Here is a 55940-nt window from a genome sequence, read left to right on the forward strand (position 1 = left end):
CGTCGAGGCGCGCCCTGGCCGCCTCGACGGGTACTAGCGGCCGGCCGGGCGCCGGGCGGTCAGGTCCGGGCCCGGTCGCGGGCGACGGCCATCGCGCACAGTGCCCCGACGAGGGTCGCGGCGGCGAGCGCCCAGCCGGTGCCGTACTCGGCGTGCCGGGTGGAGCCGCTCGACTCGGCCAGGGCGAGGAACAGCGTGCCGGCGGTGGCGATGCCGATCACCTGCGCCAGCTGCATCAGCGTCAGCATCAGCCCGCTCGCGTCGGCGGCGTCCTCGGCGGGGACGTGCTGCAGCGCGGCCGTCATGATGATCGGCATCACGCCGAGGCCGAGCCCGATCACGGCGGTCAGCGCCTCGTAGCCCGCGCCGCCCCCGGCCAGCGGGCCGACGCACAGGTAGCCGGCGGACGCGAGCGCGAACCCGGCCGGGATCGCGGGCCGGTGCAGCCGGGCGGGCAGCCGCTGCCAGGTCAGCCCGAGCAGTGCGAACGCCGCCACGCACGGCACGAAGGCGATGCCCGACTCCAGCGGCGACATCCGCAGGTCGCCCTGCAGGTGCAGGGTGGTGGTGAACAGGAACGCCGCCCAGCTGCCCGGCCCGAACATGAGCGCGACGCAGGCCGGCACGAGCAGCGGGGCGCGCAGCACCCGCGGGGAGATCAGCGGCCGGCCGCCCGCCGCGGCGGCGCGGCGCTCCACCGCGACGAACACGGCCAGGAACGCGGCACTCGCGGCGAGCGACACCCAGCCCCACGCCGGCCAGCCCAGCTCGTGCCCCATGACCAGCGGGACGACGAAGAGCAGCACCGCGGCGGCGAGGGCCAGCAGCCCCGGCGGGTCCAGGTGCGCGCGGAGGTTGCGGAGGCCGGGCAGGCCCTCCTCGCGGGGCAGGACGCGCGGCCCGGCGAGCAGCAGCGCGATCCCGATCGGGACGTTGACCAGGAAGACCGTCCGCCAGCCGGTGCCGAACAGGCCGGCGCTGACCAGCACGCCCCCGGCGGCCTGCCCGACCACGATGCCGCCCGCGATCGCGGCCGAGGACAGGCTCAGCGCCCGGGCCCGGGCCGCGCCGGTGAAGTTCCGCTGGATCAGGGAGATGACCTGCGGGCCGAGCAGCGCGGCTCCGGCGCCCTGCAGGAAGCGGAACGCGATCAGCGTGCCGGTGGTCGGCGCCAGCCCGCACGCCAGCGACGTCACCGTGAACACGGCGAGGCCGAGGTGGAACATGCGGCGGTGGCCCGCGAGGGCGCCGAGCCGCGCCCCGGTGATCAGCAGGACGGCGTAGGAGATGATGTATCCGGCCACGACGAGCTGCAGCCCGGCGCCGGAGGCGTGCAGGTCGGCCCGCATGGTCGGCAGCGCGACGTTGACGATGCTCGCGTCGAGGATGCCCATGAACTGGCCGAGCAGCAGGACGGTGAGCAGCATCCCGCCGGACCGGTTCCGCGACCCCCGTTCGGGAACAATCCCGCGCAGATCGGTTGTCTGTGTCATGTGTTCAAGCGTGCGGCGGCGCCGGTACCCGTAACAGGAGCCTGCCGATCCTGGTACTGACAGCACCTGGAAGCCGCCGCCGACCGGAGGCAGGCTGGGGGACGTGACGATGACCAGTGCCGAGACCGTCGACGGCCGGGCCCCGGCCCGCGGCGGCGCAGGGCGCGGCGGCACGGGGCCGCGCCGCCGCACCGAGCTGGCGGCCTTCCTGCGCAGCCGCCGCGAGCGCATCACGCCGGACGACGTGGGGATGGCGCCGGGGCTGCGGCGCCGCACGCCGGGGCTGCGCCGCGAGGAGGTCGCCCAGCTCGCCGGGGTCGGCGTGACCTGGTACACGTGGCTGGAGCAGGGGCGCCCGATCAACGCGAGCATGCAGGTGCTGGACGCGGTGGCGCGCACCCTGCGGCTGGACGGTGCCGAGCGCGAGCACCTGTACCGGCTCGCCGACGTCCCCGACGCCGCGGTGGAGGAGGAGGCCGGCAGCCTGCCCGAGGACGTCCAGGCGGTCCTGGACGCGCTGGTGCCCCTGCCCGCGTCGGTCGGCAACGGCCGGTGCGACATCCTCGCCTGGAACGCCGCCTACGCGGCGATCTTCCCGGTCCTGGAGACCGCGCGGCCGTGCGAGCGGAACTCGATGTGGCTGGCGTTCACGCTGCCGCCGTGCTGCAACCCGGTCGCGAACGTCGCCGACGCCGCGCCGAACCTCGTCGCGGCGTTCCGGCACCGCTACAGCCGGCATCTGGACGAGCCCGGCTGGAAGGACCTCGTCCGGCGGCTGCAGGCGGTGAGCCCGGAGTTCGCGCGGCTGTGGGCGTCGCACGACGTCGCGGTGTCGGCATCGAGCAACAAGATCTTCCGGCATCCCACCGCCGGGGAGATCCGCACCCGGACCCTGCACCTGGACGTCACCGGGACGCCGGGCGCCCGGCTGGTCACCTACACGCCCACCGACGCCGAGAGCCGCGAGCGGATCGCCCGGCTGCTGGCGCATCCGCAGGAGGCCGCCCTCGACCACCGGCACTGACGCGGGCCGCCCGGGAGCGGGCGGCTCTTGACCGGGCGGCTCAGGAGCGGGCGCGCCGCGCGATCACGACGAGGTCGAGCGCGGCGATGACGGCGACGGCCGCGCAGATGCCGGCCGCCGCCCACGACCCGTCGCCCTGCGCCCCGATCGCGAACACGATCGCTGCGGCGACGGCGATCACCAGCGCCGCCCCGGACAGGATCGCCCGCAGCCGCAGCGGGCTGCGGGCGTTCAGCGGCTCGCTGCCGCGCGGCTGCTCGTGCGGGTAGGGCCCGCGCGAGCCCGGCCCGTGGAAGTCCGGGCCGTACGGTTCGGGACCGCGGCCCTCGGGGTCGAGCCGGTCGCGGTCCCGGGGGTCGCGGTCCCCGGAGTCGGGGTCGCGCCGCTCGTGGGAGCCCACGGGATCACCGCGCGAACGTGCCGACGAGGGTCCCGGACGCGGCGATCCGCTCCTGGAGGGCGTCCCGCAGGTCCTCCGCGGTGAAGCCGTCCCGCAGCCCGGACGGCTCCGACAGCCCGTAGAGCCGGAAGAAGTACCGGTGCGGGCCGTCGCCGGCCGGCGGCTTCGGCCCGCCGTACCCGCCGGTGCCGAAGTCGTTGCGGCCGGCGGCCGCCCCGGTGGGCCGCTCCCCGGCGTCCAGGCCGGTGGTCGCCGGGTCGATCCCGGCGAGCAGCCAGTGCGCGAACGTGCCCGTCGGCGCGTCCGGGTCCTCGCAGGCAAGCGCGAGCTCGACCACCTCCTCGGGGGCCGGCGACCACTCCAGCGGGGGCGAGACGTCCCCGCTGTCGTGCGAGTACTCCGACGGGATCAGGGTGTGGTCGTTGAACGCGGAGCTCCGCAGCGTCATCTCTTCCATGCGCTGCTCGTGCCCGGTCGCGCCCCGTCGATGCACACGTGATCAGTGCGCGCTGGAGGACGCCCAGATGTTGATGCCCGCCTCCACGGCGTTCCGGTCGATCTCGGCCAGCTCGTCCGCGGTGAAGTCGAGCCGGTCCAGGGCCGCGAGGTTCTCCTCCAGCTGCCGGACGCTGCTCGCGCCGATGAGCGCGGAGGTGACCCGCCCGTCCCGCAGCGACCACGCCAGCGCCATCTGCGCCAGGGACTGCCCGCGCCCCCGGGCGAGCTCGTTCAGCGTCCGGACGTGCCGCAGGTTCTCCTCGCTCAGCAGGCTGGAGGAGAACGAGGTGCCCTTGCTGGCCCGCGACCCCTCGGGGACCCCGTCGAGGTACTTGTCGGTCAGCATCCCCTGCGCGAGCGGCGAGAACGCGATGCAGCCGGCGCCCTCGCGGCCGAGCGTGTCGAGCAGCCCGCCCTCGATCCAGCGGTTGAGCATCGAGTAGGACGGCTGGTGGATCAGCAGCGGGGTGCCCATCTCCCGCAGGATCGCGGCGGCCTCGGCCGTCCGCTCGGGGGAGTACGACGAGATCCCCGCGTACAGGGCCTTCCCGGACCGGACGGCCCGGTCCAGCGCCCCCATCGTCTCCTCCAGCGGCGTCTCCGGGTCGAACCGGTGGCTGTAGAAGATGTCGACGTAGTCGAGGCCCGTCCGGCGCAGCGACTGGTCAAGGCTGGCGAGCAGGTACTTGCGCGACCCCCACTCGCCGTAGGGGCCGGGCCACATGTCGTACCCGGCCTTGGTCGAGACGATCAGCTCGTCCCGGTACGGCGCGAGGTCCTCCCGCATGATCCGGCCGAAGTTGGTCTCCGCGGACCCGTACGGCGGCCCGTAGTTGTTGGCCAGGTCGAAGTGCGTAACGCCGAGGTCGAAGGCGCGCCGCAGGATCGCCCGCTGGACGTCGACGGGCCGGTCGTCGCCGAAGTTGTGCCACAGCCCCAGCGAGATCGCCGGCAGCCGCAGCCCGCTGCGCCCGCACCGCCGGTAGGGGATCCGCTCGTACCGTTCACTGTCCGCCGCGTAGGTCATGGCCACGAGTATTTCAGCCGCGTGCGGCGGCGGGACCGGCCCCGGTCCCCGCCGGCCCGCCGGTCACCCGGCGGGGAGGGCGCGTTTGAGGACCTTGCCGGCCGGGTTGCGGGGGAGGGCGTCGAGGAAGACCACGTCGCGGGGGACCTTGTGGCGGGCGAGGTTCGCCGCGACATGCCTGCGCACGTCGTCCTCGGTGAGGCCGCGCGCCACGACGTAGGCGCGCAGCCGCTGGCCGAACTCCGCGTCGGGGACGCCGGTGACGGCGGCCTCCTCGATGCCGGGGTGGGCGGCGAGCAGGTCCTCGACCTCGCCCGGGTGGACGTTCTCGCCGCCGGACACGATCATGTCGTCGGCGCGGCCGTCGATGTGCAGCAGGCCCGCGCCGTCGAGGTGGCCGAGGTCGCCGACGGCCATGAGGCCGCCGACCTCGTCCCGGCCGCCGCCCCCGGTGTAGCCGCCGAACCGGGCGGGGGTGTCGACGAAGATCCGCCCGGTGGCGCCCGGCGGGACGGGGCGGTCGTCGTCGCCGAGGACCGCGATGCGGGTGCCGGCGGGCGGGCGGCCGACGCAGCCGGGCGCGGCGGCCAGCTCGGCCGGGGTGGCGATCGTGATGCAGGACGCCTCGGTCGAGCCGTAGAAGTTGTAGAGGGACGGCCCGAACGCGGCGAGGGCGCGGCCGCCGAGCGCGGCGTCCAGCCGCGCCCCGCCCGTCATGACCACCGTGAGCCGGGACAGGTCGCGGGTCTCCAGGCCGGGCACGGCCAGGAGGCGGCTCAGCATCACCGGGACGGCGATGAACGAGGTGCAGCGGTGCTTGTCCAGGTCGTCCAGCACGCCCGCGGCGTCGAACCGGCGGCGCAGCACGAGCGTCGACCCGAGGCCGAGCGCCAGCAGGGCCGCGGTGAGGCCGAGGCCGTGGAACAGGGGCGGGCCGACGAGCATCGCCCCGCCGCCGCGCAACGGCACCTTCGACAGGATCCCGCCCGGCAGCGCGAGGGACCGGGGCTGCGCGCGCGGCGCGCCCCTCGGCCGCCCCGACGTGCCGCTGGTGAGGATCACCATCGAGCCGTGCCGGGACGGGGCGGGCGGCGGGGCGCCGCGGGCGGCGCCGATGAGCTCGTCCATGTCCGACTCGGTGAAGCGCGGCAGGTCCAGGCCGTCCACGAGGGGGGTGAACTCGTCGTCGTGCAGGAGCGCGGTGACGCCTTCGCGTGCGAGGGCGTCGCGGAGCTGGGGCGCCGCGAAGTCGGTGTTGAGGAACAGGACGGACGCGCCGGTCTTCGCCGCCCCGGACATGCCCTCCAGCAGGCCGCGGTGGTTGCGGCACAGGACGCCCACCGTGCTCCCGGCGCCGATGCCGCGGGCCAGGAGCGCGCGGGCGAGGGCGTCGCAGCGCCGGTCGAGTTCGGCGAACGTGAGCGAGCCGCGGTCGTCGACCAGGCCCGTCCGGTCGGGGAAGCGGTGCGCGGGCAGGGCCGTGGCGGCGCCGAGCGGGCCGTAGGCGCGCATCGCCCGCGCCGCCGCGGCCAGGGCCCGCGGCGGCATCGGGCCGATCATCCCGGCACGGGCGGCGGCGCGCAGCGCGGTCAGTTCGGCGCGGGCCCGGGTGCGGAGCAGCATGCGCGCAGCGTAGTGAATCGGGGAACAGATCCACAAGAATTGTTCCTCTGATTCACCCCAGATCGCTCACGAGTACACAAACGGAACCCGTCGCGGCTGTCATCTCTGTCAGGCGTGAACGACGCTCGTAGGTGGCAGGAAGACTCAGGAGATACGGATCAGGAGATAAGGACGAGGAGGTTCCGGTGGTCGTGCTGCGCAGTTATGTCTCGGGTTCATGGCGTGCCCCCGACGCGGAGGGCGTGCCGCTGCACGACGCCGTCACGGGGGAGGAGGTCGCCCGGATCTCGTCGGCGGGCGTCGACATGGGGGCCGCGCTGCGGTACGGGCGGGCGGTCGGCGGCCCGGTGCTGCGGGAGCTCACGTTCCACCAGCGGGCGGCGCTGCTGAAGGCGCTCGCCTCGCACCTGCGGGAGCACCGCGACGAGCTGTACGCGCTGTCGGCGCGGACCGGCGCGACGCTGAACGACGCCAGGTTCGACGTGGACGGCGGCATCGGCGTCCTGCTCGGCTATGCGAGCAAGGGGAAACGGGAGCTGCCGAACGACCGGGTGCTGATCGAAGGGGACGTGGAGCCGCTCGGCAGGGGCGGGACGTTCGTCGGGCAGCACCTGTGCACCCCGTCGCGCGGCGTCGCGGTGCAGATCAACGCGTTCAACTTCCCGGTGTGGGGGCCGCTGGAGAAGCTCGCCCCCGCGTTCCTCGCCGGGGTGCCGAGCCTCATCAAGCCGGCGAGCCAGACCGCCTACCTGACGGCCCGGCTGGTGGAGCTGATCGTCGAGTCGGGCCTCCTGCCGGAGGGCACCGTGCAGCTGGTCTGCGGCGAACCGCGCGACCTCCTGGACCACCTCACCGAGCAGGACGTCGTCGGGTTCACCGGGTCGGCGTCCACGGCCCGGCTGCTGCGCACCCACCCGGCGATCACCGGCAACGCGGTCCGGTTCAACGCCGAGGCCGACTCGCTGAACTGCTCCATCCTCGGCCCGGACGCCGTGCCCGGCACCAGGGAGTTCGACCTCTACGCCGAGCAGCTCGTGACGGAGATGACGGTGAAGGCGGGCCAGAAGTGCACCGCGATCCGCCGCGCGCTCGTCCCCGCCGCGCTGCTGGACGAGGTGACCGAGGCCGTCCGCGACCGGCTGGCGCGGGTCACCGTCGGGAACCCGGCGGACCCGGACGTCCGGATGGGCGCCCTCGCCACCCTCGACCAGCGCGAGGAGGTGCGGCGCTCGCTCAAGGCCCTCATGGACGCCGGCCGGGTGGTCTTCGGCGACCCCGGGCACGTCGACGTCGTCGGCGCGGACGCCGAGCGCGGCGCGTTCCTGTCGCCGGTGCTGCTGCGCGCCGACGACGCCGCCCGCGCCGAGCCGCACGAGGTGGAGGCGTTCGGCCCGGTCAGCACGCTGATCCCGTACGAGGGCGCGGACGAGGCCGTCGAACTGGCCGCGCGGGGGCGCGGCAGCCTCGCCGGGTCGGTGGTGACCGGCGACGCCGGCTTCGCCCGGGACGTCGTCCTCGGCGCCGCGCCCTGGCACGGGCGCCTGCTCGTGCTGAACGCCGAGGACGCCGGGGAGTCCACCGGGCACGGGTCGCCGCTGCCGCCGCTCGTCCACGGCGGCCCGGGCCGCGCCGGCGGCGGCGAGGAGATGGGCGGGATCCGCGCGGTCGTGCACCACATGCGGCGCACCGCCGTCCAGGCCGGGCCCGCGATGCTCACCTCGATCACCGGGCGCTGGGTGCCCGGCACCGACCGGACCGTCACCGACGAGCACCCGTTCCGCAAGTACCTGGAGGACCTGTGCGTCGGCGACACCGCCGTCGGCGGCCCCCGCACGGTCACCCTGGACGACGTCGAGCACTTCGCCGAGTTCACCGGCGACACCTTCTACGCCCACACCGACGAGGAGGCCGCGCGGGCGAACCCGTTCTTCGGCGGCCGCGTCGCACACGGCTACCTCGTCGTGTCGTTCGCGGCCGGGCTGTTCGTCGAGCCGTCCCCCGGCCCCGTCCTCGCCAACTACGGGCTGGAGAGGCTGCGGTTCCTCACGCCGGTCAAGCCGGGCGACGAGCTGACCGTCACCCTCACCGCCAAGCAGATCAGCCCGCGCGAGGGCGCGGACTACGGCGAGGTCCGCTGGGACACCGACGTCACCAACCAGGAGGGCGGCTCGGTCGCCAAGTACGACGTCCTGACGCTGGTGGCCAGACGCCCGAGGCACGGTTGAGCATGCGATCTCATGTGGTGATCGGTAGGAACCGCTTGCCCTCCGGCCCTCGACAGCGCGGCGGCGGGGCCGCGAAGATCGTTTCATGGCCGATGTCCTGCTGCTGTCCGGCGCCGAGGTGCGCGCGGTGTTCGACCTGCCGGCGGCGATCGCCTCGCAGCGGGCCGCGTTCGGCGCGCTCGGCCGCCGGGAGGCGCGGCTCGCGCCGCGGGTGCTGCTGGACGGCCCGGACGGCGACGTCGCGTTCAGCTACGTCTCGCGCCTGCCCGGCACCGGCGCGGTCGCCAAGTTCGGCAGCGTCAACCCGGGCAACGCGGCGCGCGGGCTGCCGACCGTCGCCGCGCTCGTGACCGTCCAGGACCCCGTCGACGGGCGGCCCGTCGCGATCATCGAGGGCGAGGCCGTCACGACGCTGCGCACCTCGGCGGCGAGCGCGGTGGCCGCCGACCACCTCGCCGCGCCGGGCGCGTCCCGCCTCGCGGTGATCGGCTGCGGCGTCCAGGGCCGCGCGCACGTCCGGGCGATGGCGGCGGTCCGGCCCCTCGGCCGCGTCGCCGTCGCCTGCCGCCACCCCGACACCTGCGCCGTCGCCGCCGGGCTCGCGGACGAGCTCGCGACGCCGGTCGAGCGGGCGGCGTCGGTCCGGGCGGCCGTCGAGGGCGCGGAGATGGTCGTCACCGCCACCACCAGCGCGGAACCGGTCGTCCTCGGCGCGTGGCTCGACCCCGGCTGCACGGTGCTGAGCGTCGGATCGTTCGCCCCCGGCCGGACGGAGGTCGACGACGAGGTCCTCACCCGCGCCGCGGCCGTCGTCGTGGACGACGTGCCGACCGCGCTCGACCATGCCGGCCCCGTCGTGGCCGCCGTCCGCGCCGGGCACCTGAACCCGGCGGAGGTGCGGCCGCTCGGGCCCATCGTCGCGGGCCTGGCCACCGGCCGGGACGACCCCGGCGACATCGTCTTCTACAACAGCGTCGGCATCGGCGTGCAGGACACGGCCGCGGCCTCCGTCATCGTCGAGCGCGCCCGCGAGGCCGGCGTCGGCCGGCACGTGGAGCTGTGAGGCGGGCAGATGTGAGGCGGGAGCTGTGAACCGGGGTCAGCCGACCCAGACGGTCTTGGCGTTGCAGAACGCGCGCAGGCCGTCCGCCGACAGCTCGCGGCCGTAGCCGGAGCGCTTCACCCCGCCGAACGGCAGCTCCGGGTACGACGTCGTCTTGCCGTTGACGAAGACCTGCCCGGCGTCCAGTTCGCGGACGAACCGGTCCCGCTCGGTCTCGTCCCGCGTCCAGGCGTTGGAACCCAGCCCGAAGCCCGTGGCGTTCGCGACCTCGACCGCCTCCGACACCCCGCGCACCCGGAACAGCGACGCGACGGGCCCGAACACCTCCTCGTGGTACATGCGCATCTCCGGCGTCACCCCCGAGACCACGGTCGGCGGGTAGAACCAGCCCGGCCCGTCCGGGCGCCGCCCGCCGCACAGCACCGCCGCGCCCTTGCCCACCGCGTCCGCGACCAGTTCCTCGACGTCGGCGCGGCCCTGCTCGCTGGCGAGGGGGCCGACGTCGGTCGAGTCGTCCATCGGGTCGCCGACCCTCTGCGCGCGCATGGCCGCGACGAACAGCCGCTCGAACTCGTCGGCGCAGCCGATGTCCACGATGAACCGCTTGGCCGAGATGCAGCTCTGCCCGTTGTTGAGGCAGCGCGACTCCGCCGCCGTCCGCGCCGCCGCCTCGATGTCGGCGGACGGCATCACCACGAACGGGTCGCTGCCGCCGAGCTCCAGCACCGTCGGCTTGATCTCGTCCCCGGCGATCGACGCGACCGACCGCCCGGCGGGCTCGCTGCCGGTCAGCGTCGCGGCCTTCACCCGCGGGTCGCGCAGCACCCGCTCCACCTTCGCCGAGCCGATCAGCAGCGTCTGGAACGCGCCCTCGGGGAATCCGGCGCGGCGGAACAGGTCCTCCAGGAACAGCGCCGTCTGCGGGACGTTCGAGGAGTGCTTCAGCAGCCCCACGTTCCCCGCCATCAGCCCCGGCGCCGCGAACCTGATCACCTGCCAGAGCGGGAAGTTCCACGGCATGACCGCCAGCACCGGCCCGAGCGGCTCGTAGCGGACGTAGGCGTCGGACGCCCCCACGTCGCCCGGCTCGGCCGGACGCCGGTCGGCGAGGAACTCCGCCGCGTGCCGGGCGTAGAACCGGCACGCCGCCGCGCACTTGCGCGCCTCGGCCCCGGCGGCCTTCAGCGTCTTGCCCATCTCGGTGGTGAGCATGGCGCCGATCTGCTCGGCCTCGCGGTCGAGGATGCCGGCCGCCGCGTTCATCCACTCCGCGCGCCGCTCCAGCCCGCTGTGCCGGTAGGACGCGAAGGTCTCCGCCGCCCGCGCGATGCGCCGGTCGGCCTCCTCGTCGGTCAGCGCGTCGAAGGTCTTCTCGACCTCGCCCGTCGCGGGGTTGGTCGTGGCGATCGTCGTCATGTCGGGATGCTCCCTGAGTGTCCGGCCCTGTGACCGGGACGTGCCCGTGAGCCCCCGCGGGAAACGCCGGTCAGGCCGGGACGACGCACACCGGCGACGGGACGCTCAGGGCCGCGCCCGCCGGTTCCGGAACGCCGTTCCCGCCGATGCGGAACGTCGTGATCGTGCCGCTCCGCTCGTTCGCGACGTGCATCCAGTCGCCGTCCACGTGCAGGTCGCGCGGCCAGTGCCCGCCCGACGGGACGTCGGCGACCGGGGTGAGCGCCGCGCCGCCGTCCCGCACCCGGTGGGCCGTCACCACGTCGGTGCCGCGCATCGAGGTGTAGACAAACCGGCCGCCGTCCCCGAGCTTGATCGCGGCGCCCTGGGCGGGGTCACCCGCGGGCCCGGCCGTCGCGGGCGACTCCGCCGCCACCTCCAGCGCCGCGTACCCGTCCACCGGGCGCAGGACGAGCACCGCCGCGGCCAGTTCGGTCAGAACGTGCACGTACCCGCCCGGGTGGACCACCAGGTGGCGCGGGCCGTACCCGGCCGGCAGCGGCGTCTCCCCGGTGAGGCGCAGGGCGCCGCCGTCGATCCGGAAGGAGCGGACGAGGTCGGCCCCTAGGTCGGTGGTCAGCACGGTCCCGTCCGGGGCGTGCGCGGTCATGTGGGCGTGCGGGCCCTCCTGCCGGCCGGCGTGCGGCCCCCCGCCGTGCCCCTCGGCGACGTCGGCGTCACCGGCGAACCCGCCCTCTGCGTCGAGGGGGTACGCGCGGACCGTCCCGGACCCGTAGTCGGCGACGACCAGGTGCGCACCGTCCGCCGTCACCGACAGATGGCACGGGAGCGCCCCGGCGGCCCGCCGCCCGATCTCCCGCAACCCGGTACCGGCCACCCGGTAGGCCGCGACCCCGCCCTCGTCCTCCTCGCGCACCGCGTAGAGGACGTCCTTGCCGGGGTGCACCGCCAGGTAGGACGGGCTCACCGCCCCGGCCGCGAGCGCCGGCGCGTCGAGGGTGCCGCCGGCGCGCCGCGTCACGCGGTAGATCCCGGCGCCGTCCCCGGCCCCGCCGGTGTACGTGCCCACCCAGAACGCCCGCTCGCCCACCCGGTCCCACCCCGATCGTGATCATCCCGCCTCGTGGCGGCCGAGGGCGAGCCTAGCCCCGGCGCCGCGGGGGTTCCGGCGCGTCGCCGCCCATCCTGCCGCCTACCTGGGCAAACGTGATGAATCTCGCAACCCGCCTTGGTGTGGAACGCTCCTGATCGACCCGGCGTTCAAACCCCTTTGGTGCGACCTTGGGGGGAGAGGGGACCTTGGCGATTCCGGTGATGCTGCGTTCGCTGCGCCATCACAACTACCGGCTGTGGGCCACGGCGGACGTCGTCTCGATCACCGGGACGTGGATGCAGGTCCTCGCGCTGAACTGGCTGCTCCTGTCGATCACCGGCTCGGCGACGAGCGTCGGGCTCGGCCTCGTGCTGCAGGCCCTGCCGACGATGCTGCTCGGGCCGTGGGGCGGGGTGATCGCCGACCGGCTGCCCGCCCGGTACGTCGTGGCGGCGGGCCAGGCCGTCCAGGCGCTGCTGTCCGGCGTCCTCGCCGTCATCGCGGCGGGCGACCCGGCCGGGACCGGCGGCCTGTACGCCATCATGCTGGTCTCCGGCCTCACCACCGCCCTGACGTCGCCCGCGCTCGGCAGGTTCGGCGCGGAGGTCGTCGGGCCCGAGGACCTGTCGAACGGGCTCGCGCTCGGCTCGCTGCTCAGCTCCGGCGGCCGCATCCTCGGGATGAGCCTCGCCGGGATTGTGATCCCCCTCGCCGGGGTCCCCGGCGCGTTCGCGGTCAACTCCGCGAGCTTCCTCGGCGTCCTCGCGGCCATCGCCCTCATGCGCGGGAAGGAGTTCCACACGCTGCCCTCCGCCGAGCCGGGGGAGCGCGGCATCGCGGCGGGCTTCCGCTACGTCCTCGGCTCGCCGCGCCTCCTGATCATGTTCGGGCTGGCGTTCGTGCTCGGCAGCCTCGGCCGCAACTACCAGGTCACCATGGCCGCGATGGCGCAGGGGCCGCTGCAGGCCGGGGCCGGCGGCTACGGCGCGCTGTCGGTCGCCTTCGCCGTGGGCACCGTGCTCGGCGGCGCCTTCGCCGCGTCCCGGGTGCGCCTCCCGCTCCGCCTCCTGCTGATCACCGCGTCGCTGTGCGGCGCCGGGCAGATGCTCAGCGGCGCCGCCCCCGGCCTGCTGCTGTTCGGCGCCGCGATGCTGCCGATCGCGGCCTGCGCGGTCGTGTTCGACACCACCGTCGCCACCCGCGTCCAGCTGGACAGCCCCGGGCACCTGCGCGGCCGCGTCATCGCCGCGCAGGGCATGGTCGGCGCCGCGTCCGGCGCGTTCGGCGGGCCCGCTCTCGGCGCGCTCTGCGACACCCTCGGGCCGCGCGGCGCGCTGGTCCTCGCCGGCGCCGCCAGCCTCGCCGCGGCGCTGGCCGCCGCCTACGGCCTGGCCCGCGTCCGCCGCGGCCGCGCCGCCGGCGCGGCCCGGCCCGCCCCGGCGCTCGCCACCGCCGACGCCTGACGCCCGGTCAGGACTCGGGGCGCAGGAGGGCCTCCTGGGCCACCGACGCCAGCAGGGTGCCGTCCGCCGTGTGGAGCGTCCCGCGGGCCAGGCCGCGGGCGCCGTGGTTGGTGACCGGGTCCACCGAGTACAGCAGCCACTGGTCGACGCGCGGCGGGCGGTGGAACCACATGGCGTGGTCCAGCGTGACGGCGGTGGCGAGGCGCCTCGGCGATCCGGGCGCGCGGGCGCTGCTGACGACCGCCATGTCCGACAGATAGGTGGTCAGGCACGCGTGCAGGGCCGGGTCGTCGCCGACCGGTTCCGACGCCCGGATCCAGAACGGGTGGGTCATCGGGAACTCGTCGCCGCCGGGCGGGTTCACCACCCGGATGTCGAAGCCGACCGGGTGCTTGAAGAACGACGGGAGCACCGGCCCGGCCAGCCCCGCCGGGCCCGGCACGCCCGCCGGCGGGTCCACCTGCCAGTCGAAGCCGTCCTCCGGGGCGTGGAAGGAGGCGATCAGCTCCAGGATCGGCTTGCCGCCCTGGCTCGCGGTGACGTGCCGGGTCGAGAACGAGCGGCCGTCGCGGGTGCGGGCCACGTCGAAGGCCAGCGGCTCGTCCGGCGTCCCCGGGCGGATGAAGTAGGCGTGCAGCGAGTGCGGCGGGCGCCCGCCGGCGGTCAGGCACGCGGCGCGCAGGCTCTGCCCGGCGACCTGCCCGCCGAACAGCCTCGGCCGCCCGACCGACGGCGAGGTCGCGAGGAAGGAGTCCTCGCCGAGCGGGGTCAGGTCGAACATCCGCGTGATGCCGTCGCTCATCGTGCTCCTCGTCCCGCGGCCGGCCCGGGAGGGGGCCGCGCCGTGGCGGCGACCCTACTCGGCGGCGGGGCGGGCGCCGCCATCCGGGGCGGCCGCCTGCGCGGCGGGGGACGACCCTGATACGGTCACGCGCGGTCGACCTATGATCGCCGTGGGGACGGTGCCGGGGGAGTGCGCGCCCGCCCCGCGAGGAGATGAGAGAGGCAATGGCAGATATCACCGAGTCGCCGGAGTGGTCCGCGCTCGCCGAGCACCACGCCGCGCTCGCCGGCCGGCACCTGCGCGACCTGTTCGCGGACGATCCGGGGCGCGCCGGCCGCATGACGGTGACCGCGGGGGACCTCCACCTGGACTACTCCAAGCACCGCGCCACGGGCGAGACGCTGGCGCTGCTCGTGGCGCTCGCCGAACGGGCCGGGCTGCGCGCCAGGATCGAGGCGATGTTCACCGGGGAGCACATCAACGTCAGCGAGGACCGCGCCGTCCTGCACACGGCGCTGCGGCTCCCGCCCGGCGAGCCCCTCACCGTGGACGGGCAGGACGTCGCCGGCGACGTGCACGCCGTCCTGGACAAGATGGCCGACTTCGCCGGGCGCGTCCGCTCGGGCGAGTGGACGGGCTTCACCGGCAAGCGCATCACGACCGTCGTCAACATCGGCATCGGCGGGTCCGACCTCGGCCCCGCGATGGCCTACGAGGCCCTGCGCGACTTCGCCGACGCGGGGATCTCCTGCCGGTTCGTCTCCAACATCGACCCCGCCGACATCCTCGGGAAGCTCGCGGACCTCGATCCCGAGCAGACCCTCTTCGTCATCGCCTCCAAGACGTTCGGGACGCTGGAGACGCTCACCAACGCCAAGGTCGCGCGGCAGTGGCTGACCGAGCGGCTCGGCGACGGCAAGGCCGTCTCGCGGCACTTCGTCGCCGTCTCCACCAACGCCGACCGGGTGGCCGACTTCGGCATCGACACCGCCAACATGTTCGGCTTCTGGGACTGGGTCGGCGGGCGGTACTCCTTCGACGGCGCCATCGGCCTGTCCCTGATGATCGCGATCGGCGGCGAGGCGTTCCGCGAGATGCTCGCCGGGTTCCGGGAGATCGACGAGCACTTCCGCGCCGCGCCGTTCGAGGCGAACATGCCGGTGGTCATGGGGCTGCTCGGCGTCTGGTACACCGACTTCTTCGGCGCGCAGACCCGCGCCGTGCTGCCCTACAGCCAGCGGCTCGCCCGCTTCCCCGCCTACCTCCAGCAGCTCACGATGGAGTCCAACGGCAAGTCGGTGCGGGCCGACGGGGCGCCCGTCGTCGCGCAGACCGGCGCGATCTTCTGGGGCGAGCCCGGCACGGGCGGCCAGCACGCCTTCTACCAGCTGCTGCACCAGGGCACCCGGCTCGTCCCCGCCGACTTCATCGGCTTTGCCGAGCCGTTCGCCGACCCCGCCGTCGACGGGCCCGCGGGCATGCACGACCTGCTGACCGCGAACCTGCTCGCGCAGACGTCGGCGCTCGCGTTCGGCAAGACCGCGGAGGAGATCGCCGCCGAGGGGACGCCCGCCGCGGTCGTCCCGCACAAGGTCATGCCGGGCAACCGGCCGACCAGCACGATCCTGGTGCCGAGGCTCACTCCGAAGACCCTCGGGTCGCTCGTCGCGCTCTACGAGCACATCGTGTTCGTCGAGGGGACGATCTGGGGCATCGACTCCTTCGACCAGTGGGGCGTCGAGCTCGGCAAGGTCATGGCGATGGACCTCGCGCCCGCGCTCACCTCGGACGAGCCGCCGGCGCGGGCGCCCGATTCGTCCACGGCCGCGCTCGTCCGCCGGTACCGGGAGCTGCGCGGCCGCCGGGTCTGACGCTCACAACGGAAGCGGGCCCGCCGGACGCGCCGGCGGGCCCGTGCGTCCGGCGGCCCGGTCAGGCGCGGGCGCCGGGCAGCGGGCCCTCGGCCCAGCCCTGGGACTCCATGATCGCGCGGAACTCCTCGTAGGAGATGAACCCGTCGAGGTTGCCGTCCGCCCGTTCGAACCTGTCCTGCGTCTCGGCCCGCGTCCAGGCGAGCCCGAGCTCGTCCAGGACGAGCGTGAACTCCATCAGGTCGAGCCTCTGGTCGCCGCCGAGGTCCGCGCGCGTGAACAGCGCAAGAAGGTCGTCCCCGGTCGGTCGTGTCGTCATCTCGCTCCTCGTTCTGTCCGATGGTAGCCACGCATCATGTCATAGGGGGCGAGCCGGGCCATATGCGAAACGCCGCAGGAAGAGCCCGGGTTCAGGGCTGGTCATCCCCGGTCAGCTCGGGGACGCGCCGCCGGTACCGCGCGAGCAGCGCGGCGTTCACCTCGTCGCCGCCGGGGACGTTCGCGCTCGTCCAGCGGGGCACCTCCGCGCCGCGCGCCGCCGCGAGGTCGTCCAGCGCGGCCAGCACCCGCGACCACGCGTACGCGGCGAGGATCGTGGAGGCGGCCGCGGTGCGCGGCGCCGCCGCCGGATGCAGCACGTCGCCGGGCGGGACGCAGGTGTCCAGCACGATCGCGGCGTGGTCGGCCAGGGTCGTCTCCGCCCGCGCCGGCGCGCCCCGCGCGGCCCGCGCCGACGTCACCGCGACGACCGGCACCCCCCGCGCCCGGCACGCCGCCGCGACCTCGACGGGGTAGGGGTTGCGGCCGCTGGTGGAGAACACCACCGCCACGTCCGGCGGGGCCGGCGCCGCCGCCTCGACCACGGCGCGGCCCGCCCCCGCCTCCCGCTCGGCGCGGGTGCTGCGCACCGCGTCGCCGAGCGGGACGACGCGGGGGTCCCAGATCGGGCGGACGGCGGCGAGCCCGCCGGCCCGGTAGAACGTCTCGCACACCATCGCCAGGGAGTGCCCCGCCCCGGCGACGTGCACGATCCCGCCGGCCTCGACCGACTCCAGGACCAGTTCGGCGGCGGCGTCGATCGCCCCGCCCGAGGCCGCGTCGAGGTCGTCCAGCAGGGCCCGCACCCGGCCGGGGAGCTGCGTCCGGGCGGCATCAGGCATCGGGCACGGCCTCCTTCAGGACTCGGGCCAGGTCGTCCCGGCCGGACGCGGCGCGGAGCCGGTCGGCGAGGCCGCCCGACAGCGCCCGCGCCAGCGCGGACAGGACGCCGACGTGCGCGTCCGGTCCGGGCGTGCAGAACGCGAGCAGCAGGTCGACGGGGTCGTTGTCGGGATGGCCGAACTCGACCGGCGCCGCCAGCCGGGTCGCGCCGACGCCGACCGCCAGCCCGCCCTCCTCGGGCCGCGCGTGGACGAGCGCCAGGCCCTTGGTCAGCACGATGTACGGGCCGTTCTCCTCGACCACCCGGACGCACGCGTCCGGGTAGCCCGCGCCCGCCGCGCCCGCGTCGACCAGCGCGGAGGCCGCCGCCCGGACGGCCTCCCGCCAGTCGCCGGCGGACACCCGGTCGGTCGCGGTGATGACCACGGGCGGTTGCCGGGGTGTCGCCTCCTCGGCACGGGACGTCATGACAGCCATCCCTGCTCGGTGAAGCGCTCCCTGAGCTGCGCTTCCAGGCCCTCCTTGTCGAGGAAGTCGCTGATCGTGATCACGACGGGCGCGAGGTCGGCGATCTCGCTGGTGTGCATGCCCTGGCCGATCACCACGTCGGGCGACATCCCGCGCGCCGTGGACACGTCGGTGTTCTCGACGCGCGCCTCGACGCCGAGCGAGCGCAGGGCGTCCTCGGCGGTCATCTTCAGCATCAGGCTGGAGCCCATGCCGACCCCGCAGACCGCGAGGATCTCCAGTTGCCGGTCCAGTGCCATCTCGGTTCTTGTCCCTTCGTCGGTTCGGTCAGGCCTTCGCGGGGGCCGTGCCCTCGGGCGCGGCGTCCCCGCCGGCGTCCCCGTTCGCCGCGGCCGCCCGGCGCTTCTCGGCACGGCCGAGCAGCAGCAGGGACGCGACCATCGCGGCGAGCGCGACGCCGGGCACGAGCCAGACCGCGTTGCCGCCGGCGACCGGGTCCACGGCCTTCAGCAGCCACGCGATCGCATACCAGTCGGGGTCGGCGAGGGTGGCCAGTTCGGGCGCGGTCTTCTCGTACAGGTCCCAGGTGACGGCCTGCCCCACCGCGAGGATCAGGCCGGTGATCACGCCGCCGAGGACGGCGCCGCGCCAGCCCGCCACCACGTTGCCGAACAGCGCGGCGGCGCCGCCCACGAAGAACAGCATGATCATTGGCGGGGCGAGGGTGAACCAGCCGATCCCGGCGAACACCCCGAGGCAGACCAGGAACACCGCCGTGGAGCTGACGAACCCGACCATGACGGCGGTCGGCGCGACGGGGAACACGGTCGGCGCGTCCAGCGCGGGGCGGGTCCCCGGGATCACCCGGTCGCTGAACCCCTTGAACGCCGGGACGATCTCGCCGAGGAACATCCGCACGCCGAACAGCAGGATCGCGATGCCGCCCGCGAACCGGAGGCCGACCAGGACCGCCCACACCCACGGGGACAGCTTCTCGTCCATCTCGGCCGCGGCCTTGGTCACCACGCCGTCGTCGGCGAGCGCGACGCCCACCAGCATGATCACGGTGATGATCAGCGCGGTGCTGACGTTGACGTCCTTGAAGAACGACAGCTGCCGGGGCAGCTTCAGCTTCTCGGTGTCGTGCTTGTCCCGGCTGCCGAGCGGCCGCGCGGCGTAGCCGGTGATCAGGCAGGCGAGCGAGCTGGTGTGCGCGAAGCCGAACCGGTCGTCCGGCATGACGCGGCGCATCAGCGGGCGCATCCACAGCGGCTGGAGCGTCCAGTAGGCGGCGACGAACCCGGCCCCGCACAGCACCAGCGTGAGCTGGCCGGCGTCCGGCGCGATCGTCACCAGCGACGCGACCGTCACCGTGCTGACCCAGAACATCAGGTGCCCGGTCAGGTACAGGTAGCGGGCCGCCGGGAACAGCCGGACGACCAGCACGTGCACGAGGAACGCGACCGTGATGACGAGCGCGACCGTGCCGCCCTGCTGGGTGAGGAAGTCGGCGAGGGTGTTGTCGGCCCTCGGCGGGGTGGTGTCCATCGCGCTGGCGAGGACGGTCTGGAAGCTGGTCAGCCCGCCGGTGAACACCTCCACGCCGATGAACAGGATGACGACGCCGATGGTGGCGCGCAGCGCGCCCGCGAAGACGTCCTCGAAGCGCTTGCGCTGCAGGATCAGGCCGATCAGGGTGATGAGCCCGATGAGGATGGGGACCTGGCCGAACACGTTGTCGGCCAGGAAGGTGAGGATGTCCTTGATGACGTCCATGTGAAGTCGCCTCACTTCCCGGGGGGTGGTGGACGGTCAGTGCGCCGGCGGCCGGAGGTCCAGCTCCAGCCGGTAGCGGTCGCCGCGGTAGACGGATCTGACGTATTCGAGGGGCCGCCCGCCGGCGTCCCTGGTGACCCGCTCGAACAGGAACGCCGGCGTGTGCACCGGCACCCCCAGTTCGGCGGCCTCGTCGGCGGTGGTGACGGTCGGCTCGATCGTCTCGGTGCCCGAGGCGATCGCGATGCCGCTGCCGCGGAGCAGGTCGTAGAACGACCGCCCCTCCAGGTCGTGCCGCCGCAGGCCCGGCAGCAGCGCCCGCGGCAGGTAGAGGGTCTCGATGGCCATGCTGGTCTCGTCGGCCAGCCGGAGCCGCCGAATGGTAAATACCTCTTCCTCGGGCGGGAGGGCGAGCCGCCTGCCGATCCGCGCCCCCGCGGTCTCGGTGCGGAACGACAGGACCCGGCCGCCCGGCTTCATGCCCCGCCTGATCATGTCCTCGGTGAACGACGTCATCGTCAGCGACACCGCGATCCGGGGTTCGGCCACGTAGGTGCCGCTGCCGTGCCGCCGCTCCAGCAGGCCCTCGGTGACGAGGCCGTCGATGGCCTGCCGCAGCGTGGGCCGGGAGACGCCGAGGTCCTCGGCGAGCCGGCGCTCGGACGGCAGGACGTCCCCCGCGTCCAGGCCGTCCAGCATGGCGATGAGCTCGCGGCGCACCGCCTGCCGTTTCGTGCTCCCGGACCGCGACTCACCGGCGGATGGCACGCCGTTCACCTCCCAGGGGGTTGTTCCTGTGGTTGCACACCGTATGTCCGATTACGCTGACTGGTCAATACCACTTTGGCGATGTTTGCCGTGGTCCCCGCCCGGCGGCCCCGCCTACGGTCGCGCCATGAGGAATCTCGCCCGCGGCGCCCTGGCTCTGGCGCTGCCCCTGGTCCTGCCCGCGACCCTCTGCACGGTCCCGGCCCATGGCGCCGATGGCCCCGGCACCGGCCCGCCCGGCGCCCGCGCGGGGTGGCGGCTCGTCGCCGCCGAGCCGTTCAACCGGCACCTGGACAGCGGGAAGGTGGCCTGGAGGCCGGACGGCGACGGCCCGTCCAGCCCGTACAACGTCGACATGTACGACAACGACGGCGCCTACTTCGACACCATGGGCGGCCCGGCGTTCCGCACCCAGCTCGCGAAGATGAAGACCTACCGGAAGTCGTTCACGTTCGGGCAGCGCGGCTGGCTCACCGCCGAGCTGGCGGCGCGGGACGCCGACGGCGACGGGCGCCCGGACGCGCCGCCGGCGCTCACGTCCGGCAAGGGCGTCGCGCGCATTGACGAGCCCGCCCACCAGGCGGGCGTCGTCATCCGCTCCACCCGCGACCTGCCCGCCGAGTACCGCGTGGAGATGACGCTGCGCGGCCTCGACTTCGGCGGGCAGCGCAATGGCCTGTGGGACTACCCGGACGGGCGGATCAACGGCTACTCGCCCGCGGGCTGCAAGACCAACTTCCCGTGGGCGTCGGGCGGCGACTTCTCCCGGCCGGAATGCGAGTGGGCCGACGTCCGCACCGACTCCAACGGCTTCTACTACATGTCGATCATGGACTACCGGCAGGTCGCCCCGCACAACAACGTCTTCGTCCACGGCCACCGAAAGGTCGCCATGGACGGCTACAACCGCTACAAGTACACCGGCAAGGGCCTGCTCTACTGCAATCCGGCGACCGGCGAGTACGAGCCGTACCAGGCCGGGACCGGCAACGGCGTGAACGCGATCTTCATGACCGACGACCGCCGGTACGCGGCGATGCCCGGCACCGAGTACCTGATGGAGAGCGAGTGCGGGTTCCGGAAGGGCGGCGCGATCGTCTCGACCGTCGACCTCCAGCCCGGACTCCTGCCGCGGGAGCCCTACACGTTCGCGATCGAGCGCCGCGGCGGCGCGTACACGATGGAGATGTCGGGCGTCTTCGCGCATGTGGGCCGCGCCACCTTCCGGTACACGCGCGCGTTCGTCCAGGACGGGGAGCCGATCTGGCACTACAACCAGCGCCCGGACGAGTACGACGGCCGGTACAACGCCGACTGGACGTGGCAGGGGCCCGGCGGCACCCTGGTCGACCGCGACACCTGGCCGGCCGGGTCCGCGTACCCGGACCGGTTCATGATCGGTGACCCGCACATGAACTTCTACGAGGGGAAGGCGCAGGTGGACGACATCCGGTTGTACGTTCCAAGGTAAGAACGTCCGAGGCGGGGGCTAGGGTCCGGGGGATCCTGCCCGCGCCTCGCCACGGGGGGCCTCGTGACTCAGGAGACCGCGACGGGCCGGCCGCCCGAGCCGTCCCTCGCCGACCCCTGCGCCGAGCGCGGGCCGGCGGGGGAGCGGCTGCGCGCCGGCGGGGACGGCCCTGGACTGGACGTGTTCCTGTCCGGCCAGGTGTTCATGGACATGATCTTCACCGGGCTGCCGGGGCTCCCGCCGCCCGGCACCGAGATCGTCACCGACGGGCTCGGCTCGGCGCCGGGCGGCGTCGCCAACATCGCGGTCGCGATGAGCCGGCTCGGCCTGCGGGTCGGGCTGGCGGCGCCGTTCGGCGACGACATGTTCGGCACCTACCTGTGGCGCACCCTCGCCGAGCAGGAGGGCGTCGACCTCGGGCCGTCGCGGCGGGTGCCCGGCTGGTCCACGCCCGTCACCGTGTCGATGGCCTACGACTCCGACCGCAGCATGGTGACGTTCGTCAAGCCCGTCCCGTCCCCGCCGGACGACCTCGGCGGGCCGCCGCCGGACGCGCGGGCCTGCTTCGTGGACGTCGACCGCCCGGTGCCGCCGTGGGTGCCCGAGATGCGCCGGCGGGGCGCGCTGGTGTTCGGCGACCTCGGCTGGGACCACACCGGCGCCTGGCCGGCCGAGGTCCTGGACCGGCTCGCGCACGTGGACGTGTTCCTGCCGAACGCGGCCGAGGCGATGGCCTACACCCGGACGGCCACTCCCGCGGACGCGGCCGAGGCGCTCGCCGAGCGCGTGCCGGTGGTCGTGGTGAAGCGCGGCGGCGACGGCGCGATCGCGATCGACGCGCGGGCGGGGGAGCGGGCCGAGACCCGGGCCCTGCCGGTGGAGGCGCTCGACCCGACCGGCGCGGGCGACGTGTTCGCCGCCGGGTTCGTGTTCGGCACGCTCGCGGGCCTCCCGCTCGCCGAGCGGCTCCGGTTCGCCAACCTGTGCGCCGGGCTGTCGGTGCGGCACCGCAGCGGCTCGCTCGGCTCGCCGTGCTGGGGGGAGATCGCCGCGTTCGGCGAGTCGGGCGAGGTCTCCGAGGCGGTGCTGGCCGAGTACGCCTTCGTGATCCCGTTCATCCCGGACGCCGCCGACGACTCGCCCGTCCGGGCCGAGCCCACCCTGCGCACCGAGTCCTGAGGCACCGCTGTTGCTAATGCGAAGTCTTTCGCATTAGCATCGGCCGGGTGAGTGAGGACGCACCGGCCGCGGGGGCCGCCCGACCCGGGGGCCGGACGGCCCGCACCCGCGCCGCCGTGCTCGAGGCCGCGCTCGGCGAGCTGGAGGACGCCGGATACGCCGGCCTGACCATGGAGCGCGTGGCCGAGCGGTCGGGCGTCCACCTCGCGACGCTGTACCGCAGGTGGCGGAACGCCGAGGGCCTCGTCGTCGACCTGCTGGCCGAGGTCGGCACGCGGGAGGTGCCGATCCCCGACACGGGGTCGCTGCGGGACGACCTGCGCGCCCTCGCCGCCGGGATCGCCGCGCTGTACGCCCGGCCCCGGTACCGGGCGCTCGTGGAGGGCATGGTCGCCGCCGCCGTCCGCTCCCCGGCGGCCGCCGCCGCGCTGAGCGAGGTGTTCGCCGGGCGCAACCGCCTCGCCGGCGCGATCGTCGAGCGCGCGGCCGAACGCGGCGAGGTGCCGCCCGGCACCGACGCCGCCGCCGTCAGCGCCGCCGTCGGCGCGCCCTTCTACTACCGGCTGCTGATCCAGCGGCGCCCCGTGGACGGCGCCCTCGCCGAGACCGCCGCCGCCGCGGCCTGCGCCGCCGCGCGGAGCGGCGTGTTCGCGCCCCCCGCCGGCCAGGCCCCCTGAACGCGGACGGACCCCCCGCCGCGCCGACCCCGGAAGGACCCGGAATGCGCCACGACATCGAGTTCGACTCCGCCGGAACGACGCTCCGAGGCTGGCTCTACACGCCGGACGGGCGCCCCGGCCCGCACCCGGCCGTCGTCGTCACCCACGGCTACGGCGCCGTCAAGGAGCAGTACACCGACGACATCGCCGAGGCGCTCGCCGCGTCCGGGCTCGCGGTCCTGCTCTACGACCACCCGTCGTTCGGCGCCAGCGACGGCGAGCCCCGCCAGGAGGTCGACCCCTGGGCGCAGATCCGCGGCTACCGGGACGCGATCACGTTCCTGTGCACCCGCGAGGAGATCGACGCCGAGCGGATCGGCGTGTTCGGATCCAGCTACTCCGGCGGCCACGTGCTCGTCGTCGCGGCCGTGGACCGCCGGGTGAAGTGCGTCTACGCGCAGGTCCCGGTGATCAGCGGCGGGACGAGCATGTCGCGGTTCATCCCCACCGAGGCGCTCGCCGAGGTCCGCCGGACGTTCGACGCCGACCGGCTCGCCCGGTTCCGCGGCGAGGCGCCGGCGATGATCCCGCTGATCACCGAGACGCCCGGCGAACTCGCCGCGCTGCCCGACCGCCCGACCTACGAGTGGTACCGCACGATCGAGCCGGAGCGGCTGAAGACCTGGCGCAACGAGGTCACCCTGCGCTCGGTGGAGATGACGGCCGAGTACGAGCCGGGCGACCACATCGCGCGCATCACGCCGACGCCGCTGCTCATGGTGGTCGCCGACCAGGACACGCTCACCCACAGCGACCTCGCCTTCGCCGCCTACGAGCGCGCCCTGCACCCCAAGCGGCTGGAGATCCTGCACGGGGACCACTTCGCCGTCTACGGCAGGGAGAGCGAACGCGTGCTCGCCCTGATGACCGCCTTCTTCCACGAGCACCTGCGTGCCGCGGGCTGACCGGTCAGCCGGCCGCCGTGCCGGCGCGGTACTCCTGGGGGCTGACGCCGTGCTCGCGCTTGAAGGCGGTGCTCAGCGCGAACGCGGTGCCGTAGCCGACCCGGCGTGCGACGGCGTCGAGCGTCGCGTCGCTCTCGCGCAGCAGGTCGGCGGCCTGCGCGAGGCGGACCCCGGTCAGGTACGCCATGGGCGGCTCGCCGATCAGCCTCGCGAACCGCTGCGCGAGCGCGGCGCGCGACACCCCGACCCGCGCGGCGAGGTCCGCGACCGTCCACGGGTGGGAGAGGTCGGCGTGCAGGAGGCGCAGCGCGGGCCCCGCGACCGGGTCGCCGTGCGCGCGGTACCAGCCGGGCGCCGCGGCGTCCGGACGGGAGAACCAGGCGCGCAGCGTCGCGATGAGCAGCAGGTCGAGGAGCCGGTCGAGGACGACGTCCTGGCCGGGCTCGTCCCTGCCGATCTCCTCGCCGAGCACGCCGACGAGCGGCGACTTCCAGGTGTCGCCCCGGACGATCGCGATCGGCGGCAGCGCCGACAGCAGGCGCTGGGTCACGGCGCCGCGCATCTGGTAGGTGCCGATCAGCATGACCGACGTCCCGCCGGGGTCGTTGCCCCAGGCGCGGACGCCGAGGTCCATCGCCTCCGACAGGCTCGTCCCGTCGGGCGTGGTGCAGCGCTGCCCGGGGTGGATGACGATCTGCGGCTCGGTGGCGGGGTCGTCGGCGACGGTGTAGGGGTCGGGCCCCCGGAAGATGACCATGTCGCCGGGGACGACGCGCTGCGGGTCGCCGTCGTCGGGGATCAGCCACGCGTCGTCCCTGACCATGGACAGCAGCGTCAGCGGCGCCTCGTCCTGGATGCGCACCGACCAGGGCGGCACGAGGGTCGAGCGGAGCATGAACGCCCCCCGGGCGCGCGGCCCGTCGAGGAGGTCGGTGAGGGCGTCCATGGGGGCCAGCCTAGACGCTCGCGTATGCGGGCGAGCTTCTCAACGATGGTCGCTGGAACGGCCGCGCTGTTGACTCAAAGCATGACGAACACGGAAACAGAGAACGGCCTGACCCTCGTCCTCGGCGGCACCGGCAAGACCGGCCGCCGCGTGGTGGAGCGGCTGGAGGCCCTGGACGTCCCGGTCCGGATGGGCTCGCGGTCGGCGTCGCCGGCCTTCGACTGGGCGGACGAGGCGACCTGGGCGCCGGTGCTGCGGGGCGTCGAGAAGGTGTACCTGTCCTACTACCCGGACCTGGCGGCGCCCGGCGCGCCGGAGGCCGTCGCCGCCTTCACGGCGGAGGCGGCCGCGGCGGGCGTGCGGCACGTGGTCCTGCTCTCCGGGCGGGGCGAACCCGAGGCGCGGGAGTGCGAGCGGATCGTCCAGGAGTCCGGCCTGGTATGGACGGTCGTGCGGGCCGCCTGGTTCGCGCAGAACTTCAGCGAGGACTACCTCCTCGACCCCGTCCGCGCGGGCGAGGTCGTCCTCCCCGCCGGCGAGGTGCCGGAGCCGTTCGCGGACGCCGGCGACATCGCGGACGTGGCCGTCGCGGCCCTCACCCGGGACGGCCACGCCGGCGAGGTCTACGAGGTCACCGGCCCCCGCGCGCTCACCTTCGCCGAGGCCGTCGCGGAGATCGGGCGGGCGGCCGGGCGGGAGATCGCCTTCGTCCCGGTGAGCGCGGACGAGTACGCGGCGGCCCTCAAGGAGCACGGCCTGCCCGGCGACGTCATCGGCTTCCTGACGTACCTGTTCACGACCGTGCTGGACGGCCGCAACGCCGCGCCCGCCGACGGCGTCCGGCGGGCCCTCGGCCGCGAGCCCCGCGACTTCGCCGCGTACGCGCACGACACCGCGGCCAGCGGCATCTGGACCCCCTGACCCGACCATCTGCGACCAGAAACGGAACGACGATGAAATCCGCTCTCGCGGGCGTCTCGGTGACGCTCTCCCTCATCATGGCGGCCGGCATGGCCGGGACGTTCTTCGGCTTCTCGACCGGCGTGATGCCGGGATTGAACGCGGCGAAGCCGGGGTCGGCGATCGACGCCATGCAGTCCATCAACCAGAAGATCCAGAACCCGGTGTTCGTGGGGATGTTCATGCTGGTCCCGGTGCTGGCGGCCGCGGCGGGCGTGCTGCTGCTGACTCTGGACCAGAAGTCCGCGGCGCTCCTGTTCTTCGCCGCCGCGGGCGTGTACCTCGTCGGCGCGCTCGTCCCGAGCTTCGCGGTGAACATCCCCATGAACAACGACCTGGACGGCGTGACGATCCCGAAGGACCTGGCCGACGCCGCGAGGATCTGGTCGGACTACTCCGGCCGCTGGACCGCCTGGAACACCGTCCGGGCCGTGTTCAGCTGGGCGAGCGTCCTCGCGATGAGCCTGGGCGTCTACTTCTGGGGCAGGAGCAGCTGACGACGGGAATCCCCGCGAAGCGGCCCGCGCCCCCTCCGGAGCGCGGGCCGCTCGCGCGCGCCGGGCTTACGATCACTGGATGGGCGGTGTCTATGCGATCAGCGATCTGCACGTGGGGTTCCCGGAGAACCGCGCGTTCGTCGAGGGGCTGCGGCCCGCGTCCGGGGACGACTGGCTGATCGTCGCCGGGGACGTCGCCGAGCGGTTCGCCGACGTCGAGTGGACCCTCCGCCTGCTGCGCGACCGCTTCGCCACCGTGCTCTGGGTCCCCGGCAACCACGAGCTGTGGACCATCAAGGACGACCCCGTGCAGCTGCGCGGGGAGGCCCGCTACCGGCGGCTCGTGGACATGTGCCGGGGCCTCGGCGTGCTGACCCCCGAGGACCCGTATCCCGTCTGGGACGGCGAGGGCGGCCCCGTGACGGTCGCGCCGCTGTTCATCCTGTACGACTACACGTTCCGCCCGGACGGGACGTCCACCAAGGAAGAGGCCCTCGAGGTCGCGCACGAGGCGGGCGTCGTGTGCACCGACGAGGTCTACCTGCATCCCGACCCGCACCCGACGCGCGACGCCTGGTGCGACGCCCGCGTCGCCTACACCGAGAAGCGCCTCGCGGCTCTGGAGCCGGGCACGCGGACCGTGCTCGTCAACCACTGGCCGCTCGTCCGCGAACCCACCCGCGTCCTGTGGTACCCGGAGTTCGCGCAGTGGTGCGGCACTGAGCGCACCGCCGGCTGGCACGACCGGTACCGCGCGGTATCGGTCGTGTACGGGCACCTGCACATCCCCCGGACGATCTGGACCGGGGACGTCCCGCACATCGAGGTGTCGGTCGGCTATCCGCGCGAATGGCGCCGGAAGGGCGATGCGCCGCGCGGCCCGCGCCGCGTCCTGCCCGTCCCGGAGACGGACTGACCTACCGGGCGCCGGGCGCCATCCCGGCGGCGGCGAGCGACAGCAGCCGCTCGGCGGCCGCCGGCTCCCGCTCGGTGCCCGCCGCGATCGCGCCGGCGAGCCACAGGACGTCGGCGAACGCCGTGCCCGCGGGTGCGTCCCCGGCCTGCTGCGCGCGGGCGAACAGCGCCTCGCCGGCCTCGCACATCGCCCGGCGGGGGCAGCCGGGCTCGGCCCGCTCCTCCCGCAGCGACACCACCGCCGAGGCCGCCAGCCCGCGGAACACCGTCACCCGCGACACGAACGCCCGCAGCCACGTCATCAGGGCCTCGCCGGGCGCCGGCGAGGCCTGCAGTTCGCGGGCGGCGGCGGCCAGGTCCGCGTACACGTCGGCGAGCAGGGCCTCCAGGAGGTGCTGGCGGGTCGGGAAGTGGCGGTAGAGCGTGCCGATGCCGACGCCGGCGGTGCGGGCGACGCCCTCCAGGGACGCGTCGGCCCCGTCGCGCTGGAACGTCTCGCGGGCCGCGGCGAGCAGCCGCGCCCGGTTGCGGCGCACGTCGGCCCGCACCGCACGGGCGGGGGCCTGCGGCGTGTCGTCGCTGGTCACGTGAGTCGTCGGTCCTTTCCCGGCGGGTACGGGCCTGCGGCGATTCGGGGGGGTCCGCGGCTTTGGAACGGTCCCTCGATACTAGCCGCGCCGCCGCGCCCGGCCCGCGCCGGGATGGCCGGGCCCGCCGCGTCCGGTGCCGCGTCCGGTGCCGCGTCCGGTGTGCGGCGGGCCCGCGCCGACCTGCGCCTACGTCAGGAATCCCCGGGGGAGAGCGGGAGATGGAGCCGCCCGCCGGCGGCGGTGAACTCCGCGGCCTTCTCCCGCATCCCGGCGGCGAGGGCGGCCTCGCCGTCCAGGCCGCGCTCGGCCGCGTACCGCCGGACGTCCCGGGTGATCTTCATGGAGCAGAAGTGCGGGCCGCACATCGAGCAGAAGTGCGCGGTCTTCGCCGGCGCCGCCGGCAGCGTCGCGTCGTGGAACGCGCGGGCGGTGTCCGGGTCGAGGGACAGGTTGAACTGGTCCTCCCACCGGAAGTCGAACCGGGCGTCCGACAGCGCGTCGTCCCACGCCTGCGCCCCCGGGTGGCCCTTGGCGAGGTCGGCGGCGTGCGCGGCGATCTTGTAGGCGATGACGCCGGCCTTGACGTCCTCGCGGTCCGGCAGCCCGAGGTGCTCCTTCGGCGTCACGTAGCAGAGCATCGCCGTGCCGTGCCAGCCGATCATCGCGGCGCCGATCGCCGAGGTGATGTGGTCGTAGCCGGGCGCGATGTCGGTGGTCAGCGGGCCGAGCGTGTAGAACGGCGCCCCGCCGCACCACTCCTGCTGCCGGTCGACGTTCTCCTTGATCTTGTGCATCGGGACGTGGCCGGGCCCCTCGTTCATCACCTGGTTGCCGTACCCGGCGGCGATCGCCGTCAGCTCGCCCTGCGTGCGCAACTCGGCGAACTGCGCCTCGTCGTTGGCGTCCGCGATGGAGCCGGGGCGCAGGCCGTCCCCGAGCGACCAGGTGACGTCGTAGGCGGCGAAGATCTCGCACAGCTCCCGGAAGCGGGTGTACAGGAAGTTCTCCTCGTGGTGCGCCAGGCACCACGCCGCCATGATCGAACCGCCCCGCGACACGATCCCGGTCCTGCGGCGTGCCGTCAGCGGCACGTACCGCAGCAGCACCCCCGCGTGGACGGTCATGTAGTCGACGCCCTGCTCGGCCTGCTCGACCACCGTGTCCCGGAAGACCTCCCAGGTCAGCTCCGCCGGGTCGCCGCCCACCCTCTCCACCGCCTGGTACAGCGGGACGGTCCCGACCGGCACCGGCGAGTTCCGCAGGATCCACTCCCGCGTCGTGTGGATGTCCTTCCCGGTCGACAGGTCCATGACGGTGTCGGCGCCCCAGCGGGTCGCCCACGTCATCTTCTCGACCTCGTCCTCGATCGAGGACGCCACCGCCGAGTTCCCGATGTTGGCGTTCACCTTCACCAGGAAGTTGCGGCCGATGACCATCGGCTCGATCTCGGGATGGTTGACGTTCGCGGGCAGCACCGCGCGCCCGGCCGCCAGCTCGTCCCGGACGAACTCCGGTGCCACCCCCTCCCGCAGCGCGGCGAACTCCATCTCCGGTGTGATCTCGCCCCGCCGCGCGTACGCGCGCTGCGTCACCGCGCCGCCGGTCGCGCGGCGCGGCCGCCGCGGCAGCAGGTCCTCCGGAACGGGCGTGCGCCGCCCGTCGTCCGCGGGGCGCACGGGCCGCCCGGCGTACGGGGCGGTGTCGCCGCGCTCGGCGATCCACGCCTCCCGCAGCGCGGGCAGTCCCCGGCGGACGTCGGTCTCCACGGCCGGATCGGTGCACGGCCCCGACGTGTCGTACAGCACGACGGCGTCGCCGCTGGTCAGCGGCACCTCCCGCATGGGGACCCGGATGTCGGGGCGCGAACCCCGCAGGTAGGTCTTGCGGGCGGCTGGAACCACGTGTTGTGTCATGACGACTCGATCTCTCCCTACGCCGGCATTACCCGGTCAGGTTCATGCGGTCAGCGGCCGTCCCAGCCGCTATCTCAGCCCGGTTCGCCGGGCCCCCGCGATCTGTCGTGCCCGACGCTAACCCGCCGCACCCCCGTTGCCGCAACCGCCGCCCCTGGGGTAGGACGCGCCCGCGCGCCGCCCTCCGCGCCCGGCCGCCCCGCCGCCCTCCGCGCCCGGCCGCCCCGCCGCCCGGCCGTCCGGCCGCCCGGCCGTCCGGCTGTCCGGCTGTCCGGCTGTCCGCCCGGGATCGCCGGGCGGGACCGCCGCGCGGGATCGCCGGGCGGGACCGCCGCGCGGGATCGCCGGGCGGGGGCGGTGTCCGAGAGCGGTGTGCGGGGGCGGTGTGCGGTGGTCGCGGGGATCCGGGAGGATGGGCGGGTGGTGACGCTGCCTCGGATCGGTGCGACGGCAAGGGACGCCCTGCCCGCGATGGCGCTGGCGGGCATCGCGGCGGCCGCGGCGGTGGCGTGGCCCGGAGTCCGGGAACTGGACGCGGCCGGGGCGCTGCTGCTGGCCGCGGCGCACGTGCCGCTCGCGGTGATCCGGCGGTGGCCGGCGCCGGCGCTGGTGGCGCTGGTGGTCCTGGTGCTCCCGTACCACCTCGCGCAGTACCAGCACCACGCGCTCGTGCCCGCCGAGGTGATCGCGCTGTTCGCCTACGCCGTCCTCGGGCGGCGGGTGCGGATCGTCCTCGGCGTCGCCGCGTTCCTGCTGGCCGTGTGCGTGCTCGGGATGGCGATGCGGGCGGGCGGCAGCTCCGTCCGGGAGCAGGTCGCGGTCATCGAGGCCGTGGTGTCGGTCGTGATCGCCGTCCAGGTGTGGCGGGTGCACCGCGCGCGCCTCGCGACGATCACCGAGCGGGCCGAGCGGGCCGAGCGCACGCGGGAGGAGGAGGCGCGGCGGCGGGTCGCCGAGGAGCGGCTGCGGATCGCCCGCGACCTGCACGACCTCCTCGCGCACAGCATCACGCTGATCGGCGTGCAGGCCGGCGCGGCGGCCCACCTGGTGCGCGGGGACCGGCCGCTCGACCGGGCGGAGCTGGCCGAGGCGCTCGCGTCGATCGCGGGCACCTGCCGGGACGCCCGGACCGAGCTGCGCGGCACGCTGCAGGTCCTGCGCGGCACCGACGTGGCGGCGTCCGGGACGCTGCCCGGCCCGGACGGCATCGGCGACCTCGTGCGGGCGGCGCGCGGCGGCGGGCTCGACGTGCGGCTGGCGGACGGCGGCCTCGGGACGCTGCCGCCGGAGATCGGCGTCGCCGCGTACCGGATCGTCCAGGAGGCCTTGACCAACGTTGTCAAGCATTCCGCGGCGAGGCGCGCCACGGTGCGCCTCACGCGCGACGGCGGCGGGCTCGTCGTGCGCGTCGCCGACGACGGGAACGGGCCGTCCGGCGGCACTCCCGAGGGGTTCGGGATCCTCGGGATGATCGAGCGGGCGCGCAGCGTCGGGGGGACCCTCGACGCCGGTCCGGGGGAGGGCGGCGGATTCGTGGTGACGGCCGTCCTGCCGCTCGCGGACGCCGTCAGCCCGCGATGACCGGGACCGCCCCCGGACGGGCCCCGCCGCGCCCGACTCACCGGTCCGACGCCGTCGAGGGCTTTCCAACCCTTACCGGTAGGGTCAGGATCAAGGGGACCAGGGGAGGCGAACGCGTCGGTGACCACTCTGCAGCAGGCCCCGCAGGACCGGATCTTCACGGTGCCCAACATGCTGAGCATGGCCCGGCTCGTGGGCGTCCCGCTGTTCCTGTGGCTCATTCTCGCCGAGGCCGACTGGTGGGCGCTCGGCGTGCTGGTGTTCGCCGGCCTGTCGGACTGGCTGGACGGCAAGCTGGCGCGCGCGCTGAACCAGACCAGCAGGCTCGGGACGGTGCTCGACCCGGCCGCCGACCGCCTCTACATCCTCGCCACGCTGATCGGGCTCACGATCCGCGACATCATCCCGCTGTGGCTGGTGGTGCTGCTGGTCGCCCGGGAGTTCGCGATCCTGCCGATCGCGCCGATCGTGCGGCGGCTCGGGTACGGCGGCACGCTTCCCGTCCACTTCATCGGGAAGGCGGGCACCATGTGCCTGCTGTACGCGTTCCCGCTGCTGCTGCTGGGCGACCACGGCGGCGGCGCGGCGACCGCGGCGAAGGTCATCGGATGGTCCTTCGCCATCTGGGGGACGGGCCTGTACTGGTGGTCGGCCGTCCTCTACTGGACGCAGACGCGGCAACTGGTGTCGGCCGGCCGCGGCTCGCCCCCGGCCCCCGGGCCGGACACCCCGCCCGAACCGGATGACCGGGGCGAACCGGGCGACCGGGGCGGACCGGGCGCGGAACCGCCGGCCGGCGACCAGAAGGGAGCTGAGACCCCCCGATGAAGGCCGTCGTGATGGCGGGAGGCGAGGGGACGCGGCTGCGTCCGATGACCGCCAACCAGCCCAAGCCGCTGCTGCCGCTCGTCAACCGGCCGATCATGGAGCACGTGCTCCGGCTGCTGAAGCGGCACGGGTTCACCGAGACCGTCGTCACCGTCCAGTTCCTCGCGGCGCTGATCCGCAACTACTTCGGCGACGGCGAGGAGCTCGGCATGTCGCTGAGCTACGCGACGGAGGAGATCCCGCTCGGCACCGCCGGCAGCGTCAAGAACGCCGAGGAGGCGCTGCGCGACGACCGGTTCCTCGTGATCTCCGGGGACGCGCTCACCGACATCGACCTCACCGACATGGTGCGGTTCCACGAGGAGAACGACGCGCTCGTCACCATCGGGCTGAAGCGCGTCCCGAACCCGCTCGAGTTCGGCATCATCATCGTGGACGACGAGGGCCGCGTGCAGCGGTTCCTGGAGAAGCCGACCTGGGGCCAGGTGTTCTCCGACACCGTCAACACCGGCATCTACGTGATGGAACCGGAGGTCCTCGACCACGTCGCGGAGGGGGAGTCCGTCGACTGGTCCGGGGACGTCTTCCCCAAGCTGCTCGGCGAGGGCGCCCGCCTGTTCGGATACGTGGCCGACTGCTACTGGGAGGACGTCGGCACCCACGAGAGCTACCTCAAGGCCCAGGCCGACATGCTCTCCCGCCAGGTCGGCATCGAACTGGACGGCTTCGAGATGTCGCCCGGCGTGTGGGTCGCCGAAGGCGCCGAGGTGGACGCCGAGGCCGTCCTCAAGGGCCCCCTCTACATCGGCGACTACGCCAAGGTCGAGGCGGGCGTCGAACTGCGCGAGTACACCGTCCTCGGCAGCAACGTCGTCGTGAAGGAGGGCGCGTTCCTGCACCGGGCCGTCGTCCACGACAACGTGTTCGTCGCGCCGTCCACGAACCTGCGCGGCTGCGTCGTGGGCAAGAACACCGACATCATGGCCGGCGCCCGCGTCGAGGAGGGCGCGGTCATCGGCGATGAATGCGTCATCGAGGCCGAGGCGTACGTCTCCAGCGGCGTGAAGGTCTACCCGTTCAAGACCATCGAGGCCGGCGCGGTCGTCAACACCAGCGTGATCTGGGAGTCGCGCGGGCAGCGCAACCTGTTCGGGCCGCGCGGCGTGTCCGGGCTCGTCAACGTGGAGATCACCCCCGAGCTGGCGGTACGGCTCGCCAGCGCCTACGCGACCACGCTGAAGAAGGGCTCCACGGTCGTCACCGGCCGCGACGTGTCCCGCGCCGCCCGCACCCTGAAACGCGCCGTGAACAGCGCGCTCACCGCCAGCGCCATCAACGTCAACGACCTGGAGGCGACCCCGCTCACCGTCGCCCGGTTCGAGACCGGCCGCGAGGACGCCGTCGGCGGCATCTACATCCGCACCACCCTCGGCGACCCGCAGGGCGTCGACATCCTGTTCCTGGACGCCGGCGGCGCCGACCTGTCCCAGGCGGCGCAGCGCAAGCTGGAACGCGTCTTCGGCCGCCAGGAGTACCGGCGCGCGTTCCCCGGCGAGATCGCCGAGCTGACCTACCCGCCGCGCGTCGTGGAGACCTACACCCGCGACCTGCTGCGGCGCGTCGACATCCGCGGCGTCCGCGAGGCCGGGCTGAAGATCGTCCTGGACTGCGCGGGCGGCGTCGCCTCGCTCGTCCTGCCGAACCTGCTCGGCAAGGTCGGCGTGGAGGTCCTCACCCGCAACGCCGGGCTGGACGAGGCCAACCCGACCGAGACGCTCGCCGAGCGGATGCGCGACCTGGAGCGCCTCGGCGACCTCGTCTCCTCCTCGCGGGCCGCGTTCGGCGTCCGCTTCGACCCGGTCGGGGAGCGGATCTCCCTGGTGGACGAGAACGGCGAGCTGGTCGGCGACGACCGCGCCCTGCTCGTCATGCTCGACCTGGTCGCGGCCGAGCGGCGCGGCGGCAAGGTGGCGCTGCCGGTGACGACGACGCGGGTCGCCGAGCAGGTGTGCCGCTTCCACGGCGTCCAGGTCGAGTGGACGTCCACGTCCCAGGACGTCCTCACCAAGGCCGCCGCGCAGCCCAGCGTGATCTTCGCGGGGGACGGCCGGGGCGGCTTCCTCATGCCCGAGTTCAGCGGCACCGTCGACGGGATCGCCGCGTTCGTCCGCCTCGTCGGCCTGGTCGCCCGCACCCGCCTGACGCTGTCCCAGATCGACCGCCGCATCCCCGACGCGCACCTCCTGCGCCGCTCCGTCCCGACCCCGTGGGCGGCCAAGGGCAGCGTGATGCGGCACGTCGTGGAGGCCGCCGGGGACCGCACGATCGACACCACCGACGGCGTCCGCGTGGTGGAGGACGACGGCCGCTGGGTCCTGGTCCTGCCCGACCCGGCGGAGGCGGTGACCCACGTGTGGGCCGAGGGGCCCGACGCCGACGCCGCCCAGGTCCTGCTGGAGGAGTGGGCCGTCGTCGTCGAGCGCGCCGGCTCCTGACCGGCCCGGCCCGCCCCGGCGGGCGCCGGCGCCGCGGTCAGTCGACGGGGATGTCCTCCGGGGCGCCCGCGGCGATCTCGGCGAGGACGTCCAGGGCCCGTGCCAGGGTCCCCGGCGGCGGCGAGGCGAGGCCGATCCGGACCGCGCGGGGCGCCGCGCCGGTCCCCGCGACGAACGCGGCGGCCGGGGTGACGGCGATCCCGCGCCGCGCGGCCGCCGCGACGAACGTCTCCGCCCGCCACCGGGGCGGCAGGTCCCACCAGCAGAAGTAGGAGCAGGGCCCGGACCGGACGGCGGCGCCCGCCAGGCGCTCGGCGACGATCCGCGAGCGGGCCGCGGCGTCCGCGCGCCTGGCCCGGGTGATCTCCTCGACCGCGCCGCCCGCGATCCAGCCGGTCGCCGCCTCGAGCGCGAAGCGCGCGGGCCCCCAGGCGCCCGCCCGCAGCGCGGCGGCGACGCGCCCGGCCAGCGCGGCGGGCGGCACCGCGAACCCGAGGGTCAGGCCGGGCGCGAGGCGCTTGGACAGGCTGTCGACCAGCACGGTGCGGTCCGCGGCCAGGCCCGCCAGGGGTTCCGGGCCGTCCGCGGGCAGGAACGCCCAGACGCGGTCCTCGATCGCGTGCAGGCCGAGCCGCCGCAGGACGCCGGCGATCTCGGCGCGGCGGTGCCGCGGCATCGTCGTCCCGCAGGGGTTGTGCAGCGTCGGCTGGAGGTAGACCGCGCCGAGCGGCGCGGCGCGGTGCGCGTCGGCGAGGGCGCCGGGGAGCAGCCCGTGCTCGTCGGCCGCGACCGGGACGAGCGTGACGCCGAGCCGGGCCGCGATGCCCTTGACCACCGGATAGGTCAGCGCCTCCACGGCGAGCCGCCCGCCCGGCGGCACCAGCGCCGACACGGCGCCCGCGATCGCCTGCCGGCCGTTCCCCGCGAACAGCACCGACCCCGGGTCGGGCCGCCAGCCGGGCGCGGCCAGCAGCGCCGCCGCGGCGTCCCGGGCGGCGGCGGTCCCGGTGACCCGTCCGGGGCCGAGCGCCGCGTCCAGCACGTCGGGGCGCAGCAGCCGCCCTAGTCCGGCGGCCAGCAGCGCGCTCTGCCCCGGGAGCACGGGCTGGCTCAGCTCCAGGTCGACCTTCGCCCCGGTGGGCTCCGCGAGCGCCGGGACGGGTGCGGGCTCCGCCGCCCGGACGAACGTGCCGCGCCCGACCTCGCCGACGACCAGGCCGCGCGCGGCGAGCTCCCCGTACACGCGGCTCGCCGTCGAGGCGGCGATGCCCCGCGTCCGGGCGAACGCGCGCTGCGGCGGGAGCCGGTCGCCGGGGCGCAGCCGCCCGGCGGCGATATCGGCGGCCACCTCGTCGGCGACCCGACGGAAATCCTCCATGCGTCCCCACATTGCTCCGAGTGCAATGCGAAGTATTGCACCGAGAAGCATCGGAGATCTAGCCTCGGACCGTGTGGACACTGGGAGTGCAATGATCTCGCTCACCGCCGCGGCGGCCGTCGCCGCCTTCGCGCTCGGGCTCGTCCTCAGCCCGGGCCCCAACATGCTGTACCTGGTGTCGCGGTCGGTGACGCAGGGGCGCCGCGCGGGGCTGATCTCCCTCGCCGGCGTCGCCGCCGGGTTCCTCGTCTATGTCGCCGCCGCCACCGCCGGGCTCACCGCCGTCTTCACGCTCGTCCCGGCCCTCTACACGGCGATCAAGCTGGCCGGGGCGGCGTACCTGCTGTGGCTCGCCTGGCAGGCGCTGCGGCCGGGCGGCACGACGGCCCTGGCCCCGAGGTCCCTGCCCGCCGACCCGCCGCGCCGCCTGTTCGCGATGGGCCTGGTCACCAACCTGCTCAACCCGAAGATCGCGATCCTTTACGTGTCGCTGCTGCCGCAGTTCGCGGACCCGGGCCGCGGGAGCATGGCCGTCCAGATCCTGCTGCTCGGCCTGCTGCAGATCACGATCGCGATCAGCGTGAACGGCCTCATCGTCCTCGGCGCCGGCGGCATCGCCGGCTTCCTCGCCCGCCGGCCCGGCTGGCGGCGCGTGCAGCGCTACGCGATGGGCTCCGTCCTCGCCGGACTGGCCCTGGAGATCGGCCTGCGCCGCCCCGCCGCCTCCTGAGCACCGCCGCCTCCCGGGCACCGCCGCCGATGGCGCCCGGCGGCCCCTGGGGCTTGCCATGATGGGGCGGTGATCGCACGACGGGACGACCGCGGCGACCGGCGGCCGCCCGGACGGCGCCCCGGCGCCCCGATGCCGCTGCTCACCGACCTGCTCGCCGGCCGGCTCCCCGACCACGGCTACGCCGAGGCCGCGGCGCGGCGGGCGGCCGCCGGCGGCGCCCCGCCGCGGCGGTTCCGCGGGGCGGGCGTCCTGCTCGTCCTCGCGCTCGCGGGCACGCTGCTCGCCGTCGCCGCGGCGCAGACGCGGCGCGGCGAGCCCGTCGCGGCCGAGCAGCGGTCCCGGCTGATCGGGCAGATCCGGGCCCGCACCGCCGAGACCGACGCGCTCCAGCGCCGCGCCGACGCGCTGCGCGCCCGCACGGAGCGGGAGCGCGCGGCCGCGCTCGCCCGCAGCGACGAGGGGCGCCGCGTCCGGCGGCGGCTGGCGCGGGCCGGCGCCGCCGCGGCCGCCGCGCCCGCGTCCGGCCTCGGGATCGTGGTCACGGTCGCCGACGCGCCGCGCGCCGCACCCGCCGCGCGGGGGCGCTCCGCCGACGCCGGCCGGGTCTATGATCAGGACCTCCAGATCCTGGTCAACGGGCTCTGGGCGGCGGGTGCCGAGGCCATCGGCGTCAACGGGCAGCGGCTCGCGCCGACCACCGCGATCCGCGCCGCCGGCGAGGCGATCCTGGTCGACTACCGGCCGCTGACCGGCCCCTACGCGGTGACGGCGGTCGGCGACCCGGGCCGGCTGCGCGGCGCCTTCACGGGCTCGGCGGCCGACCGGCGGCTCGCCGCGCTGCACGACCGGTTCGGGATCCGGTACGACGTGCGCCGCACGTCCGGGGCGCGGCTGCCGGCCGCCGGGGCCGTCCGGCCGCGGTACGCCGTCCCGCTCCCCGGGGACGGCCAGTGAGAGGACGGCCAGTGAGCGGGGGAGAGGTGACCCGAGGGTGATCGCCCTGATCGGCCTCGTCGCCGGTGTCGCGCTGGGGCTCCTCCTGCAGCCGGACGTGCCGCTCTGGCTCCAGCCCTACCTGCCCATCGCGATCGTGGCCGCGCTCGACGCCATGTTCGGCGGCGTCCGCGCCCGGCTGGAGGGCATCTTCGACGAGAAGGTCTTCGTGGTCTCCTTCGCGGGCAACACGGTGATCGCCGCGCTGATCGTGCTCCTCGGCGACCAGCTCGGCGTCGGCTCGCAGCTGTCCACCGGCGTCGTGGTCGTCCTCGGCATCCGGATCTTCTCCAACGCGGCCGGCATCCGGCGGAAGCTGTTCGGCGCATGACCGGCGGGGACGAGGAGGGGGACGGGCGTCCGGCGGGCCTGCGCGGGCTCCTCGGCCTGCTGCGCCCGCGGGCCGGGGCCCGCCAGATCGCCGGCGGAGTGCTGTGCCTCGTGCTCGGCTTCGCGATCGCCGCGCAGGTGCAGTCGACCCGGCGCGACTCCACGTTCGCCACGGCGCGGCAGGACGAACTGGTCGGGATCCTGGCCGACCTGGGTCAGCGATCCGACCGGCTGACGGGCGACCTGCGCGATCTGGAGGCCACCAGGGCCGGGCTGGAGCGGGACGCCGAGGGCGGGACCGCACTGCAGGAGGCGCGCGAGCGGGCGACCGAGTACGGCCTCCTCGCCGGGACGCTCCCGGCCGAGGGGCCCGGGATCGAGATGCTGATCAGCGACCCCGGCGGCCGGGTCAAGGCGGTCAACCTCCTGGACGCCCTGCAGGAGCTCCGCGACGCCGGAGCCGAGGTCCTGCAGATCAACGACGTCCGCGTCGGTGTCGACACCTACTTCCTGGACGGCCGGGACGGCGTCCGGACCGACGGGCGGACCCTCGCCGCCCCGTACCGGTTCCTGGCCATCGGCGACCCCCACACGATGACCACCGCGCTCAACATCCCGGGCGGCCTCGTCCGGACGCTGCGCGCGGCGGGGGCCGCCGTCCTGATCACCCCGCGCGCGAAAGTGACCGTCGGCACGGTACGGTCTCCCTAGAGGGAACGGGGGGAACGGTAAACCGGGCGACCGGCTCGGGCGTCGCGAACGCGTCGGTCCGCGCGGCGGCGTAGACCTGCGATCATTGGCGAATGTAGTTTGGTCCAGCCGGTTCACCGTTCCAGTTGACCCCTCGGGTCATACCCGCGTAAGTTGCGGCGACCGTCGCGTAAGCGGGTGGTGAGTTGGACCGTGGTCGGGGCGGATCCCCGGCGTGGGTTGGGTGAAGGATGCGCGTGGCGCAGGCGGCTCCCGCTGCGGCGGGGCGTCCGTGCGCGGCACGCCGATGGTAGGAGGCCGAGCCGATCGATGCCGAGCGTCTACTGCACGCAGTGCGGTCACGCCAACCCGGATGATGCCCGCTTCTGCTCGAACTGCGGCACTCCGCTGACCCGGAGTCCGGCCGCGCCGCCGCCGTACCGCGAGTCGCCCGGCGAGTCCACGTCCACGATCTCCATCGGCGGGTTCGAGGCGCTGGACACCGACACGGGCGCCGAGGAGCAGGCCGGTCCCGACCAGATGGCGATGGAGGCACTGCCCCCCGGCACCGCGCTGCTCGTCGTCAAGCGCGGCCCGAACGCCGGCAGCCGCTTCCTGCTCGACAAGGACCGCACGTCCGCCGGACGGCACCCCGAGAGCGACATCTTCCTGGACGACGTCACCGTGTCCCGCCGCCACGCCGAGTTCACCCGCCAGGGCGGTGCCTTCGCCGTCCGGGACGTGGGCAGCCTCAACGGCCTCTACGTCAACCGGCAGCGGATCGACCAGGCCGCCCTGTCCGGGGGCGACGAGGTCCAGATCGGCAAGTTCCGGCTGGTGTTCCTGACCAACCCGGCGCACGGCTGACGGAACGGGAGGGGCGTTGAACGCGGAGCCGGCCCGGTCCCCGATGACGATCGGGGACGTGCTCGGGCAGTTGCGGCCCGAGTTCCCCGACATCACCATCTCCAAGATCAGGTTCCTGGAGTCCGAGGGGCTGGTCGAGCCGCAGCGCAGCCCCTCCGGCTACCGCAAGTTCGGCCCGGCCGACGTGGAGCGGCTCCGGCTCGTCCTCACCGCGCAGCGCGACCACTACATGCCGCTGCGCGTGATCCGGCAGCACCTGGAGGCCCGCGACCGCGGCGAGAGCGTCCCGCCGCTCGGCGGCGGCGGCGAGCCGGCCCGGCGCCGCCCCCGCACCCTCGTGGCCGCCGACACCACCGCCCCGGACCCGGCCGTCCGGCTCACCCGCCGCCAGCTCCTGGACGGCGCCGGGATCGACGAGGCGCTGCTCGCCCGCCTGGAGGAGTACGGCCTCGTCCACCGCACCGCCGCCCACTACGAGGGCGAGGCGCTCGGCATCTGCCGGATCGCCGCCGCGCTCGACGAGTTCGGCTTCGAGGTCCGGCACCTGCGCGCCGTCAAGGCCGCCGCCGACCGGCAGGTCGGCCTGATCGAGCAGATGGTCGCCCCGCAGCTGCGCCGCCGCAGCCGCGGCGCCCACGAGGAGGCCGCCGAGACCGCCCGGGAGATCGCCGCGCTGTCGGTCGCGCTGCACTCCGCCCTGGTCAGCGCGGGGCTCCACGAAAGCCTCGACCACTGATCATGGCCGCCGCGCAGGATAATCCCCCGCCGGCGGCGCGACGAGCTGTCCGACCCGGGGTGTACGTTGGCTACATGGTTCGGTCAGGAGTCGATCCGCTGCGAATGGTGATCGAGACACCGAGAACCGGCAGGGAGCCGCTGTGAAGCAGATGGAGGTCGTCGGCGTCCGGGTCGAGATGCCCTCCAATCAGCCGATCGTCCTGTTGAAGGAGACGGAGGGCGACCGCTACCTGCCCATCTGGATCGGGGCGGTCGAAGCGACCGCGATCGCCTTCGCGCAGCAGGGCGTGCTGCCCGCCCGGCCGCTCACCCACGACCTGTTCCGCGACGTCCTGGACGCCCTCGGCGTCCAGCTCCGCACCGTGAACATCACCGCCCTGCGCGAGGGCATCTTCTTCGCCGACCTGATCTTCTCCAACGGCGTCGAGGTGAGCGCCCGCCCCTCCGACTCCATCGCCCTGGCACTGCGCACCGGCGCCACGATCTTCGCCAGCGAGGACGTCCTCGAAGAGGCCGGCGTCGCCATCCCCGACGAGCAGGAGGACGAGGTCGAGAAGTTCCGCGAATTCCTCGACACGATCTCCCCAGAGGACTTCGGCCGCGCCGGATAGGCCGCTGCTCGGGAGCAGTATGGTCGCAGCAAGCTGCTTCCCCGCTCTCGCGCGCCCAGTGCTGGCCCAGGGGGGCGACCCCCTGGAACCCCCGACGCGGGGGCTCCGCCCCCCGCACGGCTCGGGCGGGGGCGGTGTGGTCGACCCTCGCGATCGTGTTGACCGAGGGGGCGACTTCCTGGAACCCCCCGGTGCGTGGGCTTCGACCCCGCGTCTTCTCTCGGCTTGGGCTGACGCGCGTGTTCGGGGTGGTTGCGTGTTTGGGGCTTGGGGGTGGGGTGTTTTGAGTTTCGGGTCGGCTACAGGTTCGTGGCTTGGGCGGTGTGGGCTTGGGTGGGGGGTGGTATTGGGGGAGGGGTGTAATAAATGCGCGCATCGTCCTGGACCTGGTGGTTTTTGGCGGCGGCGCATCGGGGTAGGAGTGCGTAGGTGGCGGAGGTGCGCAGTTTGCCCACGTGAAGCCGGTTCATCCGGGCATGCGACGCGCCGACGGTGAACGTTGACCACACCCTGACCGGCACCTACCGTGCTGGTGGAACACCCGTGGTGTAATTCGTCAAACCCCCTTGACGAAGCGCCACGGGATGATAGAAGCCGGAGGTCCGCGTGGCGGTGAGCAGCGGCGAGGGCAAGGCGACCCCCGACAGGCACATGGCGTCCCGCCGTGCCGGAGAGCAGGGTCTGCTCTTCGACACGCAGGTGTCGGTGCCGCCGGAGGATGTCGGCTACCGCGGCCCGACGGCGTGCGCCGCGGCGGGGATCACCTACCGGCAGCTCGACTACTGGGCGCGGACGAAGCTGGTGGAGCCCAGCGTCCGCGCGGCGCAGGGGTCGGGCAGCCAGCGCCTGTACAGTTTCCGCGACATCCTGGTGCTCAAGGTCGTGAAGCGGCTGCTGGACACGGGAGTGTCGCTGCAGCAGATCCGGACGGCCGTGATGCATCTGCGCGACCGCGGCGTGCGGGATCTGGCGCAGATCACGTTGATGAGCGACGGTGTCAGCGTCTACGAGTGCACGTCGGCGGACGAGGTCGTCGATCTGCTGCAGGGCGGGCAGGGCGTGTTCGGCATAGCGCTCGGCCGGGTCTGGCAGGAGGTGGAGGGCAGTCTCGCGGAGCTGCCCGGTGAGCGGGCCGCCGCGGACCCTCCCGAACACCCCCACGATGAACTCGCCGACCGGCGGCGCGCGCGCCGCACCGGCTGACGGTCACAGCGACTCCTTGCGCTGCAGGTAGGCGAACGCCCCCCAGCCGGGCAGCACCGGCAGCCACAGGGTGAAGAGCCGGTAGAGCAGGACCGCCGATGTCGCGGTCTCCGCGGACAGGCCCGAGATCGTCAACGCCAGGGTGAGGGCGCCCTCGACGGCCCCGAGACCGCCCGGCGTCGGCGCGGCGGAACCCACCGCGTTCGCGGTGAGGAAGACCAGGACCACGGTCGTCCACGGCAGCGAACCGCCGAACGAGCGGATCGAGGCGTCCAGGCACAGCACGAAGGCGAGGGTGAGCAGCAGCGTGCCGCCCATGCCGGTGAACAGCTTCCGCGGCGACTGCAGGACGTCCACCAGGCGGGGCACCACGCCGGAGAACATGCTCTTCAGCCGCGCGGCGACGACGCGGCGGACGCGGGGGATCGTCAGGGCGAGGCCGGCCACGAGGCCGAGCACCAGGACCGCGATCACGATCGTGCGGGACGGGGCCAGGTCCTGCGTGGCCCGCGTGCTGGAGCCGGTGAGGAACCCGAACAGGACCAGCAGCAGGATGTGCGTGACCATCCCGACCAGCTGGGACGCGCCGACGCTCGCCACGGCGAGGGCGGGGCGCACCCCCGAGCGCTGCAGGTAGCGGGTGTTGACGGCCACGCCGCCCACGGCGGCGGGGGCGACGAGCTTCACGAACGACGCGGCGACCTGCACCAGGACCGTCCGGCCCAGCGGCAGGCGCTCGGGGACGAAGCCCATCAGCATGAGCGCCGCCGCGACATAGCTCAGCGCGGCCGCGCCGAGGGCCGCGACGACCCAGTGCCAGCTCGCCGTGGCGGCCAGATAGCCGACGTCCAGGCTGGTCACCTGCGGGATGACGATGTAGGCGGCGAACGACAGGGCCACCACGCTGACGATCGTCCGGGGGCGGAACCGCTCCAGCCGGGCCGGCGCCGCCTCCACCTCCGGCTTCAGCCGGACGATCTGCTCGCGGATCCGGGTCAGCAGCTCCCGGTCGCGGCGCAGCGCCTGCCTCGTCGCCCGGGACAGCGCGACCCGCTGCAGCAGCGGCACCGCGCCGCCCAGGGCCTCCTCGCCCAGCACCGCCGCGGCGGTCCGCACCGCCCGCTCCGGGCCGGTCCGCAGCGCCAGCGTGGTGAGCAGCTGCGCCAGGTCGAGCCGCAGCGCGAGATCGCCCGCCGCCGTCTCCCCGGCGCGCAGGTCGGTGACGTAGGCGAGGCCGTCCGCGCCGATCAGCAGCGCGCCGCCCTCCAGCCGCCGGTGCGCGAGCCGGCCCGCCTGCAGCGACCGGAACTGCCGCCACACGTCGGTCAGCAGATCGTCGGTGATCTCCTCGGCCGGGACGTCGCCGAGCCGCCGCCCCGGCACGTGCTCGTAGGCCAGCAGCGCCGCCTCCGTGCCGACCTCGCAGGTGCCGGTGAGCCGCGGGGTGCGGACGCCCGCCGCGTCCACCGCGTACGCCATCAGCGACTCCTGCTCCAGCGACCGGCGCAGCGACCGCAGCGTCCGCCCGGTCGTGGCGCCGCGCAGCCGCAGCATCCGCCAGATCCGGTACAGCAGCCCGGCGGTCTGCTGGTCGCGGTCCAGGACGCGGACCTCGAGGTCCCAGTCGCCGTGGACGCCGCGGCCGGCGGGCGGGCGGGCACCGTACCCGGCGCCGGTGCCCGGGGCCAGGACGACGCCGTAGCGGCGGCCGTCCTCGGTGTCGTCGGACGGCTCGTCCAGCCGCGCGCCCCGCTTGGGCCGCAGCCCGAGCCGCTCCAGCGACGCGACGACCGCCGCCCCCGGCGGCCGCGGGTTCGGGGTGCCGACGGCGTACAGGGTGCCGTGGCCGATGGCGCGGCCGAGCAGGTAGGTGGCCGCGAGCGCGGCGACGGAGGCGTAGGAGGCGGTGAGCCCGGTCAGCGCCGCCAGCCCGATCATGGTCCAGGTCGCGGCCTGCCAGCGGGTGCGGCCGGCCATCCCGACCGCGCTGACGAACGCGATCACCGGCGCGATGTCGGTGTGCACGGGCGCGGTCTCGGTGCCGCCCCAGATCAGCGAGTCGAGCACGCCGCCGGGCGCCGCCCGCACCACCAGGTCGTCCAGCCCCACCGTGAGGCCGAACGCGATCACGGCGGCCAGCAGCGCGATCGCGACCCGCGTCCCGTCCTTGTGGAACAGCCGCTCGACCGCGAACGCGATCGGCGCGGCCAGCACCCCGAAGCTGGACACCAGCGTCGCCAGCGTCAGCAGCAGCCGCGGCGCGTGCGCGGTGCCCTGCGCGATGTCGGTCTGCAGGCCGTGCGTGGTCTGCTGCGCGATCGACACCAGCAGCATCACCGCGGCCAGCCCCACCACCGAGCCGGCGAACCTGATCGCGTCGCCCGGCCGCCGGATCCGGTCCGGCTGGGCGGGCTCGTCGACGGGCACGCCGGCGGTCGCGCCGTGCCGCGGGCGCACCGTGCCGTCGCGGGTCTGTGTCACGCCGTACCGCCGCCCCGACCGTCCGTCATCGTGATCAGCGTCCCAGAACCGGCGGCGCGCCGTCGAGTGCCGGGCCGGCGTCCGGCCGGTCGCGCGTGCACCCCGCAGCCCCATCTCCGCCCCCGTGGCCCGAGGTCCGTCTTGTCCCAGGTGAGTGAGCACATCGTACCGGCCGGTACGACCCGGGGGCGGCGCGGCCGGCCCCGTGTCCGGGCGGCGGGAGGGGCTCCGGCCGGGCCGGGGCGGGACGACGGCCGGGATCGGTCTTTGGGTAGGGTTTCGCTAGGACATGCCGTCGACCCTGTGCGGGAGAGACCCCACGCGGCCAGCGTGGGGCGCCGAAGGGGCAACCTCCCCGGAACCTCTCAGGCAAAAGGACCGCTCGGGCGAGGCACCTCTGGAAAGCAGGCGTCGATCCCCGCTGCCGGGGAAGGCGGCTCACCGAAGGGGAAACCCCGCCGCGCGGGTGAAGCTCTCAGGTGCCGATGACAGAGGGGGAGACCTGCCGCCGGCCCGCGCCGGCGGCCGACCTGAGCGACCGCAGCAGCCAGGAGGCCCTCCATGACCGCCCAGTTCTTCGCCCCCGTGGCCGCGCCGCAGCATCCGCGTTCGGCGTTCGCCGACCGGCACATCGGCCCCGGCCCGGACGAGCAGGCCCGGATGCTGGCCGCCATCGGCTACTCCGGCGCCGAGGCGCTGATCGACGCCGCCGTCCCCGCCGCGATCCGCACCGCCGCCCCCCTGGCCCTGCCGTACGCGCTGAGCGAGCCCGCCGCGCTGGACCGGCTCCGCGAGCTGGCGTCCCGCAACACCGTGCTGACGTCCATGATCGGGCTCGGCTACCACGGGACGACCACCCCCGGCGTGATCAAGCGGAACGTCCTGGAGAACCCCGGCTGGTACACCGCCTACACCCCCTACCAGCCGGAGATCTCCCAGGGCCGGCTCGAGGCGCTGCTGAACTTCCAGACGGCGGTCGCCGACCTGACCGGGCTGCCCGTCGCGAACGCGTCCATGCTGGACGAGGCGACCGCCGCCGCCGAGGCGATGGCCCTCGCGCACCGGGTGTCCGGGCGCCGGGAGCCGGGGACGTTCCTCGTCGACGCCGACACGCTGCCGCAGACGATCGAGGTCGTCCGGACCCGCGCGGTCCCGCTCGGCATCGAGGTGGTGACCGCCGACCTGTCCGGCGGGCTGCCCGACGGCGACTTCTTCGGCGTGCTGCTGCAGTACCCGGGCGCGTCCGGGGCCGTCCGCGACCTGGCGCCGGTCATCGCACGGGCGCACGAGCGCGGCGCCCGGGCGGTCGTGGCCGCGGACCTGCTCGCGCTGACGCTGCTGCGCCCGCCGGGGGAGTCCGGCGCCGACATCGCCGTGGGGTCCGCGCAGCGGTTCGGCGTCCCCTACGGGTTCGGCGGCCCGCACGCCGGCTACATGGCGGTCGGCGAGGGCATCCAGCGGCAGCTTCCCGGGCGGCTCGTCGGCGTGTCCGTCGACGCGGACGGCGCGACCGCCTACCGGCTGGCGCTGCAGACCCGCGAGCAGCACATCCGCCGCGAGAAGGCCACCAGCAACATCTGCACCGCCCAGGTGCTCCTCGCCGTGATGGCGGGCATGTACGCGGTCTACCACGGCCCCGAGGGGCTGGCCGCGATCGCGCAGCGCACGCACCGCCGCGCCGCCGAGATCGCCGCCGGGCTGCGCGCCGGCGGCGTGGAGGTCGTGCACGGCGCGTTCTTCGACACCGTGCTCGCCCGCGTGCCCGGCCGGGCCGCCGAGGTCGTCGCCGCCGCCCGCCAACGCGGGATCAACCTGCGCCCGGACGGCCCCGACCGGGTCGGGATCGCCTGCGACGAGACCACCCTGCCCGAGCACGTCACCGCCGTCCTGGCGGCGTTCGGCGCCGCCCCCGCCGGCGACGCCGCGGAGGCCATCCCGGACGCGCTGCGCCGCGAGAGCCCCTACCTGACCCACCCGGTCTTCCACGCGCACCGGTCCGAGACCGCGATGCTGCGCTACCTGCGCCGCCTCCAGGACCGGGACATCGCGCTCGACCGCTCCATGATCCCGCTCGGCTCCTGCACGATGAAGCTGAACGCCACCGCCGAGATGGAGCCGATCACCTGGCCGGAGTTCGCGGACATCCACCCGTTCGCGCCGATCGACCAGGCCGCCGGCTACGTCGAGCTGATCGGGGAGCTGGAGGGCGCGCTCGCCGAGATCACCGGATACGCGAAGGTCTCCGTCCAGCCGAACGCGGGCTCCCAGGGCGAACTGGCCGGGCTGCTGGCCATCCGCGGCTACCACGCGTCCCGCGGCGAGGAGCACCGCGACGTGTGCCTGATCCCCTCCTCGGCGCACGGCACCAACGCCGCCAGCGCCGTCATGGCGGGGATGCGCGTCGTCGTGGTGAAGTGCGACGAGGGCGGCAACGTCGCGCTCGACGACCTGCACGCCAAGATCGACCGGCATCGCGGCCGGCTCGCCGCGATCATGGTGACGTACCCGTCCACGCACGGCGTCTTCGAGGAGACGATCACCGACGTGTGCGCGGCCGTGCACGAGGCCGGCGGCCAGGTGTACGTGGACGGCGCCAACCTCAACGCCCTCGTCGGCCTGGCCCGTCCCGGCGAGTTCGGCTCGGACGTCTCGCACCTCAACCTGCACAAGACGTTCTGCATCCCGCACGGCGGCGGCGGCCCCGGGGTCGGCCCGATCGGCGTCCGCGAGCACCTCGCCCCGTTCCTGCCGAACCACCCGCTGCGCGGGGAGGCCGGCCCGGAGACGGGGGTCGGTCCGATCTCCGCGGCACCGTGGGGGTCGGCGGGCATCCTGCCGATCTCCTGGGCCTACATCGCGATGATGGGCCCGGACGGCCTGCGCGCCGCCACCGAGGGCGCGATCATCGGCGCCAACTACCTCGCCGCCCGGCTCGCCCCGCACTACCCGATCCTCTACACCGGCCGGAACGGCCTCGTCGCGCACGAGTGCATCGCCGACCTCCGCAAGATCACCAAGGAGACGGGGATCACCGCCGAGGACGTCGCCAAGCGCCTCATCGACTACGGATTCCACGCCCCGACGCTCTCCTTCCCCGTCGCCGGAACCCTGATGATCGAGCCGACCGAGTCCGAGGACCTCGCCGAGCTCGACCGCTTCTGCGACGCCATGATCGAGATCCGCCGGGAGATACGCCGGGTCGCCGACGGCGGCTACGACCGCGAGGACAACCCGCTGAAGAACGCCCCGCACACCGCCGCCTGCCTGATCTCCGACGACTGGAAGCACGCCTACACCCGCGACGAGGCCGCCTACCCCGTCCCGTCCCTGCGCGAGGACAAGTACTGGCCCCCGGTCCGCCGCATCGACCAGGCCTACGGCGACCGCAACCTCGTCTGCTCCTGCCCGCCCCCCGAGGCCTTCGAGGACTAGCGGTCCGCGCCGCCGCCCGCCCCCGCCGGGATCCGATTCGTGATCTTGGTGGGGGTTTCGGGGTGTCGTCGCGGGACGCGGCGGGGGCGGGTCGCTAGTCTCGGTGCGGACTTCCAGAAGCCGCAGAGGGCAGAGGCCGATGAGCGAGTTGCCGGACGAGACGTCCGACCCGGCGCAGATGTGCGAGGAGGCCCGCGGCCTCGCCGAGAACGGCGAGGCCGGGCGGGCGGCGCTGCTGTTCGAGAAGGTGCTGGCCATGGGCGAGACGCCCTGCCGGGCGCGGGCGGCGCTCGGCCTCGCCGTCGTCCTCGACGACGCCGGGGAGGTGGCCCGGGCCCGGGAGGCCGACGGGGTCGCGATCGCCACCGGCGACCCCGAGTACGGGCCGCGCGCCGCCTACCACCTGGCGCTCACGCACGAGCGGGCCGGGGAGCCCGAGCGGGCGGCGTCCGCGTGGGGCGCGGTCGTCGACTTCGGCAACGCCGCCTACCTGCCGCCCGCCCGCCTGGCGCTGGCCCGCATCGCCGACGACGCCGGCGACTTCGACGCGGCGCGCGAGCACTGGGAGGCGGCGATCGGGACGGGCGACGCCGAGTACGGGCCGCTGGCCGCGCACGACCTCGCGCAGCGGCTGCTGGAGCGCGGCGACCCGGCCCGGGCCCAGCGGGTGCTGGCCGCCGGGCTGCGGCTGATCGACCGCGAGACCGCGCCGCACGCGTACGCGCGGCTCGCCGTCGCGCTCGGCATCTCCTACCTCGACCAGGCCATCGGCGCGTTCGGCGCGGCGCTGGCGGCCGAGCCGTCCGATCCGGAGGCCGGGCCGCTGGCCACCGAGCTGCTGGCGCGGACGCTGCCGCTGCGCGGGCGCGGCCCCGAGGCGGGCGAGGTGTGGCGGCGCGGGCTGGCCGACCCGGGCATCGCGCCGCAGGTCCGGGCCAGGATCCGCCGCGACTTCGGCGAGGAGGACGGCGAGCCCGCCGACCTGTGGTGGGAGCCGGTCGTCGAGCAGGCCGTGTCGGAGGGGACGCTGCCCGCGCTCGCCGGCGAGGCGTTCGGCGCCCTCGACCACATGTACGCGCTGCTCGCCGTCCGGTACGCCGAGCGCCGCGCGGACGACGCCCACGAGGTGCTCGGCGGTGCGGTGCGGGTGCCGAGCAGCTACCTGTGGGGCCCGCTGCTGCACGAGAGCTTCGCCGAGCGGTTCCGCCTGGCGATGGGCACGCCCGTCCCGGACTGGCCGGACGCCTAGTCGGCGAGGGCGCGCTGCGCGATCACCCCGGTGATGCGGGCCCGGACGAGGTACTCGGCGGGGACGGCGTTGCGCGCCCCGAACTCCTCGGCCCGGCCGGCGCCCATGTAGCGGCCGCCGATCGCGGTCGCCCAGCGGCGCATCTCGTCCAGGTCGCCGACGAGGGTCGCCTCCGCCTGGATCTGCACGAAGGAGTACGGCGGGGCCTGGTCGTCCACGCAGACCGACAGGCGCGGGTCGCGGGCCAGGGCGCGGCCCTTGACCGTGTCGCGGCCGGTGTTGAACAGCAGGTCGCCGCCGTCGAGGACGAACCAGATCGGCGTGACGTGCGGTGAGCCGTCCTTGCGGACGACGGCGGCCTTGCCGGTGCGGGTGCCCGCCATGACGAACGCGCGCCATTCGCTCTCCGTCATCTTCTCCATGCGGCCAGTCTGCCGCAAAGATCACCGGGACGGGCCGCTACGGTGGGGCGCATGGAGGTCGTGACGGCGCACGGGCCCGCCGAGGTGCGGCTGGACGAGGCCGCCGGCCCGGCGTTCCTGCTGGTCCTGACACACGGGTCGAACGGGAGCGTGGACGCGCCCGACCTGCTCGCCGTCCGGGAGACGGCGCTCGGCCTCGGCGGCGCCGTCGCGCGGGTGACGCAGCCGTTCCGGTTCGCGGGCCGCCGGGCGCCCGGCTCGCCGGTCAAGCAGGACGAGGCCTGGCTGGAGATCATCGGCCTGGTCCGGAAGGGGTTCGCGGACGTCCCGCTCGTCCAGGGCGGGCGGAGCAACGGCGCGCGGGTGGCGTGCCGGACCGCGGCGGCGGCCGGGGCGGCCGGCGTGCTGGCGCTGGCGTTCCCACTGCACCCGCCGGGCAGGCCGGACAAGACGCGGGTGGACGAGCTGCGCTCGGCCGGGGTGGACGTCCTCGTCGTCAACGGCGACCGCGACCCCTTCGGTGTTCCGGACGAGGCGGACGCCGCCCACGTGGCGGTGCTGGCGGGGGAGCGGCACGACCTGAACAAGGACCCCGCCGCGGTCGGCCGGGCGGTGGAGCCGTGGCTGCGCGCGTGGGCGGCGGGATGACCGGCGGGGTGACCGGCGCCGGACATGCGAACGGCCCGTCCGCGCGGACGGGCCGGGAGCGGTAGGCCGCTCCGGGCCCGGTGCGGGCCCGGAGGTCAAGGGCGGGGTGAGCGTTGCCCCCGAGGATGATCACCCGTTTGAACTAGTCCCCCGTGGGACCGCTCAAGCGGCGGACGGCGCCTGCAGGTCCGTCGGCCGGTGCGGTGCGATGACTTCCCCGTCGGGCAGCAGCTCACCGGTGTCCTCGAAGAGCACGACGCCGTTGCACAGCAGGCTCCACCCCTGCTCGGGGTGGGCGGCCTGCGTCCGGGCGGCGTCGCGGTCGGGTGCGTCGTGCGAGGGACAGGGCGGCTGGTGCGGGCACATGGTGTGCCTCCGGTTCGACTACTGGTCGGTCGTGGCTTTCCTTAATTGACGCACCCCAGTGTGGAGTGGTTCGCCCCTATCGGCTATAGCCCGTTGGGACGGTTGTCCGTTGGTACGCGAGTACCGGGCGGATGTGACCACCCTCACTCCGAGGTGCCAGGCACAGGGTCCCTCCCGCGAGATGACGGACGGAGAACGACACGCCGACGGGACCGGAACCCCTACGATGTCGCACGGGGAACGCCTCAGGGCGTAGGGGGAGTGAGGCCGATGCGTGTCGCGTTGTCCGTCGCATGCTTCGATGACGCGCTGTTCCCCGATGCGGGGAGGGCCGTGACCGTCCTTTTGGAACGTCTAGGCCATGAAGTGGTATTCCCGCCGGGGCAGACGTGCTGCGGGCAGATCCACTGGTCGGCGGGATACCACCGCGAGGCCGCCGATCTCGCCCGCGCGTACACCGCCGCGTTCGCGGGCGGCGACGTCGTGGTCGCGACGTCGGCGTCCTGCGCCGCGGCCGTCCGGGACGCCTACCCGCGGATCGCGCGGGCCGCCCGCGATCCCGGCCTGGCCCGCGCCGCCGAGGGCCTCGCCGTCTACGAGCTCACCGAGTTCCTGGTGGACGTCCTCGGGGTCACCGATGTCGGCGCGTACTTCCCGCACCGGGTCACCTACCACCCGTCCTGCCGGTCGCTGCGGGCGCTGCGGGCCGGCGACCGGCCGCTGCGGCTGCTGCGCGCGGTCGGGGGCATCGACCTGGTGGAGCTGCCCAACGCGGAGGAGTGCTGCGGGTTCGGCGGTGCGTTCGCGATGAAGAACGCGGACGTGTCGGTCGCGATGGTCGCCGACAAGGTCAGGCACATCCGCGGCACGGGCGCGGACGTGGTGTGCGCGGTCGACGACTCCTGCCTCGCGCACATCGGCGGGGCGCTGTCGCGGCTGCGCGCCGGTGTCCGCACCCTGCACCTGGCCGAGATCCTCGCCTCGGCGGGGCCGTCGTGACGGGCGCGCCGCAGGGTCGGCCGCAGGGCGGGCCGGTCCCGCTGCCGATGCCGAAGTTCGCCGCCGCGGCCCGGCCCGCGCTGGCCGATACCGGCGCGCGCCGCAACCTGCGCGGCGCGACCGCGGTCCTGCGCGAGCGGGCGGCCGCCGCGTCCGGCGAGCCCGCCGACTGGGCGGAGCTGCGCGAGGCGGGCCGCGCGATCGGGGAGGCGGCGCTCCGCGACCTGGACGTGCACCTGGAGGAGCTGGAGCGGGCCGTCACCGAGGCGGGCGGCACCGTGCACTGGGCGGTGGACGCGGCCGAGGCGCGCCGCGTCGTCACCGGGCTGGTGCGGGCGGCCGGGGCGACGGAGGTCGTGCGGGCGGCGTCGCTGGCGGTCCGGGAGGCCGGCGTGGACGCCGCGCTGGCCCGCATGGGGGTGGCCGTCCGCGAGACGGCGCTCGCCGACCTGGCCGTGCGGCTCGGCGAGGACGAGCCGTCCCACCTGCTGTCGGCGGCCGCGCACCGCGACCGCGCGCAGATCAGGGAGCTGTTCCGGCGCGGGATGCCCGCCGCCGGGGCCGGCCTGCCCGACGATCCGCAGGCCCTGGCCGCGGCGGCCCGCGCGCATCTGCGGGAGCCGTTCCTGCGCGCCGGCGTCGCGATCACCGGCGCGAACTTCCTGGTGGCCGAGAGCGGCACGGCCGTGGTGGTGGAGTCGGAGGGCAACGCGCGGATGTGCGTGACGCTGCCGGAGACGCTGATCTGCGTCGCCGGTATCGACAAGGTCGTCCCGACATGGGATGACATGGAGGTGTTCCTCCAGCTGCTTCCGCGCTCGTCGACCGGTGACCGGATGACGCCGTACGTCTCGTCCTGGACGGGCGTGACACCGGGCGACGGGCCGCGCGCGTTCCACCTCGTCCTGCTCGACAACGGCCGCACCAGGGCCCTGGCCGACGAGGTCGGCCGCGCCGCGCTGCGCTGCATCCGCTGCTCGGCCTGCCTGAACGTCTGCCCCGTCTACGAGCGCACGGGCGGCCGGCCGTACGGCCCGGTCTACCCGGGGCCGATCGGCGCGATCCTCACCCCGCAGCTGCGCGGCGTGGAGGGCGCGGCGGCGGCGTCGCTGCCGTACGCGTCGACGCTCTGCGGCGCCTGCGCCGACGTCTGCCCGGTGAAGATCGACATCCCGGACGTGCTGGTCCACCTGCGCGGCAAGGTCGTGGAGTCGCGCCGCCGGCGGCCCGTGCCGACCCCGGAGATGGTGCTGATGCGCGGCCTGGCCTGGACGATGGGCGACCCGCGCCGGCACGAGGCCGCGGTGCGGCGCGGCACCCGGTGGGCGCGGCTGCTGTCGCGCGGCGGGCGGATCCGCCGGCTGCCCGGCCTGCTCGGCGCGTGGACCGAGGCCCGCGACCTGCCGGCGCCGCCCGCGGAGACCTTCCGCTCCTGGTGGAACGGGAGGCGGCCGTGAGCGGGCGGGAGGAGATGCTGCGGCGGGTGCGGGAGGCGCTCGGCGGGTCGCGGGCCGCGCGCCCGCCGGTCCCGCGCGGCTACGCGCGCCGGCTGGCGGAGGCCGAGGCGGTGACGCGGGCGGACGTCGCCGCCCTGTTCACCGAGCGGGTCGCCGACAACCGGGCCGCCGTCCGGCACGTCGGCGCCGGCGAGGTGGGCACGGCGGTGGCCGCCGCGCTGTGGGCCCGCGAGGCCAAGCAGATCGCCGTCCCGGCGGACCTGCCGTACGGGTGGCTCGCCGAGCTGGACGGCGTCCGGGCCCTGGCCGACGCCCCGCCCCTGGACATCGACGCCCTCGCCGGCGTGGACGCCGTGGTGACCGGGTGCGCGGCGGCGATCGCGAACACGGGCACGGTCGTCCTGGACGGCGGCCGCGGCCAGGGCAGGCGGGCGCTCACGCTCCTGCCCGGCTTCCACCTGTGCGTGGTGCACGCCGACCAGATCGTCGGGACGGTCCCGGAAGCGGTCGCCCGGCTGGACCCGGCGCGGCCGCTCACCTGGATCAGCGGCCCGTCGGCCACCCACGGCATCGAGATGCGCAGGGTCGAGGGCGTCCACGGCCCGCGCCACCTGGAGGTCCTCGTCGTCGAGGACGGGCTGCTGGCGCCCTGAGCGGCGCGCCGGCCCCCGCCGCAGGCCGGCCGCGGGTCAGCGGACGCCGGCGATGACGAGGTCGAGGCCCGCGGTGAACCGGGCGTCCCAGTCGACGGCGCGGTCGGCGCCGTCCTCGTCGGTACCGCGCGCCTCCAGGGCGGTGTGGCCGATCACGTAGCCGAGCAGGGTGTGCGCGGCGACGGCGGCGGTGGCCTCGGCGACACCGCCGCGCCGCATGACCTCGCGCAGGGACGCGACGGTCGTGGTGAGCGCGGCGGGGTTGCGGCGCGTGACGACGAGGGGCAGGACCCCGGCGTGCGCCATCAGCCGGCCGCGGTAGTCGCCGGCCCAGCCGCGCAGGACGTCCTGCCAGCGCCGCGCCGCCGCGTCGGTGGCCGCGTCGGTGGCGGGGGCGGAGGCGACGTGCGCGACGAGGCCGTCCAGGAGCTGCTCCTTGCCGCGGGGGAGGTGGTGGTAGATCGCCATCGCCTCGACCTCCAGGGCGTCCCCGAGGCGGCGCATCGTGAGGCGGCCGAGTCCCTGGCCGTCCACGATGTGCAGGGCCGCCTCGATGATCCGCTCGGTGGACAGCGGCGGGCGGTGCTGGGCGTTGATGCTGGGCTGCCGGACCATGAGAATCGACCTTACTACGTAAAGGGCCGAAGCCGGGTGTCCGCCGCCACGACACGCCGGAACCCCGCGTACGCTTACCCCCGACCGGACATGCAGACCGACGAGGGAGTACCACCATGCCGCTGGGCCGCCGGGTGAGCAAGGACGTCGCGGAGCCGTACGAGGCCGACCAGCGGCTGGCCGCCGAGTACGAGGACCGGCTCGCGGCGGCCGGCGACGCCGAGCGGGCGCTGCGGGACGCGCAGGCCGCCGACGCCCCCCTGCCGGAGCTGCGGGAGCTGACCACCGTGTTCGACAAGGCGATGACGGCGGTGCTCGCCGCCGCCGAGGCGTCCGAGCGGGTCGCGATGGGCCCGAAGGTCTACGCGGCCGACACCCAGGACGCCAAGACCCGCCGCACCGCCGAGATCGCCTACCGCAAGGCCAAGGCGCGCCCGGCCGTGCGCCCGTGGACGGACGAGGTCGACCGCCTGCGCACGGCCCGCGAGGCGCACCGCCTCAGCTTCAAGACGGTGCCGTCCGCGCTCGGCTGAGCCCGTTTCCGGGACCTGTGGCGACACAGCGTCACCGGGTGGCACCGGCCACCGAACTTTGAGAGTCTGCCCTCTCGGGGAACGCCGGGGGCGCCGCACCGCACGTCGCAGGGTCGATGACGTGCGCGCGGACGCGGCCCGGCGGAGAGGGCACACGCCGCTCTGGACGTTGGGGGATGTCACGTGGAGCGCACGCCGCCGGACCGGTGCCGCGTCATAGAGTCCTACCAGGACGGGGTGAAGGCGATCCGCGTGCTGGCGGAGGCCGTCGGCGACTGGGACGTGCCGACGCCCTGCGCCGACTGGCGGCTGATCGACCTCGCCGGGCACCTGCGGTGCGTCGCGGAGAACTTCCTGGAGTACCTCCAGGACGCGCCCGACAGCCGGCTC

Annotated in this window: 53 protein-coding genes and 3 riboswitches (1 of these 56 running past the window's edge); of the genes, 31 read left to right on the top strand and 22 right to left on the bottom strand. The window is 74.8% G+C overall.

Features of this window, described 5'->3' with window-relative positions; translation table 11 throughout:
* Positions 1-59 precede the first annotated feature (59 nt).
* Positions 60-1493 carry an MFS transporter gene (locus tag ABZ806_RS19205; protein ID WP_500218661.1) on the bottom strand — a complete coding sequence of 478 codons (1434 nt, stop codon included), beginning with the start codon at positions 1491-1493 and terminating at the stop codon, positions 60-62.
* 109 nt (positions 1494-1602) lie between these two features.
* Between ABZ806_RS19205 and ABZ806_RS19210 the strand changes: the two genes are divergently transcribed.
* Positions 1603-2517: a helix-turn-helix transcriptional regulator gene (locus ABZ806_RS19210; protein WP_500218747.1), complete on the top strand. Its 915-nt coding sequence runs from the start codon at positions 1603-1605 to the stop codon at positions 2515-2517.
* Between the two features lie 40 nt (positions 2518-2557).
* Here the strand turns inward: ABZ806_RS19210 and ABZ806_RS19215 are convergent, their stop codons facing one another.
* The 4 genes from ABZ806_RS19215 to ABZ806_RS19230 form a co-directional block, all read right to left on the bottom strand.
* Positions 2558-2917, bottom strand: coding sequence for a DUF6343 family protein (locus ABZ806_RS19215; RefSeq protein WP_500218662.1), 360 nt, complete (start codon positions 2915-2917; stop codon positions 2558-2560).
* Between the two features lie 4 nt (positions 2918-2921).
* Positions 2922-3410, bottom strand: coding sequence for a YbhB/YbcL family Raf kinase inhibitor-like protein (locus ABZ806_RS19220; protein ID WP_500218663.1), 489 nt, complete (start codon positions 3408-3410; stop codon positions 2922-2924).
* A gap of 6 nt (positions 3411-3416) precedes the next feature.
* Positions 3417-4442 (bottom strand): L-glyceraldehyde 3-phosphate reductase, encoded by a 1026-nt coding sequence (gene mgrA, locus ABZ806_RS19225; protein ID WP_500218664.1) that lies wholly within the window; start codon positions 4440-4442, stop codon positions 3417-3419.
* Between the two features lie 63 nt (positions 4443-4505).
* Positions 4506-6065: an AMP-binding protein gene (locus ABZ806_RS19230; protein WP_500218665.1), complete on the bottom strand. Its 1560-nt coding sequence runs from the start codon at positions 6063-6065 to the stop codon at positions 4506-4508.
* Positions 6066-6250: 185 nt separating this feature from the next.
* On the opposite strand from ABZ806_RS19230, the gene paaZ reads away from it, so the two are divergent.
* Together paaZ and ABZ806_RS19240 are read left to right on the top strand one after the other, a co-directional pair.
* A complete protein-coding gene (paaZ, locus tag ABZ806_RS19235; RefSeq protein ID WP_500218666.1) occupies positions 6251-8290 on the top strand; it encodes a phenylacetic acid degradation bifunctional protein PaaZ in 2040 nt (679 codons plus the stop codon).
* Between the two features lie 85 nt (positions 8291-8375).
* The gene (locus ABZ806_RS19240; RefSeq protein ID WP_500218667.1) at positions 8376-9353 is read left to right on the top strand and encodes an ornithine cyclodeaminase family protein; all 978 of its coding nucleotides are present in this window, start codon (positions 8376-8378) and stop codon (positions 9351-9353) included.
* 36 nt (positions 9354-9389) lie between these two features.
* Here ABZ806_RS19240 and ABZ806_RS19245 read toward each other — a convergent pair whose 3' ends face one another.
* Both ABZ806_RS19245 and ABZ806_RS19250 read right to left on the bottom strand, forming a co-directional pair.
* Positions 9390-10769, bottom strand: a complete 1380-nt coding sequence (locus ABZ806_RS19245; RefSeq protein WP_500218668.1) for an NADP-dependent succinic semialdehyde dehydrogenase — start codon at positions 10767-10769, stop codon at positions 9390-9392.
* Positions 10770-10839: 70 nt separating this feature from the next.
* Positions 10840-11859: a lactonase family protein gene (locus ABZ806_RS19250; RefSeq protein WP_500218669.1), complete on the bottom strand. Its 1020-nt coding sequence runs from the start codon at positions 11857-11859 to the stop codon at positions 10840-10842.
* A gap of 209 nt (positions 11860-12068) precedes the next feature.
* On the opposite strand from ABZ806_RS19250, the gene ABZ806_RS19255 reads away from it, so the two are divergent.
* On the top strand, positions 12069-13325 hold the full coding sequence (locus tag ABZ806_RS19255) for an MFS transporter (protein WP_500218670.1): 1257 nt from the start codon (positions 12069-12071) through the stop codon (positions 13323-13325).
* A gap of 7 nt (positions 13326-13332) precedes the next feature.
* On the opposite strand, the gene ABZ806_RS19260 is transcribed toward ABZ806_RS19255, so the two are convergent.
* Positions 13333-14127: an acyl-CoA thioesterase gene (locus ABZ806_RS19260; RefSeq protein WP_500218671.1), complete on the bottom strand. Its 795-nt coding sequence runs from the start codon at positions 14125-14127 to the stop codon at positions 13333-13335.
* A gap of 206 nt (positions 14128-14333) precedes the next feature.
* Between ABZ806_RS19260 and pgi the strand changes: the two genes are divergently transcribed.
* Positions 14334-15980: a glucose-6-phosphate isomerase gene (gene pgi, locus ABZ806_RS19265; protein ID WP_500218672.1), complete on the top strand. Its 1647-nt coding sequence runs from the start codon at positions 14334-14336 to the stop codon at positions 15978-15980.
* 61 nt (positions 15981-16041) lie between these two features.
* On the opposite strand, the gene ABZ806_RS19270 is transcribed toward pgi, so the two are convergent.
* The 6 genes from ABZ806_RS19270 to ABZ806_RS19295 all read right to left on the bottom strand — a co-directional run bounded on the left by ABZ806_RS19270 (position 16042) and on the right by ABZ806_RS19295 (position 20153).
* Complete coding sequence (locus ABZ806_RS19270; RefSeq protein WP_500218673.1) at positions 16042-16299, bottom strand: EF-hand domain-containing protein; 258 nt, start codon at positions 16297-16299, stop codon at positions 16042-16044.
* Between the two features lie 91 nt (positions 16300-16390).
* Positions 16391-17140 carry a sugar isomerase domain-containing protein gene (locus ABZ806_RS19275; RefSeq protein WP_500218674.1) on the bottom strand — a complete coding sequence of 250 codons (750 nt, stop codon included), beginning with the start codon at positions 17138-17140 and terminating at the stop codon, positions 16391-16393.
* On the bottom strand, positions 17133-17609 hold the full coding sequence (locus tag ABZ806_RS19280) for a PTS sugar transporter subunit IIA (RefSeq protein ID WP_500218675.1): 477 nt from the start codon (positions 17607-17609) through the stop codon (positions 17133-17135). Before ABZ806_RS19280 ends, ABZ806_RS19275 begins: the two co-directional genes overlap by 8 nt.
* Positions 17606-17908 (bottom strand): PTS sugar transporter subunit IIB, encoded by a 303-nt coding sequence (locus ABZ806_RS19285; protein ID WP_500218676.1) that lies wholly within the window; start codon positions 17906-17908, stop codon positions 17606-17608. The genes ABZ806_RS19280 and ABZ806_RS19285 overlap by 4 nt, the downstream gene beginning before the upstream one ends.
* A 28-nt stretch (positions 17909-17936) precedes the next feature.
* Positions 17937-19385, bottom strand: coding sequence for a PTS ascorbate transporter subunit IIC (gene ulaA / locus ABZ806_RS19290; RefSeq protein ID WP_500218677.1), 1449 nt, complete (start codon positions 19383-19385; stop codon positions 17937-17939).
* Positions 19386-19421: 36 nt separating this feature from the next.
* Positions 19422-20153: a GntR family transcriptional regulator gene (locus ABZ806_RS19295; protein ID WP_500218678.1), complete on the bottom strand. Its 732-nt coding sequence runs from the start codon at positions 20151-20153 to the stop codon at positions 19422-19424.
* A gap of 127 nt (positions 20154-20280) precedes the next feature.
* On the opposite strand from ABZ806_RS19295, the gene ABZ806_RS19300 reads away from it, so the two are divergent.
* From ABZ806_RS19300 to ABZ806_RS19315, 4 genes are all read left to right on the top strand, one after another.
* Positions 20281-21624: a hypothetical protein gene (locus ABZ806_RS19300; protein ID WP_500218679.1), complete on the top strand. Its 1344-nt coding sequence runs from the start codon at positions 20281-20283 to the stop codon at positions 21622-21624.
* 63 nt (positions 21625-21687) lie between these two features.
* Positions 21688-22803, top strand: a complete 1116-nt coding sequence (locus tag ABZ806_RS19305; RefSeq protein ID WP_500218680.1) for a carbohydrate kinase family protein — start codon at positions 21688-21690, stop codon at positions 22801-22803.
* 47 nt (positions 22804-22850) lie between these two features.
* Positions 22851-23480, top strand: a complete 630-nt coding sequence (locus tag ABZ806_RS19310) for a TetR/AcrR family transcriptional regulator (RefSeq protein ID WP_500218681.1) — start codon at positions 22851-22853, stop codon at positions 23478-23480.
* A gap of 44 nt (positions 23481-23524) precedes the next feature.
* Positions 23525-24427, top strand: coding sequence for an alpha/beta hydrolase (locus ABZ806_RS19315; RefSeq protein WP_500218682.1), 903 nt, complete (start codon positions 23525-23527; stop codon positions 24425-24427).
* A 4-nt stretch (positions 24428-24431) separates the two neighbouring features.
* Here ABZ806_RS19315 and ABZ806_RS19320 read toward each other — a convergent pair whose 3' ends face one another.
* Entirely contained in the window at positions 24432-25373 is a 942-nt protein-coding gene (locus ABZ806_RS19320; protein ID WP_500218683.1) for an AraC family transcriptional regulator, read from the bottom strand.
* Between the two features lie 81 nt (positions 25374-25454).
* On the opposite strand from ABZ806_RS19320, the gene ABZ806_RS19325 reads away from it, so the two are divergent.
* The 3 genes from ABZ806_RS19325 to ABZ806_RS19335 all read left to right on the top strand — a co-directional run bounded on the left by ABZ806_RS19325 (position 25455) and on the right by ABZ806_RS19335 (position 27746).
* Positions 25455-26294 carry an NAD(P)H-binding protein gene (locus ABZ806_RS19325; RefSeq protein ID WP_500218684.1) on the top strand — a complete coding sequence of 280 codons (840 nt, stop codon included), beginning with the start codon at positions 25455-25457 and terminating at the stop codon, positions 26292-26294.
* Positions 26295-26326: 32 nt separating this feature from the next.
* Complete coding sequence (locus ABZ806_RS19330) at positions 26327-26830, top strand: anthrone oxygenase family protein (RefSeq protein WP_500218685.1); 504 nt, start codon at positions 26327-26329, stop codon at positions 26828-26830.
* Positions 26831-26909: 79 nt separating this feature from the next.
* Positions 26910-27746 carry a metallophosphoesterase family protein gene (locus ABZ806_RS19335; RefSeq protein WP_500218686.1) on the top strand — a complete coding sequence of 279 codons (837 nt, stop codon included), beginning with the start codon at positions 26910-26912 and terminating at the stop codon, positions 27744-27746.
* A gap of 1 nt (position 27747) precedes the next feature.
* On the opposite strand, the gene ABZ806_RS19340 is transcribed toward ABZ806_RS19335, so the two are convergent.
* Both ABZ806_RS19340 and thiC read right to left on the bottom strand, forming a co-directional pair.
* Complete coding sequence (locus tag ABZ806_RS19340) at positions 27748-28332, bottom strand: TetR/AcrR family transcriptional regulator (RefSeq protein ID WP_500218687.1); 585 nt, start codon at positions 28330-28332, stop codon at positions 27748-27750.
* A gap of 194 nt (positions 28333-28526) precedes the next feature.
* Entirely contained in the window at positions 28527-30248 is a 1722-nt protein-coding gene (gene thiC / locus ABZ806_RS19345) for a phosphomethylpyrimidine synthase ThiC (RefSeq protein WP_500218688.1), read from the bottom strand.
* A riboswitch (TPP riboswitch) is annotated at positions 30244-30357 on the bottom strand. (Overlaps the previous gene by 5 nt.)
* A gap of 311 nt (positions 30358-30668) precedes the next feature.
* Between thiC and ABZ806_RS19350 the strand changes: the two genes are divergently transcribed.
* The 3 genes from ABZ806_RS19350 to ABZ806_RS19360 all read left to right on the top strand — a co-directional run bounded on the left by ABZ806_RS19350 (position 30669) and on the right by ABZ806_RS19360 (position 35152).
* Entirely contained in the window at positions 30669-31829 is a 1161-nt protein-coding gene (locus ABZ806_RS19350) for a sensor histidine kinase (RefSeq protein WP_500218689.1), read from the top strand.
* Between the two features lie 120 nt (positions 31830-31949).
* The gene (gene clsA / locus ABZ806_RS19355; RefSeq protein WP_500218690.1) at positions 31950-32657 is read left to right on the top strand and encodes a cardiolipin synthase ClsA; all 708 of its coding nucleotides are present in this window, start codon (positions 31950-31952) and stop codon (positions 32655-32657) included.
* Positions 32654-35152 (top strand): sugar phosphate nucleotidyltransferase, encoded by a 2499-nt coding sequence (locus ABZ806_RS19360; protein WP_500218691.1) that lies wholly within the window; start codon positions 32654-32656, stop codon positions 35150-35152. Before clsA ends, ABZ806_RS19360 begins: the two co-directional genes overlap by 4 nt.
* Before the next feature lie 37 nt (positions 35153-35189).
* On the opposite strand, the gene ABZ806_RS19365 is transcribed toward ABZ806_RS19360, so the two are convergent.
* Complete coding sequence (locus tag ABZ806_RS19365; RefSeq protein ID WP_500218692.1) at positions 35190-36530, bottom strand: aminotransferase-like domain-containing protein; 1341 nt, start codon at positions 36528-36530, stop codon at positions 35190-35192.
* A 91-nt stretch (positions 36531-36621) separates the two neighbouring features.
* Here ABZ806_RS19365 and ABZ806_RS19370 point away from each other — a divergent pair, with 91 nt between their 5' ends.
* From ABZ806_RS19370 to ABZ806_RS19405, 8 genes are all read left to right on the top strand, one after another.
* Positions 36622-37260: a LysE family translocator gene (locus ABZ806_RS19370; RefSeq protein ID WP_500218693.1), complete on the top strand. Its 639-nt coding sequence runs from the start codon at positions 36622-36624 to the stop codon at positions 37258-37260.
* 69 nt (positions 37261-37329) lie between these two features.
* The gene (locus ABZ806_RS19375) at positions 37330-38217 is read left to right on the top strand and encodes a DUF881 domain-containing protein (RefSeq protein WP_500218694.1); all 888 of its coding nucleotides are present in this window, start codon (positions 37330-37332) and stop codon (positions 38215-38217) included.
* 37 nt (positions 38218-38254) lie between these two features.
* Positions 38255-38587, top strand: coding sequence for a small basic family protein (locus tag ABZ806_RS19380; protein WP_500218695.1), 333 nt, complete (start codon positions 38255-38257; stop codon positions 38585-38587).
* A complete protein-coding gene (locus tag ABZ806_RS19385; protein WP_500218696.1) occupies positions 38584-39297 on the top strand; it encodes a DUF881 domain-containing protein in 714 nt (237 codons plus the stop codon). Before ABZ806_RS19380 ends, ABZ806_RS19385 begins: the two co-directional genes overlap by 4 nt.
* A gap of 309 nt (positions 39298-39606) precedes the next feature.
* Positions 39607-40143: an FHA domain-containing protein gene (locus ABZ806_RS19390; protein WP_500218697.1), complete on the top strand. Its 537-nt coding sequence runs from the start codon at positions 39607-39609 to the stop codon at positions 40141-40143.
* 16 nt (positions 40144-40159) lie between these two features.
* Complete coding sequence (gene ftsR / locus ABZ806_RS19395; RefSeq protein WP_500218698.1) at positions 40160-40879, top strand: transcriptional regulator FtsR; 720 nt, start codon at positions 40160-40162, stop codon at positions 40877-40879.
* Between the two features lie 142 nt (positions 40880-41021).
* Entirely contained in the window at positions 41022-41492 is a 471-nt protein-coding gene (locus tag ABZ806_RS19400; protein WP_500218699.1) for a bifunctional nuclease family protein, read from the top strand.
* 606 nt (positions 41493-42098) lie between these two features.
* Positions 42099-42695 (top strand): MerR family transcriptional regulator, encoded by a 597-nt coding sequence (locus tag ABZ806_RS19405; protein ID WP_500218700.1) that lies wholly within the window; start codon positions 42099-42101, stop codon positions 42693-42695.
* Between the two features lie 3 nt (positions 42696-42698).
* Here ABZ806_RS19405 and ABZ806_RS19410 read toward each other — a convergent pair whose 3' ends face one another.
* Positions 42699-45176 carry a lysylphosphatidylglycerol synthase transmembrane domain-containing protein gene (locus tag ABZ806_RS19410; RefSeq protein WP_500218701.1) on the bottom strand — a complete coding sequence of 826 codons (2478 nt, stop codon included), beginning with the start codon at positions 45174-45176 and terminating at the stop codon, positions 42699-42701.
* 296 nt (positions 45177-45472) lie between these two features.
* Positions 45473-45567: riboswitch (glycine riboswitch) on the top strand.
* Positions 45568-45678: riboswitch (glycine riboswitch) on the top strand.
* Positions 45679-45737: 59 nt separating this feature from the next.
* Between ABZ806_RS19410 and gcvP the strand changes: the two genes are divergently transcribed.
* Both gcvP and ABZ806_RS19420 read left to right on the top strand, forming a co-directional pair.
* The gene (gene gcvP, locus ABZ806_RS19415; protein ID WP_500218702.1) at positions 45738-48608 is read left to right on the top strand and encodes an aminomethyl-transferring glycine dehydrogenase; all 2871 of its coding nucleotides are present in this window, start codon (positions 45738-45740) and stop codon (positions 48606-48608) included.
* A gap of 139 nt (positions 48609-48747) precedes the next feature.
* Complete coding sequence (locus tag ABZ806_RS19420; protein WP_500218703.1) at positions 48748-49857, top strand: tetratricopeptide repeat protein; 1110 nt, start codon at positions 48748-48750, stop codon at positions 49855-49857.
* Here the strand turns inward: ABZ806_RS19420 and ABZ806_RS19425 are convergent.
* On the bottom strand, positions 49854-50279 hold the full coding sequence (locus ABZ806_RS19425) for a PPOX class F420-dependent oxidoreductase (RefSeq protein ID WP_500218704.1): 426 nt from the start codon (positions 50277-50279) through the stop codon (positions 49854-49856). The two genes, ABZ806_RS19420 and ABZ806_RS19425, sit on opposite strands and share 4 nt — an antisense overlap.
* 51 nt (positions 50280-50330) lie before the next feature.
* On the opposite strand from ABZ806_RS19425, the gene ABZ806_RS19430 reads away from it, so the two are divergent.
* Positions 50331-50927: an alpha/beta hydrolase family protein gene (locus tag ABZ806_RS19430; protein WP_500218705.1), complete on the top strand. Its 597-nt coding sequence runs from the start codon at positions 50331-50333 to the stop codon at positions 50925-50927.
* 162 nt (positions 50928-51089) lie between these two features.
* Here the strand turns inward: ABZ806_RS19430 and ABZ806_RS19435 are convergent, their stop codons facing one another.
* Positions 51090-51293 (bottom strand): DUF5999 family protein, encoded by a 204-nt coding sequence (locus ABZ806_RS19435; RefSeq protein WP_500218706.1) that lies wholly within the window; start codon positions 51291-51293, stop codon positions 51090-51092.
* 270 nt (positions 51294-51563) lie between these two features.
* Here ABZ806_RS19435 and ABZ806_RS19440 point away from each other — a divergent pair, with 270 nt between their 5' ends.
* The 3 genes from ABZ806_RS19440 to ABZ806_RS19450 are packed head-to-tail and all read left to right on the top strand — an operon-like array spanning position 51564 to position 54402.
* The gene (locus ABZ806_RS19440) at positions 51564-52292 is read left to right on the top strand and encodes a (Fe-S)-binding protein (protein ID WP_500218707.1); all 729 of its coding nucleotides are present in this window, start codon (positions 51564-51566) and stop codon (positions 52290-52292) included.
* Positions 52293-52339: 47 nt separating this feature from the next.
* Complete coding sequence (locus tag ABZ806_RS19445) at positions 52340-53749, top strand: lactate utilization protein B (protein WP_500218748.1); 1410 nt, start codon at positions 52340-52342, stop codon at positions 53747-53749.
* The gene (locus ABZ806_RS19450; RefSeq protein ID WP_500218708.1) at positions 53746-54402 is read left to right on the top strand and encodes a LutC/YkgG family protein; all 657 of its coding nucleotides are present in this window, start codon (positions 53746-53748) and stop codon (positions 54400-54402) included. Before ABZ806_RS19445 ends, ABZ806_RS19450 begins: the two co-directional genes overlap by 4 nt.
* A gap of 36 nt (positions 54403-54438) precedes the next feature.
* Here ABZ806_RS19450 and ABZ806_RS19455 read toward each other — a convergent pair whose 3' ends face one another.
* Entirely contained in the window at positions 54439-55017 is a 579-nt protein-coding gene (locus ABZ806_RS19455) for a TetR/AcrR family transcriptional regulator (RefSeq protein ID WP_500218709.1), read from the bottom strand.
* Positions 55018-55133: 116 nt separating this feature from the next.
* On the opposite strand from ABZ806_RS19455, the gene ABZ806_RS19460 reads away from it, so the two are divergent.
* Together ABZ806_RS19460 and ABZ806_RS19465 are read left to right on the top strand one after the other, a co-directional pair.
* On the top strand, positions 55134-55550 hold the full coding sequence (locus tag ABZ806_RS19460; protein ID WP_500218710.1) for a plectin: 417 nt from the start codon (positions 55134-55136) through the stop codon (positions 55548-55550).
* Between the two features lie 183 nt (positions 55551-55733).
* Positions 55734-55940: the beginning of a maleylpyruvate isomerase N-terminal domain-containing protein gene (locus ABZ806_RS19465; protein ID WP_500218711.1), read on the top strand. 492 nt of this gene lie beyond the right edge of the window; 207 of the gene's 699 nt are visible here — the first part of the coding sequence; its start codon is at positions 55734-55736; its stop codon lies beyond the right edge, outside the window.

The sequence above is a fragment of the Spirillospora sp. NPDC047418 genome (assembly GCF_040643275.1).
Taxonomy (GTDB): domain Bacteria; phylum Actinomycetota; class Actinomycetes; order Streptosporangiales; family Streptosporangiaceae; genus Spirillospora.

What these genes read in the sequence shown, in the direction of transcription:
- ABZ806_RS19205 (WP_500218661.1), bottom strand. Translation starts at nt 1,493, where the DNA reads ATGACACAGACAACCGATCTGCGCGGGATTGTTCCCGAACGGGGGTCG.
- ABZ806_RS19210 (WP_500218747.1), top strand. Translation starts at nt 1,603, where the DNA reads ATGACCAGTGCCGAGACCGTCGACGGCCGGGCCCCGGCCCGCGGCGGC.
- mgrA (WP_500218664.1), bottom strand. Translation starts at nt 4,442, where the DNA reads ATGACCTACGCGGCGGACAGTGAACGGTACGAGCGGATCCCCTACCGG.
- ABZ806_RS19230 (WP_500218665.1), bottom strand. Translation starts at nt 6,065, where the DNA reads ATGCTGCTCCGCACCCGGGCCCGCGCCGAACTGACCGCGCTGCGCGCC.
- ABZ806_RS19240 (WP_500218667.1), top strand. Translation starts at nt 8,376, where the DNA reads ATGGCCGATGTCCTGCTGCTGTCCGGCGCCGAGGTGCGCGCGGTGTTC.
- ABZ806_RS19245 (WP_500218668.1), bottom strand. Translation starts at nt 10,769, where the DNA reads ATGACGACGATCGCCACGACCAACCCCGCGACGGGCGAGGTCGAGAAG.
- ABZ806_RS19260 (WP_500218671.1), bottom strand. Translation starts at nt 14,127, where the DNA reads ATGAGCGACGGCATCACGCGGATGTTCGACCTGACCCCGCTCGGCGAG.
- pgi (WP_500218672.1), top strand. Translation starts at nt 14,334, where the DNA reads ATGGCAGATATCACCGAGTCGCCGGAGTGGTCCGCGCTCGCCGAGCAC.
- ABZ806_RS19270 (WP_500218673.1), bottom strand. Translation starts at nt 16,299, where the DNA reads ATGACGACACGACCGACCGGGGACGACCTTCTTGCGCTGTTCACGCGC.
- ABZ806_RS19275 (WP_500218674.1), bottom strand. Translation starts at nt 17,140, where the DNA reads ATGCCTGATGCCGCCCGGACGCAGCTCCCCGGCCGGGTGCGGGCCCTG.
- ABZ806_RS19280 (WP_500218675.1), bottom strand. Translation starts at nt 17,609, where the DNA reads ATGACGTCCCGTGCCGAGGAGGCGACACCCCGGCAACCGCCCGTGGTC.
- ABZ806_RS19285 (WP_500218676.1), bottom strand. Translation starts at nt 17,908, where the DNA reads ATGGCACTGGACCGGCAACTGGAGATCCTCGCGGTCTGCGGGGTCGGC.
- ulaA (WP_500218677.1), bottom strand. Translation starts at nt 19,385, where the DNA reads ATGGACGTCATCAAGGACATCCTCACCTTCCTGGCCGACAACGTGTTC.
- ABZ806_RS19300 (WP_500218679.1), top strand. Translation starts at nt 20,281, where the DNA reads ATGAGGAATCTCGCCCGCGGCGCCCTGGCTCTGGCGCTGCCCCTGGTC.
- ABZ806_RS19315 (WP_500218682.1), top strand. Translation starts at nt 23,525, where the DNA reads ATGCGCCACGACATCGAGTTCGACTCCGCCGGAACGACGCTCCGAGGC.
- ABZ806_RS19320 (WP_500218683.1), bottom strand. Translation starts at nt 25,373, where the DNA reads ATGGACGCCCTCACCGACCTCCTCGACGGGCCGCGCGCCCGGGGGGCG.
- ABZ806_RS19325 (WP_500218684.1), top strand. Translation starts at nt 25,455, where the DNA reads ATGACGAACACGGAAACAGAGAACGGCCTGACCCTCGTCCTCGGCGGC.
- ABZ806_RS19330 (WP_500218685.1), top strand. Translation starts at nt 26,327, where the DNA reads ATGAAATCCGCTCTCGCGGGCGTCTCGGTGACGCTCTCCCTCATCATG.
- ABZ806_RS19335 (WP_500218686.1), top strand. Translation starts at nt 26,910, where the DNA reads ATGGGCGGTGTCTATGCGATCAGCGATCTGCACGTGGGGTTCCCGGAG.
- thiC (WP_500218688.1), bottom strand. Translation starts at nt 30,248, where the DNA reads ATGACACAACACGTGGTTCCAGCCGCCCGCAAGACCTACCTGCGGGGT.
- ABZ806_RS19360 (WP_500218691.1), top strand. Translation starts at nt 32,654, where the DNA reads ATGAAGGCCGTCGTGATGGCGGGAGGCGAGGGGACGCGGCTGCGTCCG.
- ABZ806_RS19365 (WP_500218692.1), bottom strand. Translation starts at nt 36,530, where the DNA reads ATGGAGGATTTCCGTCGGGTCGCCGACGAGGTGGCCGCCGATATCGCC.
- ABZ806_RS19370 (WP_500218693.1), top strand. Translation starts at nt 36,622, where the DNA reads ATGATCTCGCTCACCGCCGCGGCGGCCGTCGCCGCCTTCGCGCTCGGG.
- ABZ806_RS19385 (WP_500218696.1), top strand. Translation starts at nt 38,584, where the DNA reads ATGACCGGCGGGGACGAGGAGGGGGACGGGCGTCCGGCGGGCCTGCGC.
- ABZ806_RS19390 (WP_500218697.1), top strand. Translation starts at nt 39,607, where the DNA reads ATGCCGAGCGTCTACTGCACGCAGTGCGGTCACGCCAACCCGGATGAT.
- gcvP (WP_500218702.1), top strand. Translation starts at nt 45,738, where the DNA reads ATGACCGCCCAGTTCTTCGCCCCCGTGGCCGCGCCGCAGCATCCGCGT.
- ABZ806_RS19420 (WP_500218703.1), top strand. Translation starts at nt 48,748, where the DNA reads ATGAGCGAGTTGCCGGACGAGACGTCCGACCCGGCGCAGATGTGCGAG.
- ABZ806_RS19425 (WP_500218704.1), bottom strand. Translation starts at nt 50,279, where the DNA reads ATGGAGAAGATGACGGAGAGCGAATGGCGCGCGTTCGTCATGGCGGGC.
- ABZ806_RS19430 (WP_500218705.1), top strand. Translation starts at nt 50,331, where the DNA reads ATGGAGGTCGTGACGGCGCACGGGCCCGCCGAGGTGCGGCTGGACGAG.
- ABZ806_RS19435 (WP_500218706.1), bottom strand. Translation starts at nt 51,293, where the DNA reads ATGTGCCCGCACCAGCCGCCCTGTCCCTCGCACGACGCACCCGACCGC.
- ABZ806_RS19440 (WP_500218707.1), top strand. Translation starts at nt 51,564, where the DNA reads ATGCGTGTCGCGTTGTCCGTCGCATGCTTCGATGACGCGCTGTTCCCC.
- ABZ806_RS19445 (WP_500218748.1), top strand. Translation starts at nt 52,340, where the DNA reads ATGCCGAAGTTCGCCGCCGCGGCCCGGCCCGCGCTGGCCGATACCGGC.
- ABZ806_RS19455 (WP_500218709.1), bottom strand. Translation starts at nt 55,017, where the DNA reads ATGGTCCGGCAGCCCAGCATCAACGCCCAGCACCGCCCGCCGCTGTCC.
- ABZ806_RS19460 (WP_500218710.1), top strand. Translation starts at nt 55,134, where the DNA reads ATGCCGCTGGGCCGCCGGGTGAGCAAGGACGTCGCGGAGCCGTACGAG.